35 protein-coding genes (1 of these 35 running past the window's edge) are annotated in these 57671 nt (G+C 71.9%); 21 read left to right on the plus strand and 14 right to left on the minus strand.

Annotation, left to right across the window (positions count from 1 at the left end; genetic code table 11):
* Window positions 1-30: 30 nt before the first annotated feature.
* Together H8B08_RS16680 and H8B08_RS16685 are read left to right on the plus strand one after the other, a co-directional pair.
* Entirely contained in the window at window positions 31-7848 is a 7818-nt protein-coding gene (locus H8B08_RS16680; protein ID WP_222934553.1) for an autotransporter outer membrane beta-barrel domain-containing protein, read from the plus strand.
* A 296-nt stretch (window positions 7849-8144) separates the two neighbouring features.
* Window positions 8145-8579: a hypothetical protein gene (locus H8B08_RS16685; protein WP_187451327.1), complete on the plus strand. Its 435-nt coding sequence runs from the start codon at window positions 8145-8147 to the stop codon at window positions 8577-8579.
* Window positions 8580-8631: 52 nt separating this feature from the next.
* Here H8B08_RS16685 and H8B08_RS16690 read toward each other — a convergent pair whose 3' ends face one another.
* The 4 genes from H8B08_RS16690 to H8B08_RS16700 all read right to left on the minus strand — a co-directional run bounded on the left by H8B08_RS16690 (window position 8632) and on the right by H8B08_RS16700 (window position 13404).
* Complete coding sequence (locus H8B08_RS16690) at window positions 8632-11034, minus strand: DEAD/DEAH box helicase (RefSeq protein WP_187451328.1); 2403 nt, start codon at window positions 11032-11034, stop codon at window positions 8632-8634.
* Window positions 11035-11256: 222 nt separating this feature from the next.
* The gene (locus tag H8B08_RS19650) at window positions 11257-11805 is read right to left on the minus strand and encodes an enolase C-terminal domain-like protein (RefSeq protein ID WP_370545513.1); all 549 of its coding nucleotides are present in this window, start codon (window positions 11803-11805) and stop codon (window positions 11257-11259) included.
* 2 nt (window positions 11806-11807) lie between these two features.
* On the minus strand, window positions 11808-12248 hold the full coding sequence (locus H8B08_RS19655) for a hypothetical protein (RefSeq protein ID WP_370545506.1): 441 nt from the start codon (window positions 12246-12248) through the stop codon (window positions 11808-11810).
* Between the two features lie 43 nt (window positions 12249-12291).
* On the minus strand, window positions 12292-13404 hold the full coding sequence (locus H8B08_RS16700; RefSeq protein ID WP_187451329.1) for an MraY family glycosyltransferase: 1113 nt from the start codon (window positions 13402-13404) through the stop codon (window positions 12292-12294).
* Between the two features lie 165 nt (window positions 13405-13569).
* Between H8B08_RS16700 and H8B08_RS19660 the strand changes: the two genes are divergently transcribed.
* From H8B08_RS19660 to H8B08_RS16755, 11 genes are all read left to right on the plus strand, one after another.
* A complete protein-coding gene (locus tag H8B08_RS19660; protein WP_187451330.1) occupies window positions 13570-14703 on the plus strand; it encodes a glycosyltransferase family 4 protein in 1134 nt (377 codons plus the stop codon).
* Entirely contained in the window at window positions 14700-15866 is a 1167-nt protein-coding gene (locus H8B08_RS16710) for a glycosyltransferase (protein ID WP_187451331.1), read from the plus strand. The genes H8B08_RS19660 and H8B08_RS16710 overlap by 4 nt, the downstream gene beginning before the upstream one ends.
* A complete protein-coding gene (gene asnB / locus H8B08_RS16715; RefSeq protein ID WP_187451332.1) occupies window positions 15866-17806 on the plus strand; it encodes an asparagine synthase (glutamine-hydrolyzing) in 1941 nt (646 codons plus the stop codon). The genes H8B08_RS16710 and asnB overlap by 1 nt, the downstream gene beginning before the upstream one ends.
* Window positions 17806-19134: a lipid II flippase MurJ gene (locus H8B08_RS16720; protein WP_187451333.1), complete on the plus strand. Its 1329-nt coding sequence runs from the start codon at window positions 17806-17808 to the stop codon at window positions 19132-19134. Before asnB ends, H8B08_RS16720 begins: the two co-directional genes overlap by 1 nt.
* A gap of 1 nt (window position 19135) precedes the next feature.
* The gene (locus tag H8B08_RS16725; RefSeq protein WP_187451334.1) at window positions 19136-20260 is read left to right on the plus strand and encodes a glycosyltransferase family 4 protein; all 1125 of its coding nucleotides are present in this window, start codon (window positions 19136-19138) and stop codon (window positions 20258-20260) included.
* Window positions 20257-21339 (plus strand): glycosyltransferase, encoded by a 1083-nt coding sequence (locus H8B08_RS16730; RefSeq protein ID WP_187451335.1) that lies wholly within the window; start codon window positions 20257-20259, stop codon window positions 21337-21339. The genes H8B08_RS16725 and H8B08_RS16730 overlap by 4 nt, the downstream gene beginning before the upstream one ends.
* 39 nt (window positions 21340-21378) lie before the next feature.
* Complete coding sequence (locus tag H8B08_RS16735) at window positions 21379-21546, plus strand: hypothetical protein (protein ID WP_187451336.1); 168 nt, start codon at window positions 21379-21381, stop codon at window positions 21544-21546.
* Between the two features lie 76 nt (window positions 21547-21622).
* Entirely contained in the window at window positions 21623-23116 is a 1494-nt protein-coding gene (gene zwf / locus H8B08_RS16740) for a glucose-6-phosphate dehydrogenase (protein WP_187451337.1), read from the plus strand.
* A gap of 65 nt (window positions 23117-23181) precedes the next feature.
* Window positions 23182-24183, plus strand: coding sequence for a glucokinase (gene glk / locus H8B08_RS16745; RefSeq protein ID WP_187451338.1), 1002 nt, complete (start codon window positions 23182-23184; stop codon window positions 24181-24183).
* Window positions 24184-24275: 92 nt separating this feature from the next.
* A complete protein-coding gene (locus H8B08_RS16750; RefSeq protein WP_187451339.1) occupies window positions 24276-25589 on the plus strand; it encodes a sugar MFS transporter in 1314 nt (437 codons plus the stop codon).
* Between the two features lie 98 nt (window positions 25590-25687).
* On the plus strand, window positions 25688-26701 hold the full coding sequence (locus H8B08_RS16755) for a LacI family DNA-binding transcriptional regulator (RefSeq protein ID WP_187451340.1): 1014 nt from the start codon (window positions 25688-25690) through the stop codon (window positions 26699-26701).
* A gap of 15 nt (window positions 26702-26716) precedes the next feature.
* Here H8B08_RS16755 and H8B08_RS16760 read toward each other — a convergent pair whose 3' ends face one another.
* Together H8B08_RS16760 and H8B08_RS16765 are read right to left on the minus strand one after the other, a co-directional pair.
* On the minus strand, window positions 26717-29092 hold the full coding sequence (locus H8B08_RS16760; protein WP_187451341.1) for a glucan 1,4-alpha-glucosidase: 2376 nt from the start codon (window positions 29090-29092) through the stop codon (window positions 26717-26719).
* Between the two features lie 233 nt (window positions 29093-29325).
* Entirely contained in the window at window positions 29326-31359 is a 2034-nt protein-coding gene (locus H8B08_RS16765) for a glycoside hydrolase family 97 protein (protein ID WP_255500909.1), read from the minus strand.
* A gap of 285 nt (window positions 31360-31644) precedes the next feature.
* On the opposite strand from H8B08_RS16765, the gene H8B08_RS16770 reads away from it, so the two are divergent.
* From H8B08_RS16770 to H8B08_RS16790, 5 genes are all read left to right on the plus strand, one after another.
* The gene (locus H8B08_RS16770; RefSeq protein WP_187451343.1) at window positions 31645-34446 is read left to right on the plus strand and encodes a TonB-dependent receptor; all 2802 of its coding nucleotides are present in this window, start codon (window positions 31645-31647) and stop codon (window positions 34444-34446) included.
* A gap of 140 nt (window positions 34447-34586) precedes the next feature.
* Entirely contained in the window at window positions 34587-36407 is a 1821-nt protein-coding gene (locus H8B08_RS16775; RefSeq protein ID WP_187451344.1) for an alpha-amylase family glycosyl hydrolase, read from the plus strand.
* Window positions 36404-38014 carry an alpha-amylase family glycosyl hydrolase gene (locus H8B08_RS16780; RefSeq protein ID WP_255500910.1) on the plus strand — a complete coding sequence of 537 codons (1611 nt, stop codon included), beginning with the start codon at window positions 36404-36406 and terminating at the stop codon, window positions 38012-38014. The genes H8B08_RS16775 and H8B08_RS16780 overlap by 4 nt, the downstream gene beginning before the upstream one ends.
* Window positions 38015-38174: 160 nt before the next feature.
* Window positions 38175-39761 carry a carboxylesterase/lipase family protein gene (locus tag H8B08_RS16785; protein ID WP_370545507.1) on the plus strand — a complete coding sequence of 529 codons (1587 nt, stop codon included), beginning with the start codon at window positions 38175-38177 and terminating at the stop codon, window positions 39759-39761.
* 94 nt (window positions 39762-39855) lie between these two features.
* Window positions 39856-40464, plus strand: a complete 609-nt coding sequence (locus H8B08_RS16790) for a bacterioferritin (protein ID WP_187451345.1) — start codon at window positions 39856-39858, stop codon at window positions 40462-40464.
* A gap of 7 nt (window positions 40465-40471) precedes the next feature.
* Here H8B08_RS16790 and H8B08_RS16795 read toward each other — a convergent pair whose 3' ends face one another.
* On the minus strand, window positions 40472-41956 hold the full coding sequence (locus H8B08_RS16795) for an NAD-dependent succinate-semialdehyde dehydrogenase (protein WP_255500917.1): 1485 nt from the start codon (window positions 41954-41956) through the stop codon (window positions 40472-40474).
* Between the two features lie 194 nt (window positions 41957-42150).
* On the opposite strand from H8B08_RS16795, the gene H8B08_RS16800 reads away from it, so the two are divergent.
* Together H8B08_RS16800 and H8B08_RS16805 are read left to right on the plus strand one after the other, a co-directional pair.
* Entirely contained in the window at window positions 42151-42645 is a 495-nt protein-coding gene (locus tag H8B08_RS16800) for a hypothetical protein (RefSeq protein ID WP_222934554.1), read from the plus strand.
* A 980-nt stretch (window positions 42646-43625) separates the two neighbouring features.
* Window positions 43626-44087: a flavin reductase family protein gene (locus H8B08_RS16805; protein WP_255500918.1), complete on the plus strand. Its 462-nt coding sequence runs from the start codon at window positions 43626-43628 to the stop codon at window positions 44085-44087.
* A 10-nt stretch (window positions 44088-44097) separates the two neighbouring features.
* Here H8B08_RS16805 and H8B08_RS16810 read toward each other — a convergent pair whose 3' ends face one another.
* From H8B08_RS16810 to H8B08_RS16820, 3 genes are all read right to left on the minus strand, one after another.
* Entirely contained in the window at window positions 44098-46587 is a 2490-nt protein-coding gene (locus tag H8B08_RS16810) for an exo 1,3/1,4-beta-D-glucan glucohydrolase (protein ID WP_187451346.1), read from the minus strand.
* A gap of 92 nt (window positions 46588-46679) precedes the next feature.
* The gene (locus tag H8B08_RS16815) at window positions 46680-47672 is read right to left on the minus strand and encodes a glycoside hydrolase family 5 protein (protein ID WP_187451347.1); all 993 of its coding nucleotides are present in this window, start codon (window positions 47670-47672) and stop codon (window positions 46680-46682) included.
* A 3-nt stretch (window positions 47673-47675) separates the two neighbouring features.
* Entirely contained in the window at window positions 47676-49265 is a 1590-nt protein-coding gene (locus tag H8B08_RS16820) for an MFS transporter (protein ID WP_255500911.1), read from the minus strand.
* A gap of 155 nt (window positions 49266-49420) precedes the next feature.
* Between H8B08_RS16820 and H8B08_RS16825 the strand changes: the two genes are divergently transcribed.
* On the plus strand, window positions 49421-51196 hold the full coding sequence (locus tag H8B08_RS16825) for a glycosyl hydrolase family 28-related protein (protein WP_187451348.1): 1776 nt from the start codon (window positions 49421-49423) through the stop codon (window positions 51194-51196).
* Between the two features lie 2 nt (window positions 51197-51198).
* Here H8B08_RS16825 and H8B08_RS16830 read toward each other — a convergent pair whose 3' ends face one another.
* The 4 genes from H8B08_RS16830 to H8B08_RS16845 form a co-directional block, all read right to left on the minus strand.
* On the minus strand, window positions 51199-52713 hold the full coding sequence (locus H8B08_RS16830) for a tryptophan halogenase family protein (RefSeq protein WP_187451349.1): 1515 nt from the start codon (window positions 52711-52713) through the stop codon (window positions 51199-51201).
* Window positions 52714-52721: 8 nt separating this feature from the next.
* Window positions 52722-54203: a tryptophan 7-halogenase gene (locus H8B08_RS16835; RefSeq protein WP_187451350.1), complete on the minus strand. Its 1482-nt coding sequence runs from the start codon at window positions 54201-54203 to the stop codon at window positions 52722-52724.
* Window positions 54200-55738, minus strand: coding sequence for a tryptophan halogenase family protein (locus H8B08_RS16840; protein WP_187451351.1), 1539 nt, complete (start codon window positions 55736-55738; stop codon window positions 54200-54202). The genes H8B08_RS16835 and H8B08_RS16840 overlap by 4 nt, the downstream gene beginning before the upstream one ends.
* 175 nt (window positions 55739-55913) lie before the next feature.
* A protein-coding gene (locus H8B08_RS16845) for a TonB-dependent receptor (RefSeq protein WP_187451352.1) crosses the window boundary here: on the minus strand, window positions 55914-57671 show its 3' portion. Its footprint extends 1494 nt past the window's final position; the window shows 1758 of its 3252 coding nt (coding positions 1495-3252); the start codon falls outside the window, past its right edge; it ends in the stop codon at window positions 55914-55916.

The raw sequence follows: 57671 nt of genomic DNA on the forward strand, positions 1-57671 counted from the left end.
GTGCACACCGAGGGCGACGACTCCACGGGCGTGTTCGCCCAGTCGGTCGGCGGCGGCGGCGGCTTCGGCGGCGGCGCGGGCGGCCTGGCCGGGGTCGGCGGCGGCGGCTCGGCAGGCGGGAACGGCGGCCAGGTGACGGTCGCCAACAGCGGCTCGATCACCACCGACGGCAAGCGCGCGCACGGCGCCATGGCCCAGTCGGTCGGCGGCGGCGGCGGCTCGGGCGGGGGCGCCGGCGGCGTGGTCGGCATCGGCGGCTCCAGCGACGAGGGCGGCGACGGCGGCGACGTGTTCATGACCAACACGGCGACCGGCGAGATCACCACCACCGACGACTATTCCTACGGGGTCATGGCCCAGTCGGTGGGCGGCGGCGGCGGCTCCGGCGGCTTCGCGGGCGGCCTGGTGGCGGTCGGCGGCACCGGCTCCGGCGGCGGCGCGGCCGGCGACGTGACGGTCACCAACAGCGGCTCCGTCGACACCCAGGGCCTGGGCTCGATCGGGGTGTTCGCCCAGTCCGTTGGCGGCGGCGGCGGCAACGGCGGCGGCACGGGCGGCATGGCCGCGATCGGCGGCAAGGGCGCCGGCGGCGGGGCCGGCGGCGTCGTCAAGGTCACCAACAACGGCTCGATCTCCACCGACAAGGACGACGCGGCGGGCATCTTCGCCCAGTCGGTCGGCGGCGGCGGCGGCAACGGCGGCTTCGCGGCCGCGGGCGGCCTGTTCGCCAGCGTGGCGGTCGGCGGCGACGCCGGCCGCGGCGGCGACGGCGGCGAGGTCACGGTTCTCGGGACCGGCGGCATCGAGACGCTGGGCGACCGCAGCTACGGCGTCTTCGCCCAATCGGTCGGCGGCGGCGGCGGCCAGGGCGGCTTCGGCGTGTCCGGCTCGGTCGGGGCGTGGGGCTCGGTCGCGGTCGGCGTCGGCGGCAAGGGCGGGGCCGGCGGCCTCGGCGGCCACGTGACGGTCGACACCCGTCCGGGCGGCGGCGGCGAGATCACCACCGACGGCGACAACGCCCACGGCATCTTCGCCCAGTCGGTCGGCGGCGGCGGCGGCGCGGGCGGCTATTCGGTCGCCGCGGCGGTCAGCGGCGGCATCGGCGCCTCGGTCTCGGCCTCGGTCGGGGTGGGCGGCGACGGCGGCGCGGCCGGGAACGGCGGCGTGGTCGACGTCTACAACGCCTCGAACGTGACCACCGGCGGCGTGAACGCCCACGGCATCCTGGCCCAGTCGGTCGGCGGCGGCGGCGGCGACGGCGGCTGGAGCGTCTCGGTGGCGGCTTCCGGCTCCGACGGCGTGGCGGTTTCGGCCGCGGCGGCGGTCGGCGGCAAGGGCGGCGCGGCCGGCGACGGCAAGAAGGTCACCCTCTACAACACCGGCGAGATCAACACCGCCGAGGACGGCTCGATCGGCGTGATCGCCCAGTCGATCGGCGGCGGCGGCGGCAACGGCGGCTTCGCGGCGTCGGGCGCCCTGGCCTTCTCCGGCAGCGTCAGCGTGGCCCCCAGCCTGTCGCTGGGCGGCGCCGGCGGGGCCGGCGGCAAGGGCGGTGAGATCGACCTCGACAGCCTGAACGACGTCACCACCTGGGGCGACTACGCCCACGGCGTGGTCGGCCAGTCGATCGGCGGCGGCGGCGGCAACGGCGGCTGGAGCGGCTCGTTCAACGTGGCCGGGTCCGGCTCCAACGCCGTGGCCCTGGGCGCGGCGGTCGGCGGCGCGGGCGGCCCCGGCAGCATCGGCTCGCTGGTCGACGTGACCACCGACGGGACCATCCTCACCCACGGCGCGGGCGCCATGGGCGTGTTCGCCCAGTCGGTGGGCGGCGGCGGCGGCAACGGCGGCTTCGCGGTCGCCGGCAACGTCAGCGGCAGCGGGGGCAACGCCGTGGCGCTCGGCGTCGCGGTCGGCGGCACGGGCGGCTCCGGCGGGATCGGCGGGATCGTCAACGTCACCAACCACGCCGACGTCGGCACCCTGGGCGAGGGCGGCCACGCCGTGTTCGCCCAGTCGGTCGGCGGCGGCGGCGGCAACGGCGGCTGGTCGGGCGCCATCACCGTGGCCGGCTCCTCCGGCGCCTCGCCGGTGGCCAGCGCCTCGATCGGCGGCAACGGCGGCTCCGGCGCCAATTCGTCCAAGGTCACCGTGATCAGCGACGGCACGCTGATCACCGAGGGCGACGACGCCCACGGCCTGTTCGCCCAGTCGGTCGGCGGCGGCGGCGGCAACGGAGGCTTCGCGCTGAACGGCTCGCTGGCGGTCAGCAGCAGCACCTCGGTCAGCCTGGGCCTGGCGCTCGGCGGCTCGGGCGCGGGCGGCGGGATCGGCGGCGAGGTCGAGGTCGACAGCGACTCCGTCATCGCCACCCACGGCGACTACGCCCACGCCATGATCGCCCAGTCGATCGGCGGCGGGGGCGGCAACGGCGGCTGGTCGGGCAACATCACCGGCGCGCTCTCCTCCACCACCTCGGTGTCGCTGGGCGCCTCGATCGGCGGCAGCGCCGGCGACGGCGGCCTCTCCAGCCTGGTCAAGGTGACCAGCGACGGCCAGCTGACCACCGACGGAAACGGCTCCATCGGCCTCTTGGCCCAATCCATCGGCGGCGGCGGCGGCAACGGCGGCTTCGCCCTGCAGGGCGGCGTCGCGGCGGGCGGCACCAACTCGGTGACCGGCGGCGTGTCGGTCGGCGGCGCCGGCGGCGGCGGCGGCAAGGGCGGCCAGGTCGAGGTGCTAAGCACCTCGCGCATCGCCACCCTCGGCGCCGACGCCTCCGCCCTGGTCGCCCAGTCGATCGGCGGCGGCGGCGGCAACGGCGGCTGGTCCGGCGCGATCAGCGCGGCGGCCGGCACAACCAACGCCGCGGCCCTCACCGCGGCGGTCGGCGGCAACGGCGGCAACGGCGGCGACGGCGACCTGGTGCAGGTCGACAGCTCCGGCGTGCTGACCACCGAAGGCGACAACGCCTTCGCCTTCCTGGCCCAGTCCATCGGCGGCGGCGGCGGCAACGGCGGCATGGCCCTGTCGGGCTCGTTCGCCGGCCTCGGCCAGAACTCGCTGGCGGTCGGCGTCAGCGTCGGCGGCTGCTTCTCGCTCTCGGCGGTCTGCGTCGGCGGCGACGGCGGCGAAGTCGAGGCCTTCAGCCGCGGCGGCGTCCACACGCTCGGCGACCTGTCGGCCGGCGTGGTGGCCCAGTCGATCGGCGGCGGCGGCGGCAACGGCGGCTTCGCCGGCACGCTGAACGCGGCGCTCTCGAGCTCCAAGAACGCGGCCGTGGGCCTGGCGCTCGGCGGCAACGGCGGCAACGGCGGCAACGGCGGCGAGGTCAACCTGACCACCCAGGGCGTGGTGGTCACCGAGGGCGACGGCGCGGCGGGCGTCCTGGCCCAGTCCATCGGCGGCGGCGGCGGCAACGGCGGCGGCGCCCTGACCGGCTCGCTGGTCGCCAGCGGCCAGAACCAGGTGTCGGTCAGCGCCGCCCTGGGCGGCTGCCTGGTGCAGGAAGCCGACTACAACGAAAACGGCGGGTCCATTCCGTCCTGCGCCGGCGGCGACGCCGGCGAGGTGACGGTCACCGTCGAGAACTCCGTCGGCACCCTGGGCGAGGGCGCCAGCGCCATCATCGCCCAGTCGATCGGCGGCGGCGGCGGCAACGGCGGCTGGTCGGGCGCCCTGGCCGGCTCGCTCAACCAGCAGCGCACCGTCAACCTGGCGGTCAGCCTCGGCGGCTTCGGCGGCGGCGGCGGCGACGGCGAGGCGGTCACGGTCGTGGCCACCGGCGACGAGATCGTCACCGTCGGCGGCCAGTCGCACGGCGTGCTGGCCCAGTCGATCGGCGGCGGCGGCGGCAACGGCGGCCTCGGCATGAGCGGGGTCATCGGCCAGTCGAACTCGATCAACATCGGCGTGGGCCTGGGCGGCCGCGGCGGCAAGGGCGGAACCGGCGGCGAGGTGAACGTCACCGTCTCCAGCACCGTGACCACCGGCGGCGACGGTTCCATCGGCGTGTTCGCCCAGTCGGTCGGCGGCGGCGGCGGCGCCGCCGGGGCCGGCGGCGCCATGGCGCTGGGCGGCACCCAGAGCAAGAACGTCACCCTCAGCCTCGGCGGCGAAGGCGGCACCGGCGCGACCGGCGGCGACGTGCACGTCACCACCACCGGCGACGTCACCACCTTCGGCGAGGAATCCTACGCGGTGTTCGCCCAGTCGGTGGGCGGCGGCGGCGGCCACGGCGGCATGGCCGGCATCGATAAGGACGGCTTCGACGACTACATGGCCGGCGGCGCGGCCTCGGCCAGCTACGGCGCCAATTCGCACAGCCTGGCGGTCTCGCTGGGCGGCGACGGGGGCACCGGCGGCCACGGCGGCGACGTGTTCGTCACCAACTCCGGCATGCTGCAGACCGCCGGCGTCAGCGCCTCGGTGATCTACGCCCAGTCGGTGGGCGGCGGCGGCGGCGACGCCGGGGTGGCCACCGCGGTGGCCGGCAGCTTCGGGGCCGGCAAGGGCGGCGCCTACGCGGTCGGCGTCGGCGGCAAGGGCGGCGCGGCCGGCGACGGCGGCGACGTGACGGTGACCAACACCGGCCTGCTGCACTCGCTGGAGGACGCCGCGCGCGGCGTGTTCGCCCAGTCGGTCGGCGGCGGCGGCGGCGCGGGCGGCGACGCCCGCGGCTACGCCATGGCCTTCTCGACCAAGGCCGCGGGCAGCAAGGGCCAGAAAGACGTCACCATCTCGATCGGCGGCGACGGCGGCGCGGCCGGCGACGGCGGCGACGTGCTGGTCGACAACGACGGGGCGATCGTCACCGAGGGCGACGGCGCCGCGGGCGTCTACGCCCAGTCGGTCGGCGGCGGCGGCGGGGTCGGCGGCTCGGTCGCCGACGACGGCGACACGGTCGTGGACTTCATCGACAACTTCAACAAGAGCGAGGCCAAGGCGGCCGAGATCGCGGTCGGCGGCAAGGGCGGCGCCTCGGGCGACGGCGGCGACGTCACCGTGCTGAACGGCGGGGTGATCTGGACCAAGGGCCGCGAGTCCTACGGCGTGTTCGCCCAGTCGGTGGGCGGCGGCGGCGGCGACGGCGGTTCCGGCCTGGCCGGCACCGTCTCGATCGGCGGCGAAGGCGCCGGCGGCGGGAACGGCGGCGTGGTGCGGGTCACCAACTCGGGCGCCATCCTGACCGAAGGCGACTTCGCCACCGGCGTGTTCGCCCAGTCGGTCGGCGGCGGCGGCGGGATCGGCGGCTCGGTGGACGGCGAGCGGGACGGCACGGACGCCTACCGCGACGGCATGAGCGCCACCATGTCGACCATCGGCGACCTGCAGGCGGCCAAGGACTTCGCGGAATCCACCCAGGCGCCGGATCTGGGCATCAGCTTCGGCGGCTCCGGCGGCGTCGCCGGCGACGGCGGCGACGTCGTCGTCACCAACACCGGCTCGATCCACACCAAGGGCGACAACGCCTTCGGCGTGTTCGCCCAGTCGGTGGGCGGCGGCGGCGGCGTGGGCGGCCTGGGCTCGATCAGCACCATCGGCCAGGTGTCGTTCTCGGGCGTCGGCGGCAACGCCGGCGACGGCGGCGACGTCACGGTCAACCACTCGGGCGACATCGTCACCGAGGGCTACGGGGCCTACGGCATCTTCGCCCAGTCGGTCGGCGGCGGCGGCGGCGTGGCCGGCGACATGTCGCTGGGCATCGGCAACTGGGGCCTGGACCTCGGCATCAACCCGTTCGCCGGCAACGGCGGCGACGGCGGCGACGTGACCGTCAACACCAGCGGGAACATCCTGGTCCTGGGCGACGGCGCGACGGCCATCTTCGCCCAGTCGATCGGCGGCGGCGGCGGCCTGTACGGCAGCGAGATCGGGCTGGGCTTCATCGGCTCGTTCGGCGGCGACGGCACCGGCGGCAAGGTCACGGTCAACCACATCGGCGACCTGGCCGCGCCCGACAAGAACGGCGTCGGCGCCCTGTTCCAGAGCAAGGCGGTCGACGGCGCCCACGACATCGTCGCCACCCTGAACGGCGACGTCCTGGGCGGCAGCGTCTACGGCAAGGCGGTGTTCATCGACGGCGGCCTGAACAACACCATCGACCTGATGGGGGCGGTCTCGGCCCTGTCGCACCTGGCCATCCTGGGCACGGACGGCAACGACCACATCAACAACTTCGGCTCGACCTACGGCAACATCGACCTCGACACCGGCTCCAACGCCTTCGACAACGAGGTCGACGCCAGCCTGCGCACCCTGCAGTACGTCGACCTGGGCGGCGGCACCCTGACCAACGCCGGCACCCTCGAGCTGGGCGACACCGCCACCGAGGACGGCCCGCGCACGGCCGGCTGGTTCGCCGGCTTCGAAGTCGCCACCACCGCCGCGGCCGCGCCGTCGGGCGCCCCGGCGGCGGCCAGCCCGCTGTCGGTGGTGGGCGCCTACTGGTCGACCCAGACCACCACCCTGACCGGCGACTTCGTCCAGCCGGACAGCGGCCTGTGGATCCTGGACTTCAGCTTCGGCGACGAGGCGGCCGACCTCCTGAACGTCACCGGTTCGGCGGCGATCGACGGCGTGCTGAAGGTCAACCTTCTGTCGCTTGAGGACGACGGCCCGCGCACCTTCGTCGACGCCGGCACGACGGCGGTCGACAACGGCGTGTTCGTGGCCGACACCCTGGCGCTGGACTACTCGGTGGTGGTCTCCGGCAACGACCTGCAGCTGGCGGTCACGCCGCGGTTCGACGATCCGCTGAACCGCCGCAACGCCAAGGCGGTCGGCGACCACATCAACGACGGCCTGCACCAGGGCGGCGCTTCGGACGACCTGGGCCTGCTGTTCGCCTACCTGGGCGCGATGTCCGACATCAACGAGTACCGCGCCGCCTTCGACCACATGTCGTCGGAAGTGCACCTCTCGCCGATGTACGCGGCCTACTTCGCCGGCGAGGACATGGCCGACGCGGTGCTGAGCTGCAAGCTGGCCCACACTGCTGACGCCCCGATCGCCGAAGGCGACTGCCTGTGGGGCCAGGTGGTCACCCGCACGCTGGACCGCAGCCCGACCAGCGAGAACTGGGCCTTCCACGACGACGTGACCCAGTTCTCGGCCGGCTATCAGCGCTCGGTCTCCGAGAACTGGCGCCTGGGCGTGGCGATCGGCGTCGACCGTCACGACCAGAGCCTGGAGCGCGCCCTGGGCGGGGCCGAAGGCGACTTCTACAAGCTGGGCGCGGCGGTGAAGCGTCAGTCGGGGCCGACCCTGGTCGCCGCCTCCATGGCGGTCGGCAAGGGCTCGTTCGAAACCTGGCGCGACGCCAGCACCGCGCTGGTCCCCGGCGCCCGCGCGACGGCGGACGTCGATTTCACCTTCGTCACCGCCGAACTGCGCGCCGCTCGCCTGTTCGAGTTCGGCTCCCTGTACCTGAAGCCCCTGGCCGACGCCTCGGTCACCCAGTTCAGCATGGACGGCTTCAGCGAGCGCGGCGCGGGCGGCCTGAACCTGGTCTCGGACGGCGACAACCGGACGATCTTCACCTTCGCGCCTCAGCTGGAGATGGGCGGCGACTTCGACGCCGGTTCGGTCACCGTGCGTCCGTCGCTGACGGTGGGCCTGGCCTGGCGTCCGGACGCCGAGTTCGGCGTGCCGGCCAGCTTCGAGGGCCTGTCGCCGTCGACCCGGCCGTTCGTGACCACCTCGACGCTCGACGAGACCATGGCGACCGTTCAGGCCAGCATCGACCTGATCGGCGCCGAGCGCTGGAACCTGACCCTCGCCTACGACGGCGAGTACGGCCAGGAACACGACCGCCACGGCGGCCGTCTGAAGGCCGCCATCCGGTTCTGACGCCTTCGGTCGTCGGACACGAAAACGCCCCCGCGCCGACTGGTGCGGGGGCGTTCTTCGTTTCAGGCGACGGTTGACCGCCGACCGGGCTTCCCTAGACTTGAGCCCATGGTCCGGACCGCCTCGCGCCAGCAACAGCAGCAACACCGCTCGACGGCGGTGCTCGCGCGCGTTCGCCTCCGGCCCTGACGTCACGTCGACAAGGGCCAGACGGCCCGAACCCCGCAGCCCCGCCTCCGGCGGGGTTTCTGCTTTACGAGCCTCGCCGGGCGCCTCCCCTTCCAGGAGCCCAAACCATGACGACCCTGATCTCCTCCGACGCCGACATCGACCGCATCGGTCTGGGCGTGATCGACAAGACCCTGCCCAAGGCCGAATGGACCCACGCGGGCCACTTCGCCGCCGCGCTGTGGCTGTGGCGCAGCCGCCCGGCCAGCGCGCTCGGCGACATGCCGGACCTGATCCGCGCCTACAACCTGGCCACCGGCGTGGAGAACACCGACACCGGCGGCTACCACGAGACCATCACGCTGGCGTCCATGCGCGCGGCCCGGGCCGAGCTGTCGCGCCGTCCGGCCGACGCGCCGCTGCACGAGGCTCTGGACGGCCTGCTGGCCTCGGAGTTCGGCCGTTCGGACTGGCCGCTGGCCTACTGGTCGAAGCCGGTCCTGTTCTCGGTCGAGGCGCGCCGGGCCTGGGTCGAACCCGATCTCAGGGCGCTGCCGTTCTGAATACGAAAACGCCCCCGCACGGGGTCCGTGCGGGGGCGGCTTTCGTTCAGGATCAGAAGGCGCGCTTGCCGGCGCCGTTCGACTTCTTGACCGGCTTGCCCTTCGGCTTGGCGACGGCCTTGGGCTTGCGCGGCGCGCCGGCCCAGTCGCCGGCCGGAGCCTGTCCCTTGCGGTGCGCCTTGACCGGGCGTTCCTCGGCGCGATCGAACGGGCTCCACTCGCCGCGCGCCGGCTTGGCCTCGGCCGCCTTGCGCGGCTTGTACGGGCGGTCCTCGCCCGAGCGTTCGTTACGGGGCCCCTCGTCGCGCTTCTTCCAGTCCGGGCGCTCGCCGAACTTGCGCTCGGCCGCAGGACGCTCGCCGTACTCGCGACGCGGGCGCTCGTAGCCGCCGTTCTCGCGGCCCGGCTTGCGCTCGCCGTAGCTGCGCTCGCCGCCCTCGGCGCGGGCGCTGTAGTCCCGCTTGGGACGCGGCGCGGTCTCGTCGCGCGCCGGACGGTCCTCGTACTTGCGCTTGGCGAACGGACGCTCCTCGCCGCCACGCTCGGCGCCGAAATCGCGCTTCGGGCGCGGACGCTCCTCGCCCTCGAACCGCTCCCGCGGCTTGCGCTCGTAGGAACGCTCGCCCTCGGCCCGGTCGGCGCCGAACTCGCGCTTCGGGCGCGGACGCTCGTCGGCTTCGAAGCGGTCGCGCGGCTTGCCGTAGGCCCGCTCGCCCTCGGCGCGCGGAGCGCCGAAGTCGCGCTTCGGGCGGGGGCGCTCTTCGCCCTCCTCGCGCGGCTTGCGCTCGGCGAACTTGCGCTCCGGACGCGGACGGTCCTCGCGCGGGCCGTCGCGGAAGCTGCGCGGCGCGGGCGCGTTGGTCGGCTGGATCTTGGCGCCGCCCTCGGCCGCGCCCTCCACCGCCTGGCCGAAGCGCTCGACCACCGGCGCGGCGATCTCGAACTTGGTCTCGTTGTCGAAGATACGGATCGAGCCGATCTCGCGCTTGGTCACGTGGCCCAGGCGGCAGATCAGCGGGATCAGCCACTTCGGGTCGGCGTTGTTGCGCCGGCCGACGTTCACCCGGAACCAGGACGCGCCTTCCATCTCCGGACGCGGGCCGGTCTCGCGCGGGGCGCGCTCGCCGAACTCGCGCTCGGGCGGCGGGGCGTCGAACAGGTCCTCCGGCGCGGGCAGGCGCGAGCGGTGCAGGCGCAGCAGGGCGACGGCGACCTGCTCGGCCGTGCGGCCCTCCAGCAGGATCTGGCCGGCGGCCAGTTCCTCGTCCGCGACCTCGTCAGTGAAGATCGCGTCCTCCAGCAGGCGCTGCTGGTCGGCCCGGCGGATCTCGTCGGCCTGCGGCGGGCCGCCCCACTCCACCTCGACCTTGGCGCCGGCGACCAGCGTCTCGGCCTTGCGGCGGCGGTTGTAGGGGACGACCAGCACCGAGGTGCCCTTGCGGCCGGCCCGGCCGGTGCGGCCCGAGCGGTGCAGCAGGGTGGCGCTGTTGATCGGCAGCTCGGCGTGGATCACCAGGCCGAGGTCGGGCAGGTCGAGGCCGCGCGCGGCCACGTCGGTGGCCACGCACACCCGGGCCCGCCGGTCGCGCAGCGACTGCAGCGCGCGGGTGCGCTCGTTCTGGGTCAGCTCGCCGGACAGGGCGACGACGCCGAAGCCGCGCTCCTGCAGGTTGGCGTGCAGGCGGCGCACCGACTCGCGGGTGGAGCAGAACACCATGGCGCCCTGCACCTCGTAGGCGCGCAGGATGTTGACGACCGCGTGCTCGACCTCGTTCGGGGCGACCCGGACGGCCTTGTAGGTGATGTCGCCGTGCGGCTCGTTGGCGACGATGGTGTCGATGCGCACGGCGTCGCGCTGGTAGCGCTTGGCCATGGCGGCGATGTCGCGGGCGATGGTGGCCGAGAACAGCAGGGTGCGGCGCTCGGAGGGCGTGGCGTCGAGGATGAACTCCAGGTCCTCGCGGAAGCCGAGGTCGAGCATCTCGTCGGCCTCGTCCAGCACGACCACGCGCAGCGCCGAGGCGTCGAGGTTGCCGCGCTCCAGGTGGTCGCGCAGGCGGCCCGGCGTGCCGACCACGATATGGGCGCCGGCCTCCAGGGCGCGCTGCTCGCGCCGCGAGTCCATGCCGCCGACGCAGGTGACCAGCTTGGCGCCCGCGTGGGCGTACAGCCAGGTCAGCTCGCGGTGCACCTGCAGGGCCAGCTCGCGGGTAGGCGCGACGATCAGGGCCAGCGGCGCCTCCGGCGCGGGCAGCCGCTCGGCCTCGCCCATCAGGGTCGAGGCGAAGGCCAGCGCGTAGGCCACGGTCTTGCCCGAGCCGGTCTGGGCGGAGACCAGCAGGTCGCGCTCGGCGGCGTCGGCTTCCAGCACGGCTTGCTGGACCGGCGTGGCCTGCGTGTAGCCCTGCTCGGCCAAGGCGCGGTCGAGCGCCGGGTTGATCGCGGGAAAGGTCATAGAACTCCAATCCGGCCGGGGGAGCGGCCGTCCGGCGCCATGGCCGGTGCATGAGGCGTCCCCGGGGGCGGCCCCGGGGAGGTGGTGAGAACTCGCTTGAGCGAAGTTGAAGGGCGGTCTGGGGCGCCGCGTCTGGGCGCGCGGCCGGGCTCCTTCGCCGACCACGGGCGCCACCTAGCGCATTTTCCACAGGAACGACAGGGGGCGCCCCGTCGCGGGGGTCTAGCCGGGTTCACCCCAGAAGCCCGGAACCGGCGGCGCGATCCGCCCGTCGCGCACGACCACGCCGCCTTTCCAGTCCTCCGACAGCCACCACGGGCCGTCGAGGTCGACGAAGTCGGACTGGGCGGCCAGGTGCAGGGCCGGCGCGACCGCCAGCGACGGGCAAACCATGCAGCCGGTCATCACCTGGAAGCCCGACGCCCGCGCCGCCCCCAGCATGGCCAGCGCCTCGGTCAGGCCGCCGGCCTTGTCCAGTTTGAGGTTCACAGCCTGGTAGCGGCCGCGAAGGGCGCCCAGGTCGGCCGTCACGTGGGCGCTCTCGTCGGCGCAGATCGGGGCTGAAGGCTGAAAGCCCTCCAACGCCTCGTCCTGGCCCGCCGGCAGGGGCTGCTCCACCAGGGCCACGCCCAGCTCGCCCAGCAGCGGCTGGAGGCGCTCCAGCAGGGCGAAGTCCCAGCTCTCGTTCGGATCGACGATCAGTCGCGCGTCCGGCGCGGCCTGCGCCACCGCGCGGATGCGCGCGGCGGGATCGTCGGCGTCGACCTTCACCTTCAGCAACGGCGAGCGGCCACCGCGCGCGCCGCCGCGGCCATGGCCTGCGGCGCATCCAGGCTGACGGTCACGGCGGTGACCATGGTGGCCGGGAGCGGCCGGCCGATCCGGTCGGCGACGGAAACGCCGCTCAGCCGCGCCTCCAGGTCCCAGAGCGCGCAGTCCACCGCGTTGCGGGCCGCGCCGGCGGACAGCAAGGTCAGAAGCTCGGCACGCGGGGCCCCGTCGGCCACCGCCGCCGAAACCGCCTCGATCTCACCGATCACGCCCTCGACCGTCTCGCCATAGCGGGCGTAGGGGACCGCCTCGCCCCGGCCGGTCGCGCCGGCGCGGCGGATCTCGACCTGCACCGTCTCGGCGGCGGTCTTCACCCCGCGCGAAATGCGGAACGGGGCCTTCAGCGGCCAGAGCCTGCGGCTGACGACGAGGCTGGAGCTCATGGCCCGTTCGTCACCAACCGTGCATCGACAGTCAAGGCCGGCGTCAGGCGGCGCGCGCCCGAACGGCCTGGGGCTGGGCGGCAGCCCGCCGTTCGGCGCGCCGGCTGCGCAGCCAGGCCGCGGTCCACGGGCGGCGCGTCGCTCGAGCGTAGAGCAGGAAGGCCAGACCCCAGGTCGCCGCCTGACCGGCGGGCGGCAGCCCCGCGCGTTCGGCCAGGAGAGATAGCCCGGCCATGCCGGCCCCGGCGACGATCAGAAGCCAGCACACGGTGCGCGCCGACCACCGCCGCATCAGGATGTGGTGGACGTGGTCACGCCCGGGCGAAAACGGCGCGCCGTCGCGGGCGTTCCGGCGCAGGTAGAGCAGCACCGTGTCGGCGACAGGGACGAAGAAGAACCAGAGCGCGACGGAGGGACTGAACATCCGATCCGGCGAGCCGCTCAGGCCGACGGCGAAATAGGCCAGCACGAAGCCAAGGACGAGGGAGCCCGCGTCGCCCAGGAACGCCGACGCCTGGCTGCTCGATCGGACCGGAAAATTGACCGCCAGAAAGGCGGCCAGCGCGCCGACGAAGGCGAACAGCAGCGCGCTTTCACCCGCCAGACCGCCGGCCGCGGCGGCGAGCGCCATGAACAGCAGACCGACAAGGGACAGGCCCCCGGCCAGACCGTCCACTCCGTCGAGCATGTTCAAGCCGTTTACGACGGTCAGCATGACCATAATGGTGAAGGGTCGCGCGAAAGCGCCGAGGCCGACGCCCGCGGCCTCGGTGACGACCACCTGGTCGAGCCCCACCGCGCACATGCTGCAGGCGAGCTGGAATCCCAGCTTGTAGCGCGCCTTGATCGGGCGGCGATCGTCCAACGCCCCGACCAGGGCCAGCACGGCCACGCCCAGGAGCAGGCCCGAACGGTCGGCGATCGCGCTGAGCGCCGCCGCCGTGCGCGAGTCCGCAGCCGCCGCGAGGGCCAGCGCGGCGAACACGGCGAGGACGACGGCCAGACCGCCGACAAGCGGCGTCGCGCGGCCATGCCGCTTGCGCCCGCGGGGATGGTCGACAAGTCCGAGCGCCGGCGCGACCCGCCCCAGACGCCACAAGGCGACGGCGCAGGACGCTGCCGCGATCAGGACAACCAGCGCATAGGCCGTCCACATGGATTTCGCTCGCGTCCAGTCCCGCCGACCGACGTGCGATGATCGAGCGAGGCTATTGGAAATTGCCGCGGCTCACAAGATTCGCATAACCATGGCGTACGAAGAGCGAGAGGCGCGATCCCGGGGGGGACCTCATGCGGCCGGATGCACTAGGCGAGGCCGGCCGTGGGCGCCGATCCGGCCTACCTCCACGCCTTCCGTCGTCCGGTCATGCGAGCCTTCGTCGAGCACGGCTGGCGGGTCACGGCGATCGCGCCGGCTCAGACCGGCTTCGACCTCGCCGTCTTCCACGACGACGGCGTGCGCTTCGTCCGTTGGGGCATCGCCAAGGCGGCGCTGAACCCGCTCCGGGAATTGCACGCCTTCGCAAGCCTGGTCGGAATCCTGCGCGCCGAACGCCCGGACGTGCTGTTCGCCCATACCATCAAGCCGGTGATCTACGGCATGCTGGCCGGCGCCCTGGCCGGCGTGCCGCGACGCACGGCCATGATCCCGGGCCTCGGCTACGCCTTCCTGCCAGGCCGCGGGCTAAAGCGCGCCGTGGTCGGCTTCGCCGCGCGCGCCGGCTACCGGCAGGCCCTGGCGCGCGCCCACCTGGCGATCTTCCAGAACCGCGACGACGTGGCGACCTTCCGCGGCCTGCGCCTGCTCGGGCCCAGGACCGAGGTCGGCCTGGTCGACGGCTCGGGCGTGGACCTGAAGCGCTTCACGCAGGCCGCCTTCCCGGACGGACCGCCGACCTTCCTGATGGTGGCCCGCCTGCTGCGCGACAAAGGCGTATACGAGTTCGTCGAAGCGGCCCGGCTGGCGAAGCAGCGCCTCCCCGACGCCCGCTTCGTGCTGGTCGGCGCCGCCGACAGCAATCCCGCCGCCGTGCCCCAGGCCCAGGTCGACGCCTGGGTCGCGGAGGGCCTGATCGAGACCCGCGGCCATCTGGCCGATCCGCGCGAGGCCTTCGCGGCCGCGCACGTCTTCGTGCTGCCGTCCTATCGGGAAGGCACGCCGCGCACCAATCTGGAGGCGATGGCCACCGGCCGCGCCGTCCTCACCACCGACGTGCCCGGCTGCCGCGAGACGGTGACCCACGGGCTGAACGGCCTGCTGGTGCCGGCGCGCGATCCGCAGGCCCTCGCGGACGCGATGGTCGAGCTGGGCGCCGACCTTGAGCGGGCCGAGGCGCTGGGCCGGGCCGGGCGCAAGCTGTGCGAAGACCGCTACGACGTGCGCACGGTCAGCCGCGCGACCGTGCGGCTGCTGGAGGGCGCCGAAGAGGCCCCGGAGCTCAGGCGCAGCGCATGAGCACGCCGGTCCGCGTGGTCCACCTGATCCCGACCCTGGAGCGCGCCGGCGCCGAGCACGCGCTCGCGCGCGTGGTCGCGCACGCCGATGCCGCCCAGGTCCGCCACACGGTCGTGTCGCTGACCGAGCGCGGGCCGCTGGCCGAAACGATCGAGGCCGCCGGCGTCGAGGTGATCGCGCTGGGCGCCCGCAGCCCGGCCTCGACCCTGCTGCGGCTGCCACGCCTCCTGGCCGTGATCCGCGCGGCGCGGCCCGACGTGGTGCAGGGCTGGATGGTGCACGCCAACCTGCTGGCCTGGCTGGCGCGCGCCCTCGCCGCGCCGTCGGCCAGGCTGGCCTGGAACCTGCGCGGGCCGGGCAAAGGGCTGGTCCACGAGAGCGCCCCCACCCGGGCGCTGACCCGCGCGGCGGCCGTCGTGTCGCGCGACGTCGACCTGATGATCGCCAATTCGACGGCGGCCATGACCGACCACGTCGAGCTGGGCTACGCGCCGCGCGAACGGGCCCTGGCCCCGAACGGCTTCGACCTGGAACACTTCCGTCCCGATCCGGCCGAGCGGGCGCGCATGCGCGAAGCGCTTGGCTTGCCGGCTGACGCCGTCGCCTTCGGCCTGGTCGGCCGCTTCCATCCGGTGAAGGGCCACGCCCTGTTCGTCGAGGCTGCGGCCGAGGTCGCCAGGCTCCGGCCGCGCGCCGTCTTCGTGCTGGCCGGTGCCGGCACCGCCGACGCCCCGGAATTGGACGCCCTGCTCGCCTTCCACGGCGTAGCGGGCCGCTTCATTCGTCTCGGCGCCCGCACGGATGTCGCGGCGATCCTGCGGGCGCTGGACGTCGCCTGCGCGCCGTCCGTCTACGAGAGTTTCCCGAACGCCGTCGGCGAGGCGATGGCGTGCGCCGTCCCGTGCGTGGCGACCCACATCTCCGACGTCCGGGCGATCCTGGCCGACGGCGGGCTGGTGGTCCCGGCCGGCGACGCGGCCGCCCTGGCCCGGGCCATGGTCCTGCTGGCGGACGACGCCGAGGCGCGCGAACGCATGGGCCGGGCCGGCCGGCGGCGGGCCGAAGACCATTACTCGATCGCCTCGTCCGCCCGGCGCTACGACCAGCTTTACGCGGCCCTGCACACGTCCCGATCCGAAATCAGGCGGGGAGCACCCGCCTGATGTGCGGCATCGCCGGCTTCGTCGATCTCAGGATCGAGCGCGACAGCGCCGCGCTGGAAGCGATCGGCCGCGCGATGGGCGAGCGTATCGCCCATCGCGGTCCCGACGACGCCGACGTCTGGAGCGACCCGCAGGCCGGCGTCTGCCTGTCTCACCGGCGCCTCTCGATCCTCGACCTGTCGCCGGCCGGCCGCCAGCCGATGCGCTCCGCCGACGGCCGCTACGTCCTGGTCTTCAACGGCGAAATCTACAACCACCCCGACCTGCGCCGCACGGTCGAAGAGCGCGCCGGCGCGGTGGCCTGGCGGGGACGTTCGGACACCGAGGTCCTGCTGGAGGCGATCGCCCGGCTCGGCGTCGACGACGCCCTGGCCGGCGCCTACGGCATGTTCGCCTTCGCGCTCTGGGACCGGAAGGCGCGCTCGCTCAGCCTGGCCCGCGACCGGGCCGGCGAGAAGCCGCTCTATTACGGCCGTTCGGGGTCGAGCTTCCTGTTCGCCTCCGAACTGAAGGCCTTCGAGGCCCATCCGGCCTGGGCGCCGGCGCTCGACCGCACGGCGGTGGGCGGCTACCTGCGCTTCGGCCACGTGCCGACCCCGCACTCGATCTATCAGGGCGTGCGCAAGCTCGAACCGGGCCGCGTGCTGACCGCCTCGCTGGACGAGCTGGCCGGCGAGCCCGCCAGCCGGCCCTACTGGCGCTTCCCGCGGCCCGAACCGCGCCGCCGCCCCGACGCGCAGATCCTGGACGAACTGGACGTCGTGCTGCGCCGGGCCGTGCGCCGGCAGATGGACGCCGACGTGCCGCTTGGCTGCTTCCTGTCCGGCGGGATCGACTCCTCCCTGGTCACCGCGCTCGCCCAGGCCCAGTCGGATCGGCCGGTGCGGACCTTCTCGATCGGCTTCGACGACCCGACGCAAAATGAAGCGCCGTTCGCCGCCGCCGTCGCGAAACATCTCAAGACCGACCACACCGAGCTCTACGTGGACGCCCGCATGGCGGTCGACGTGGCGCCGACGCTCAGCACGATCTACGACGAGCCGTTCGCGGACTCCTCCCAGATTCCGACCCTGCTGCTGTCGCGGCTGACCCGCAGGCACGTCACCGTCGCCCTGTCCGGCGACGCCGGCGACGAGCTGTTCGGCGGCTATGACCGCTACGACCTGGTGGACCGCACCAAGTGGGTGTTCCTCTACGCCCCGCTGCTGGCCCGCCGCGCCGGCGCCCGCACCCTGGAAACCCTGCCCGCGGCGCTGCTGCAAGCCGCCGTCGAGCGGGTCAGCCCCGGCGTGGCCGCCCGGCTTTCGCCGGCCCGCTTCGAGCGCATCGCGGCCTTCCTGCGGCGCCCGTCGGAGTACGACGCCTACAAGGAGGTGATGTCCCAGTTCACCGACGTCCGGCAGATCGCGCCCGGCTGCTTCGATCCGCCGACCGTCCTGGACGAGGCGGAACACCAGCGCCAGATCGCCGGCGCGCCCGCCTGGGCCGCCTTCACCGACGCCCTGAGCTACCTGCCCGACGACATCCTGGTGAAGGTGGATCGGGCCAGCATGGCGGCCGGCCTGGAGACCCGGGCGCCGATGCTGGATCCCGAGGTGATCGACTTCGCCGCCGGCGTCGACTGGCGCGTGAAGACGGCCGACGGCCTGGGGAAGTGGCCGCTGCGCAAGCTGCTTGACCGCTATGCGCCGGCCGCCCTGTTCGACCGGCCCAAGAAGGGGTTCAGCGTTCCGCTCGCCGACTGGCTGCGCGGCGACCTGCGGGGCTGGGCCGAGAGCCTGCTCGCCCCGGGCACGGGACTCCTGGGCGATCTGCTCGAACCGCAGGTCGTCGCGCGCCTGTGGCGCGAACACCTGGCCGGCGAGCGCGACCATAAATCCCAGCTTTGGACCGTGCTGATGCTTCAGCAGTGGGCCGTCGAACACGGCGTGCGGGCCTGATGATCAAGGCGCTGGCCGCGAAGCTGGACGCGCGTCCCGAGCACAAGCGCATCGTCACAGGCATGCTGGCGGTAGCCGGCCTGGCGGGGATCGCCCGCGTCGTCGGCGCGGCCAAGGAGATCGTGGTCGCCGCTCGCTACGGCACGGGCCCGGAGGCCGACGCCTACGTGTTCCTGTTCAACCTGCTGTCCTGGCCGGCGGGGGTTTGGGCCAGCGTGGCGACGGCGGTGCTCGTCCCCCTGCTGATCAAGACCGATCTCGCGACGCCGCAGTCGGGGGCCGTCCTGCGCCGCGAAATCTGGGGCCTGACCCTCGGCGCCGGCGCGCTCGGCGCGCTGGCGGCGGCGGCCTTCGTGCTCGCCTGCCAGGCCGGCTGGATCCACGCCCCGGCCGTTCCCACCGCGCTGTTCGCCCAGACGCTCCCGCTCGTCCTCATCCTGCCGCTGCTGATGGCCTTCGGCGTGCTGGCCGCCTTTCTGATGGCCGACGGCCGATACGCCAACACCCTGATCGAGGCCGCGCCCGCCGCGGTCATCATCGCGGCCCTGCTCACCATGCGCTCGGGCGACCTGTGGCCGCTGGTGTGGGCCACGGTGGCGGGCCTGGGCCTGCAGGTCGCCCTGGCCCTGCTGCTGCAGAAGCCCGAGCGGCGCGTGCTGGCCCCGGCCTTCGGGTTCAGCGCCCCCCAGTGGCGCGTGCTGGCCGCGAGCGTCGGGATCGTCGCCGCCGGACAGGCGATCACCACCGCGACCTCCGTGCTCGACCAGTTCGCCGCCGCGGGGTTGGGGCCGGGGGGCAACGCCGCGCTCGGCTACGCCGGCCGGCTGATCGGCCTCGCCACCTCGCTGGGCGCCCTCGCTGTCGCCCGCGCCGCCCTTCCCGTCTTCTCGAAACTGGGCCTGGAAGATCCGGCCCGCCAGCGGCGGGTGGCCCAGGACATGAGCGCGCTGCTGGCGTTGCTCGGCGTCGCCGCGGCGGTGATCGGCTGGCTGCTCGCGCCGCTCGGGGTCGAGTTGCTGTTCCAGCGCGGCGCCTTCACCGCCGACGACGCCCGTACGGTCACCGAGGTGTTCCGCCTGAGCCTGCTGCAACTGCCGTTCTTCTTCAGCGGCATGGTCCTGGTCCAGAAGCTGGCCAGCAACGGCGACTACGGCGCCTTCCTGAAAATCGGCCTGGTCAACTTCACCGCCAAGCTCGTCGCCCTGGCCGTCCTCGTTCCGCTGATGGGGCTGGGCGGCGTGGCCCTGTCCACCGCGGTGATGTACGCCGTCGGCCGCGTGGCGATCGGGCGGCTGGCCGCGACCTCTGTCCCGGCCCGGGTGGTCTGACGTGGCCCGCCCGACACGCATCCTCATCGCGGTTTCGGCGCTCGGCGGAGGTGGGGCCGAACGCTCGGCCGCCGCCCTCGCCAACACCTGGGCCGGGCAGGGGCGGGAGGTCCGCGTGGTCACCCTGTGGCCCGCGCTGGACCACGATTATCCGCTCGCGGAGGGCGTCTCCCGCGTGGCGCTCGACCTGGCCCATATCGGCGGAAAACCGATCCAGAGCCTGGTCGGAAACTTCCGCGCCCTGGCCGCCTGGCGTCGCGAGATCAAGCGGTTCCACCCCGACGTCGTGCTGGGCATGATCACTGAGACCAACGTCATGGTCGCCCTCGCCTCCGTTGGCCTGGGATGCCGGGTGGTCGGCAGCGAGCGGTCCTCGCCTGCGAACTCGCGGCTGTCGCGGACTTGGGGCGTGCTGCGACGCTGGACCTACGGACTGCTCGACGGCGCCGTCGCCCAAACCGAGGGCGCCGCCGACTGGCTGCGCGCCAACACCTTCGCACGCGGGGTCCGCGTGATTCCGAACGCGATCACCCTGCCCGTGCCGGACAGTTCGCCCCGGCTCGATCCGGCCGCCGTCCACCCGGCCGGCCCGATCCTGCTGGGCGTCGGCCGTCTGGCCACGGTGAAGCGCTTCGAGCTGCTGATCGACGCCTTCGCCCGCGTCGCGGCGGCCCATCCGGATTGGACGCTGGTCCTGCTGGGCGAAGGGCCCGAGCGCGATCGCCTCGAAGGCCTGGCAGCCGATCACGGCCTGCAGGAGCGGGTCCTGCTGCCCGGCCGGGCGGGCAACATGAGCGCCTGGTACGAGCGCGCTTCGCTGCTGGCCCTCACCTCCTGGCACGAAGGCTTCCCCAACGTGCTGCTCGAAGCCATGGCGCACGGCGTTCCCGTGGTCTCGGTCGACTGCCCCGACGGCCCCCGCGCCATCGTCCGCGACGAGGTCGACGGCGTGCTGGTGGATCCGCCCGGGGCGGACGAGCTCGGCCGCGCGCTCGACGGCCTGATGGGCGACGACGCCCGGCGCGGCCGGATGAGCGACGCGGCCCGGGAGGTGCTGGACCGGTTCTCGGAGCCGGCGGTCATGCGTCAATGGAACGAGGCGCTGGGGCTGGGAGAAGCCCCGTGACCGCGCCGCGCCCGCGCCTGCTGTTCGCCATTCCGACCCTGCGTCCCGGCGGCGCCGAGCGCGCCTTCTCGACCCTGATCGCCCACCTCGACACCGACCGGTTCGACGTGCGGCTGGCCGTGTTCGACGCGACCGGCGCGGGCTTCCTGCAGGACGTGCCGGCGGCGGTGGACGTCGTCGACCTGCGCGCGCCGCGAATCCGCCAGGGCGTCGCGCCCTTCGTGCGCCTGGTCCGCGGCCTGCGCCCCGACGCCGTGGTCTCCACCCTCGAGCACCTGAACCAGGCGCTGTGCGTCAGCCGCCCCGCCTGGCCGCGCTCGGCGAAGCACGTCGTGCGCCTGGCCAACGTCATGCAACTCGCCTCGCCCGCCTCGCGGGCGGCGGTGCGCGCGCTCTATCCCTTCGCCGACGGGCTGATCTTCCAGTCGCAGGCGATGCGCGCGGCCTACGAGGCGCGCCTGGGCCTGCGGCACGCCCGGGCGGCGGTGATCGAGAACCCGCTGGCCGTCGAGCTGATCCGGGCGCGCGCGGCCGACGCCGCCGTCGTCCCCGGCTATCGGTCCGACGGGATCAACCTGCTGGCTATCGGCCGCTACGAACCGGTGAAGGGCTTCGATCTGCTGGCCGAGGCGCTGGCCCGCACGCCGCCTTCGGTCACCCTGACCGTCCTGGGAGACGGCCCGGACCGGGCGCAGTTCGAGGCGCAGATCGCGCGGCTCGGGATCGCCCACCGCGTGCGCCTGGCCGGCTATCACGCCAATCCGTACCCGTTCATCGCCCGGGCCGACGCCCTGGTGCTGTCGTCGCGGTCCGAAGGCTTTCCCAACGTCGTGCTCGAGGCCCTGGCGCTCGGCACGCCGGTGGTCGCCACGCCCGTGGCGGGGCTGGAGACATTCCTGCGGGACACCCCCCGGTGCCAAGTCGCGCGTGACATCAGCGCGGATGCTTTGGCCGAAGCGCTCGACCAGTTCGTGGCGGCGCCGCGCGGACGCACGCCTCCCGACGTCGTCGCGCCGTTCGAGGCCTCCGCCGTCGCGCGGCGGTGGGAGGCCTACCTGCTGGACGTGATCGCGGCCTGAGCGCGGGCAACCCCGCTCCGCCCGACGCGTTGGCGGAGGATGACCGATCCCGACCCGCCCAAGCCGCCGCCGGTCGAAGAGCCCGACCGCCAGCCGGCCGAGACGCCGCCCACCGGCCCCGGCCAGACGCCCGACCCGCCGCCGGTCGACGACCCGCATCCGCCCGGTCCGGCCCAGGATCCCGTCAACGATCCCTTCCAGATGTAGCGCCCGCCCCGCTGACTGCGACCGCTAGCCGCAGCCTTGCAATTCCGGTATGACAGCGCTGTCATCGGGGGCGTTCATGTACATCCAGCCAGCTTCCAGCCGGGTCGGTACGGCGGCCGCGCGCGACCAGCACCTGGTGCTGTTCGGGGCCGGCGGCGACCTGGCCACGCGCATGCTGTGGCCGTCGCTGTTCTTCCTGGACCTGGACGGCCTGCTGCCGGCCGGCCTGAAGCTGACCGGCGTGTCGCGCGAGGAGCTGGGGACCGAGGCTTTCCGCAACCGCCTACGCGCCGAGCTGGTCGCCCACCCGCGCACCCAGGCCGGCATCGGGGCCGAGGCCGCCTGGACCCGCTTCGCCGAGCGGCTGGACTATCGGCGCCTGGACATCACCCACGCCTCCGACATGGCTCGGCTGAACGAGACGGTGGCGCCGGGCGCGGACCTGTTGTTCTACATGGCCACCTCGCCCTCGCTGTTCGGGCCGGCTTGCCAGGCGCTGCAGGGCGCGGGCCTGGCGGGCGAGCGCTCGCGCGTGGTGCTGGAGAAGCCGATCGGCCGGGACCTGGCCAGCTGCCGGGCGGTGCACGAGGCCGTGGGCGCGGTGTTCGCCGAGCACCAGGTTCTGCGCATCGACCACTACCTGGGCAAGGAGACGGTCCAGAACCTGATCGCGCTGCGCTTCGCCAACCGCATGTTCGAGCCGCTGTGGAACAACCTCAGCATCGACCACGTGCAGATCACCATCGCCGAGACCCAGGGCGTGGGCGAGCGCTGGCCCTACTACGACGAGTACGGGGCGCTTCGGGACATGCTGCAGAACCACCTGCTGCAGCTGCTCTGCCTGGTGGCCATGGAGCCGCCGTCCGACCTCGATCCCGAGGCCGTGCGGGCCGAGAAGGTGAAGGTGCTGAAGAGCCTGCGGCCCATCGGCCGGGCCCAGGTCGCCGAGGACACCGTGCGCGGCCAGTACGCCTTCGGCGTGGTCGAGGGCCGTGCGGCCCCCGCCTATGTCGATGAGCGCGGCGCGGCCAGCGACACCGAGACCTACGTCGCCGTGCGCTGCGAGATCGACAACTGGCGCTGGGCCGGCGTGCCGTTCTTCCTGCGCACCGGCAAGCGGCTGGGCGAGCGGCGCACCGAGATCGTCATCCAGTTCAAGAGCGTGCCGCACTCCATCTTCGCCGGCGAAGGCCGCGGCGACCTGGGCCCGAACCGCCTGGTCATCCGCCTGCAGCCGGAGGAGGACATCAGCCTGCACCTCATGCACAAGACGCCCGGCCTGACGCGCGACGGCATGCGCCTGGCCTCCGTGCCGCTCAGCCTGTCGAAGGGCGCCGGGGCCATCGACCGGCGCATCGCCTACGAGCGCCTTCTGCTCGACGCGCTGGACGGCAACTCGACCCTGTTCGTCGGCCGCGCCGAGGTGGAGCGCGCCTGGGAATGGGTGGACGGCGTGGCCCAGGGCTGGCGCGAGGGCCGGGTGCCGGTGCGCCCCTATGCAGCCGGCTCGTGGGGGCCGGCGGGCGCGCACGCCCTGACCGAACGCAGCGGCCGCCACTGGCACGAGTGATTTGGCACGAGTGATCAACGATTGACGCCGCGCTCCACGAAGGGCGCGGCGCACGGGAGGGAGCGATGGGATTTCTGTTCGGCGGCCGCGCCAAGGGCGCAGGCCTCGCCTTGGTCGGCGACATCGGCGGCACCAACGCCCGCTTCGGCCTGGTCGACCTGTCGGCCGCGCGGCCCGAGGTGACTGACGCCACGGGCTATCAATGCCGCGACTTTCCCACGGCATCCGACGCCGTACGCGCCTACCTGCGCGAGCACGGGGTGAAGCGCGTGCCGGCCGCCGCCGCCATCGCCGTGGCCGGCCCGGTCGAGAACGGGGCCATCCGCTTCACCAACAACGACTGGTCGCTGTCGGAAGCCGGCCTGCGCGAGATGGGCTTCGGCGCCGCGCGGCTGCTCAACGACTACGCCGCCCTCGCCCTGGCCGCCCCCCTGCTCCAGGGCGAGGACGTGCGCCGCATCGGCGCGCCCGACGCCGAGCCCGGAAACCGCACCATCGCCGTGCTGGGCCCCGGGACCGGGTTCGGCGTGTCGGCCGTGGCCCGCGACGACCGCGGCGAGGCGATCCTGGCCACCGAGGGCGGCCATGTCGCCTTCGCGCCGGCCGACGAGGTCGAGATGGAGGTGCTGCGCCGGCTGTCGGCCAAGTATGGCCGGGTGTCGGTCGAGCGCATCCTGTCTGGCCCCGGCATCGTCGACCTGCACCACGCCCTGCTGGCCATGGACGGGCGGGAGTCGGTGCTGACCGACCCGGCCGAGATCACCCGGCGGGCGCTCTCCGGCGACCCGGAATGCCGGCGCACCATCGAGCGGTTCTGCGCCATACTGGGGAGCGTGGCCGGCGACTTCGCCCTGGCCTACGGCGCGCGCGGCGGGGTCTATGTCGCCGGCGGCATTCCGCCGATCGTCATCGACGTGCTGGCCCAGAGCGACTTCCGTAAACGGTTCGAGGACAAGGGCCGCTTCGCCGCCTACCTGGCCCAGATTCCGACCCGGGTGATCCTGCGCCCGCACGCCGCCCTGCTGGGCGCCGCGGGCGCGGCCCGGAGCCTGGTCGGCGCCGGCTGAGCCTTGTGCAGCTTTGTTGACAGCGCTGTCAGGCGTCCATAGCGTCGCCGTGAGATGAAGAGGTCCGGCCGACCGGACCCGGGGGAAACAAGATGGAATACGCAGGCGCTCCGGCGACCGGCGGCCAGTCCGGCAAGGGCGTGGCCTGGCTGGTGCCTTTCGTGGTCATGCTCTTCTTCGCGTGGGGCTTCGCCACGGTGTTGATCGACACCCTGATCCCCAAGCTGAAGGGCTTGTTCGCGCTCTCCTACGCCGAGGTGATGCTGACCCAGTTCTGCTTCTTCGCGGCGTATTTCATCATGTCGGTGCCGTCCGGCTTCATCCTCAGCAAGCTCGGCTACATCCGCTCGGTGGTGGTCGGCCTGGTGGTGACGGCGGCGGGCTGTTTGATGTTCGCCCCCGCGGCGCGGATGGGCGTCTACGAAGGCTTCCTGCTGGCCCTGTTCATCATGGCCTCGGGCATCACCCTGCTGCAGGTCGCGGCCAACCCGCTGATGGCGCTGCTGGGCAAGCCGGAGTCCTCGCACCCGCGCCTGACCTTCGCCCAGGCGTTCAATTCGCTCGGCACCTTCCTCGGCCCGAAGGTCGGCGCCGCCCTGATCCTGGCCGGCGGCGTCGTCGCCCTGCCCGACGCCAGCACCATGGCGCCCGAAGCCCTGGCCGCGCTCCGCGTCAAGGAAGCCGCCGCCACCCAGACCCCGTTCCTGATGATCGCCGCCGGCCTGGCCGTGCTGGCCCTGGTGTTCTGGTTCGCGCGGCGCACCACCGCCGTGCCGAAGCCCGGCAAGGCCGTCGGCCTGGGCGAGACCCTGGCCCTGCTCGGCAACAAGCGCGTGGCGCTGGGGGCCCTGTCGATCTTCATCTACGTCGGGGCCGAGGTGTCGATCGGCAGCCTGATGGCGAACTACCTGATGTCGGCCGACACGGTCGGCTTCACCGCCGAGAAGGCCGGCGAGACGGTCGCCCTCTACTGGGGCGGGGCGATGATCGGCCGCTTCGTCGGCGGCTTCCTGCTGTGGCTGACCAAGAAGCCGGGCGGGCTGCTCACCCTGTTCGCGCTGGGCGCGGCCGGCCTGGCGGCGACCTCGGCCTTCAGCACCGGCGCCGCGGCCGCCTACGCCATCGTGGCGGTGGGCCTGTTCAACTCGATCATGTTCCCGACCATCTTCACCCTGGCCATCGAGGGCCAGGCCGAGAAGACCCCGCAGGCCTCGGGCCTGGTGTGCATGGCCATCGTCGGCGGCGCGATCATCCCGCTGGCGACCGGCGCCCTGGCCGACCGCTTCGGCCTGCACATGGCCCTGCTGCTGCCGGCGGTCTGCTACCTGTGGATCGCCATCTACGGCCGCGTCACCAGCCGCCCGGCGGCGGTCTCGGCCGTCGCCGAGCCGATGCCGGCTCAGTGAGCTTGGCGGTTCAGCCGCACGGCTGATAAGCCTTTGGACGACGAGCGGGCCCGCTTCGCACACGCGCAGCGGGCCCGTTTCGTAACAGGGGGACTTTCGTGGCGTCGGTCACCATCATCGAAGTCGCCGAGCGGGCGGGCGTGTCGATCAAGACCGTCTCACGCGTTCTGAACCGCGAGCCGAACGTGCGCGAGGAGACGCGCGAGCGAGTCATGGCGGCGGTCCAGGCGCTGGACTACCAGCCCAGCTTGTCGGCCCGCAGCCTGGCCGGCGCGCGCTCCTTCCTGATCGGCCTGCTGTTCGACAACCCCAGCGCGTCCTACGTCAGCGACATCCAGCTGGGCGCGGTCTCGCGCTGCCGCGAGAGCGGCTATCACCTGACCATCGAGCCGGTCGACGCCGCCTCGCCGGACCTGGAGCGGGTGGTCCGCCAGATCGTCTCCACCCTTCGCCTCGACGGCGTGATCCTCACCCCGCCGGTCTGCGACGACGCGAGGGTGCTGGACGTGCTGGAGAAGAGCGGCACGCCCTACGTCCGCGTCGCCCCGGACCGCCAGCCCGACCGGGCCGCGCGCGTCGGCATGGACGACTGGCGCGCCGCCTTCGAGATGACCCGGCGGCTGATCGAGCTGGGCCACAAGGACATCGGCTTCATCCAGGGCCACCCGAACCACGGCGCCTCGCACCTGCGCCACGAGGGCTATCTGGCGGCGCTGTCCTCGCACAGCCTGACGCCGCGGCCGGGGCGGGTGAAGCAGGGCTGGTTCGATTTCCAGTCGGGCTTCGCCTGCGCCCAAGAGCTGCTGGCGAACCCCGACGACCGGCCGAGCGCGATCTTCGCCTCGAACGACGACATGGCGCTGGGGGTGATGGCGGCGGCCAACCGCCTGCGGATCGGCGTGCCGGACCAGCTGTCGATCGCCGGCTTCGACGACACGCCCGCCGCCCTCACCGTGTGGCCGCAGCTGACCACCGTCGCCCAGCCGATCTTCCAGATGGCCGCGGCCGCCTGCGACCTGATCATCTCCGGCGAAGCGCGCGAGGGCGCCGCCCCGGCGCGGCTGCTGGACTTTAAGGTGATCGAGCGGGGGTCGACGGCGGCTCGCGCCTGACCCCCTGCTCTCTCGCTACTTCGCCCCGTACCGCGCCTTCACCGGGGCGTAGCTGTCCCACACCACGCCGTCGCTGACCGAGCGGAGCAGCTTGACGTACTCGGCGTGCGACCAGGCCAGCGGGGTGGCGGAATTCGTCCCCTCGCCCAGCGCCTCGGCGTGCGAGGTGGGGTGGCCTACGCCGTCCCAGACCTGTTCGGACAGCATCAGGCCGTCGTTGGCGAAGGCCTCCATGCCGGCCACGTAGGTGGCGCGGATCCTGGCGATCGCCGCGGCGTCGGGCGCGCCGTTCAGGCCGGCGGCGGCCAGTTCGTAGTGGCCGCGCTCGCCGGTGAAGATCGGCCACACGCGGCCGCGCTGGCCGGCGTGCATCTGGCCGCCGGCGCCGTAGTTGCCGCCGTTGGCGACGTCCTCGCCGTAGCCGTCCGTGCCGTAGCGGCGCCAGCCCGGATAGGTCTGTCCCTCGAGGCGGAAGTCGTAGCGGACGCGCGAGACGTCCTCGCGGCCCTGGTCGTCCAGCTCCGGCAGGGTGGCCAGCACGTGCGGGTCGTCGGCCCGGCGCACGCCGTAGCGCACCAGCTCCAGGAAGCCGGCGTCCATCACCTTGTCGGCGGTCGGCTCGCCCTGGCCGTTGCGCACCTCGATGGTGCTGGGACGGCTGGCGTCCTCGGTCCTGTTGATGCGCAGGTAGTAGCGCCCGTCGCCCAAGGCCCCGGCGGTGGTGAACAGCCGGCCTTCAAGCTTGGCGGAATAGTCGTCGGCGGCCTTGCGATAGCGCGCGGCCGAGACCGGATCGCCGGCCTGGTCGGCGATGTCGGCGGCGACGGTCAGGCCGGCGATGATCGCGGCCGTGGTCGAGGGCGAGTGGCCCGGCTGCTCCTCCCAGCGCTCCTGTTGGGTGAAGGGCGGGACGATGGTCTCGTGGTTCCAGTCGATGTCGACCTGGCCGCCGTCGACCAGGAAGTCGGCCGCCGGCTTCAGCATGGAGCGGTAGGCGGCTTTCACGTCGCCCTCGGGCAACCAGCCCAGCTTCCACAGCTTCCAGCCCAGCATGATCGGCATGGCGGTCTGGTCGAGCTGGACGCCCACCCACTCCGGCGTGCCGTCGACCTCGGACTTCTGCAGGAACCAGCCGGCCGCGCCGCCGCGGTACTTGGGCGTTTTCGGCCCGACCTGGACGCGCGGCAGATAGTGGAAGGACGCCAGCGGGGTCTGCTTGTCGCCCAGCGCCGCCAGCGCCATGGCGCACTGGTAGAAGTCGCGCGGCCAGACCGCCTTGTAGCCGGTCGACGGGTTCTCGGCCGAGACCGTGTCGCCCCACGGGTTGGACAGGGAGGCGATCAGGGCGCCGGCGTAGGTGCGGTCCTCCTGGACCTTCAGGGCCAGCGCGCTGGCCTGGACCAGCTTGCCGCCGTCGGTGGCCGCCTCGCGCAGCCGCGGCAGTTCGGTCAGCGAGGCCAGGTAATCCTCCCAGCCGACCCGTTTGCCCTCGCCGTTGAAGCGGGCCAGCACCTCGGCGTAGCCGGTCTTCAGCGAGCCGTCGGCCGCCTTCTCGCTGGCGGCGGCGTCGGGGCCGAAGCCGATGGCGAAGTCGAAGGTCTGCTCGCCCGTCGCCACGGTCGCCAGCTGGCCGGTCAGCATGATCGCGCCGCGGGCCTCGCCGGTGGTGGCGTAGGCGTGGTCCATCTTGCCGTCCTTGAGGTCGGTGAGGCCGTCCGAGCTCCCCATCCAGCCGACGCTGGTGCGCTTGAACGGGCTGGACGGCTTCAGGGTCAGGAACACGCCGCCGTCGTTCGCGCTCAGGCGGTCGACATTGGTCGCGCCGGCGTCGTTGCCGCCGGTGTTGGCCATGTGCGGCTCCAGCAGCAGGTAGGGCGTGGCGCCGCCCTTCAGGGCGCGCACGGTCACCCGCAGGAACAGGCTCTGGCGGTCCGGGTCCGTGAAGATCCGCTTCTCGATCTCGAAGCGGCCCTGCTTGTCGGTGGTGGTGATCTTGTAGGCCGGCGACAGCGGCCGGCCGGCGGCGTCGACGTGCAGGAACTCGGTCTTCGAGGTGGTGTCCGCGCCTTCGACCGCGAGACCGGTCGGGGTCATCACCGCGAAGCGCAGCTGCTTGATCTGGGCCTGGTGGATCAGGCCGTACATGGTCTCGGTCAGCACGCCGTCGGCGATCGAGTACCAGACCTTGGACACCGTGCCGGTCGGGCCGCCGTCCTTGTAGGCGCCGTCGACATAGGCCTCGTAGGAGGCGCCCACGCCGGTCTTGGCGGCGTAGGCCCAGGTGGTCGGGGCCTGCGGCGCGGGCGGGACCGTGCCGCTGGCGGCCAGGGCGCCCCCGGACAGGGCCGTGCCCGCCAGCAGGGCGGCGGCGGAGAGCGCGAACTTACGCATCGGGAGAGACCTCGAGATGATCGAACCCCTCTCCCCTTGCGGGAGAGGGAGGGGCCCGGCGCGAAGCGACGGGAGGGTGAGGGGTCGCGCCGCCGGCGCCGTGGATGTCATCGTAGCGTTAGCATGGGAGCGGTCGCGCGACCCCTCACCCTCCCACGCCAGCGCGGCGCGCCGGCGCGGGCCCCTCCCTCTCCCGCAAGGGGAGAGGGTTCGCGTCAGCCGACCCTGTGACATCACCGCACCGGCACGAAGCGGATCGCCTGGCCGCCGCCGGGGGCGAGGTTCAGGGTCAGGGTGTCGGCGCTGGTGACCGTGCGCTCCTCGACGACGATGTCTTCGCGCGCGGTCTTCCAGTTGGCGTTCGCGCCGTCGCGGTAGATCTGCGCCTTGTACTTGCGGCCCGGGTCGAGGAAGCCGAGCGGCGCGGACAGAACCCGGCCGTTCTCGTCGGTGATGGCGCCCAGGTACCAGGCGTCGCTGTGACGGTCCTTGCGCGCGATGGTGACGAAGTCGCCGACCTCGCCGTTCAGCACGCGGGTGTCGGCCCAGTCGGTCGGCACGTCCTTGATGAACTGGAACGGCTTCGGATTGGCCTCGTAGTTCTCCAGCAGGTCGGCGGCCATCTGGATCGGGCTGTAGATCACCACGTAGAGCGCCAGTTGCTTGGCCCAGGTGGTGGGCACGCCGTCGGGCGAGCGGGTCTTCATGCCGAAGATGCCGGGCGTGAAGTCCATCGGTCCGGCCAGCAGGCGGGTGAACACCAGGTTGGTCTCGTGCTCGGGCGGGTTGCCGGGCTGGCCCCAGGCGTTGAACTCCTGGCCGCGCGCGCCCTCGCGCGAGATCCAGTTCGGATAGGTGCGCCTAAGGCCCGTGTCCTTGATCGGCTCGTGCGGGTTGATGGCGACGTGGCGCTTCGCCGCCTCGGTGACGACCCGCAGATGGTGGCGGGCCATGGCCTGGCTTTCGTGCCAGGCGAAGTGGACCAGACCGTCGTCACCCATGACCTGGGCGCCGCGGGCGTCGGCGACATAGCCGGTCTTGACGGTGTCGATCCCCAGTCGGGCGTCGAGGTCCAGCGCGTCTTCCAGCTGGCTTTCGTAGACCGCCGCGTTGCCGCCGGTCTCGTTGTGCCCGATCAGGCGCACGCCCTTGGATTTGGCGTAGGCGGCGACCTTCTCGAGGTCGAAATCGGCGGTCGGCCGGGTGAAGCTGAAGTCCGAGCCATTGCCGAACCAGTCGCCGTCCCAGCCCTGGTTCCAGCCTTCGATCAGCACGCCGCCGAAGCCGTTCCTGGCGGCGAAGTCGATGTGGCGGAGGGCGTTCTCGGTGGTGGCGCCGTGGTGCGGGCCGGTCGCCCAGGTCGACTTGTCGAGGTGCATCTCCCACCAGATGCCGACGTACTTGGTCGGCTTGAACCAGGAGACGTCGCCCAGCTTGTTGGGCTCGTTCAGGTTCAGGATCAGGTCGGACATGATCAGGCCGCCGGCGCTGTCGGCGATCTGCATCGTTCGCCAGGGCGTGGGGAACGGCGCCTCGCGCACGACCTTGGCGGCGTCGAGGCCGGGCGTCAGGGCGGCTTTGAAGCGGCGGCCCTCGACCTTGGTCAGGTTCATTCCCGCATAGTCGACCAGGGCCGCCTCGTGGAAGGCGATGTGCAGGCCCGCGTCCGTGCGCACGGTCATGGGCGTCTGGGCGTCGCCGACCTGGTCGATGGGGGTGCGGTTGTAGAGGTACTCCTCGCGGTTCCATTCCCAGGCCGGGATCCACCAGGCCGTGCCGGCGTCGGCCAGGGTGAACTCAGTCAGTTCCTCGGCGATGCGCACCGTCTTCAGCGACGGCTGGTCGGGGAATTCGTAGCGGAAGCCCAGGCCGTCGTCGTAGAGGCGGAACACCACGTCCAGGCGTCGCTTGAGCCCGCCGCGCTCGGCCAGGTTCACCCGCAGCTCGGTGTAGCGATCGCGGACGAAGCGGCGCTCGCCCCACGGCTGCTCCCAGGTGGTGTCGGAGGAGCGCGTGCTCTGGCCCACCACCGCGAAATTGCGATCCAGCTTCGGCGCGTCGACCAGCAGGAAGCCCAGCTTCGAGGGCAGGATCACCGGCTGGCCGTAGCGCGCGACCGTGTAGCTGGGCCGGCCGTCGCCGTCGGTCGTGACCTCGACACTGAGCACGGCGCCGGGCGAGGCGGCGTGAGCGGGGGCGCTAGACTGGGCGAGGCTCGGCGTCGACACGAGCAGTAACGCGCCCACCAGGGCGAAGAGCCGGAGCATGTGAAGTCCCCCCATGCGCCTTCCTGTCGGCCGAAACCGGCGGAAGATCGCGTTTGCAATAGTTTGCAAAGCCGCGACCAAGGTGTCAACGCAGGGATTTCCAGCCGCAAAAGGCGGAAAAACACCAGTTGGCGCTTACGGATAACCATGTGCGGCAACAGGTCGCGCATAATGCCGCGGCAAGCGTGGCAATTTTGCAATTGCCGTTTGTGAAAAACTTGCAATAGTTTGCGGCAGACGGCCGGAACTGCAGCGCGAGATTGCGCCCGGTCGCAAGGGGGGAACATGACAGCGAGTTTCAAGCGTAACCGCGCGCGCCTGATGGGCGGCGCGGCCACCAGCCTGGTGCTGTTGCTGGCGGGGACCGGCATCGCTCAGGCCCAGGACGCGTCCGACGCGTCCAACGTCGACGAAGTGGTGGTCACCGGCATCCGCGCGGGCATCGAAAGCTCGATCGCGGTGAAGAAGAAAGAGTCCTCGATCGTCGAGGTCGTCTCCGCTGAAGACATCGGCAAGCTGCCGGACGTGTCGATCGCCGAGTCGATCGGCCGCCTGCCCGGCCTGGCGCTGCAGCGCCTCGACGGCCGCGGCCAGGTGCTGAGCATCCGCGGCCTGGCCCCGGACTTCTCGACCGCGCTGCTGAACGGCCGCGAGCAGGTCACCACCGGCAACAACCGCGGCGTCGAGTTCGACCAGTATCCGTCCGAGCTGCTGAGCTCGGTGGTGATCTACAAGACCCCGGACGCCGCCCTGCTGGGCCAGGGCCTGGCCGGCACCGCCGACATGCGCACCGTGCGCCCGCTGGAATACGGCAAGCGCGCCATCGCGGCCGGCTACCGCTACGAGTGGAACGACATCGGCGCCCTGGCCGCCGGCTCGACCGACAAGGGCCAGCGCTACAGCGTCTCCTACATCGACCAGTACTTCGACGGTAAGCTGGGCCTGGCGCTCGGCTACTCCCACATCAACACGCCCTACCAGTCCGAGCGCTGGAACGCTTGGGGCTATCCGACCGTCGACCTCGGCGACAACCGCTACGGCCAGGGTCCGTCGAACGCCCGCACGCCGCTGCCGGGTTACTCGGAAGAGGCCGGCAAACTGGTGCTCGGCGGCGCCAAGCCGTACGTGATGTCGGGCGAGCTGGAACGCGACAGCGTTATGGGCACGCTGGAAATCAAGCCGGACGCCCGCGCGACCCACACGATCGACGTCTTCTATTCCGAGTTCAGCGACGTCCAGAACCTGAAGGGCATCGAGTTCCCGCTCTACTGGAGCGGCGCGACGCTGCAGCCGACGACGACCGTCGATAACGGCATGATCACCTCCGGCACCTTCAGCGGCGTCGGGGCGGTGGTCCGCAACGACATGAACACTCGCGACGCCACTCTGGCCTCGGTCGGCTGGAACACCACCGCGCAGATGGGCGACCACTGGACCGCGGTCGTCGACCTGAGCCTGTCCAAGGTCGAGCGCACGGACATGGTCCTGGAGAGCTACTCCGGCACCGGCCGTCCGGGCGTCGGCGCGACCGACACCCTGGGCTTCCAGATGATGGGCGACGGCCGGGCGATGTTCTCGTCCAGCATCGACTACGCCGATCCGAGCCTGATCAAGCTGACCATGCCGCAGGGCTGGGGCTCCAACGCGGCCCTGCCGGGCGGCCAGGACGGCTACCTGAACATGCCCTCGACCGAGGACAAGCTCTGGGCCGCCCGCGTCAGCGCCAAGCGCGAGCTGGAGAACGACTGGTTCGACAGCGTCGAATTCGGCCTGAACCTGACCGATCGCAGCAAGACCCTCGACAACGAGGAGTGGTTCCTGAAGGTCGCCGGCCATCCGGCCAGCGTGCCGATCCCGGCCAGCGCGATCACCGGCACCACCTCGCTGGACTTCATCGGCATCGACGGGATGGTCAGCTACGACCCGATGGCGCTGATCAACAGCGGCGTCTACAGCCGGGTCGCCAACCCGAACGCCGACGTGGCGGTGAAGAGCTGGCGCGTCGACGAGAAGGTCTCGGTCGCCTTCGTGAAGGCGGACATCGACGCCATGGTCGGCTCGATCCCGATGACCGGCAACATCGGCCTGCAGATGGTCAACACCGACCAGAGCTCCGACGCGCTGGGCGCGATCGGTTCGCCTGGCCCCGGCGGCTCCATCTACACCCGTCCGCTGTCGGGCGGCGACGAGTACACCAACTTCCTGCCGAGCCTGAACCTGACGTTCGCCCTGCCGAACGAGCAGCTGCTGCGCTTCGGCGCGGCCCGGACCATGGCGCGCGCGCGCATGGACCAGATGCGCGCCAGCGTTCAGTTCAACTTCGACCAGGGCAAGGCGACGAGCACGAACCTCGCGAACTCGCCGTGGAGCGCCAACGGCGGCAACCCGGAACTGAAGCCGTGGCTCGCCGACTCGATCGACGTCTCCTACGAGAAGTACTTCGGGCGTAAGGCCTACGTTTCGGCGGCGGCCTACTACAAGGACCTGAAGACCTACGTCTACGACCGCTCGGAGCTCTACGACTTCAGCGGCGTCGCCTACAGCGGGCCGACCGCGCCGACGCTCCACCAGGGCTACCTGACCACCCCGCAAAACGGCGAAGGTGGGAAGATCTACGGCCTGGAGCTGACCGCCTCGGTGCCGTTCGGCATGTTCGCCGAGATCCTCGACGGCTTCGGCGTGAGCGGCAGCGCCTCGTTCACCGAGAGCTCGATCAAGCCGAACCCGGGTGATCCGGCGACGCCGATCCCGGGCCTGTCGGACACCGTGATCAACACCACGATCTACTACGAGAAGAACGGCTTCGAGGCCCGGGTCAGCGACCGTTACCGGTCGAAGTTCCTGGGCGAGGTGTCGGGCTTCGGCAACGGCCGGACCCAGCGCTTCGTGGACGCCGAGTCGGTGATCGACGCCCAGATCGGCTACCGCTTCGGCGAGGGCCCGATGGAAGGCCTGTCGGTCCTGTTCCAGGCCAACAACCTGACCGACGAGCCGTTCACCACCTACCAGAACAGCGACTCGCGCCAGGTCACCGACTTCCAGCGCTACGGCCGCACCTACATGCTGGGTGTGAACTACCGCTTCTAAGTCCAGTCCGCCTTCTGGCCCCCCTGCCGGTCGAACCCGGCCGGGGGGCCTTTTCGTCCGCGGCTTTCGCGCCAGCGGGCCCAGAGCAAGGGCCCGCTCGCCCGCAAGCCGGCGCCAGACGCCGCAATCGGGAGGGAGCTATGGTGAAGTCGAGCACCTGGCGTACGGCCGCGAGCGCGGCCCTGACCGTCGCCCTGCTGGCCGGTTCGGCCGCGAGCGCCGCGCCCGCGGTTTCCGCCGACGCCTACCGGCAGCGCGCGCCGGAGGACGAGGTGATCTACTTCGTCCTGCCCGACCGCTTCGCCAACGGCGACCTGAAGAACGACCGCGGCGGCCTGTCCGGCGACCGGCTGAAGACCGGCTTCGATCCGGCGGACGCCGGCTTCTATCACGGCGGCGACCTGAAGGGCCTGACCGCCCGGCTGGACTACATCCAGGGCCTGGGCGCGACCGCCGTGTGGCTGGGGCCGATCTACAAGAACAAGCCGGTGCAGGGCCGCCCCGGCCAGGAGTCGGCCGGCTATCACGGCTACTGGATCCTCGACTTCACCGATGTCGATCCGCACTTCGGGACCAAGGCGGACCTGAAGGCCTTCGTCGACGCCGCCCATGCGCGCGGCCTGAAGGTCTATCTGGACATCGTCACCAACCACACGGCCGACGTCATCAAGTACCGCGAGTGCCCGCAGAACGATTGCGGCTACCGAAGCCTGGCCGACTATCCGTACTCGCGCCGCGGCGGGGTTTCGGGCGCGCCGATCAACGAGGGCTTCACCGGCGCGAACTTCGAGGCGATCACCAGCCCCGACTACGCCTACACGCCCTACGTTCCGGGCGGCGAGGAACACGCCAAGTCGCCGGACTGGCTGAACGATCCGCGCAACTACCACAACCGCGGCGACACGACCTGGACCGGCGAAAGCACGGACATCGGCGACTTCGTCGGGCTGGACGACGTGTTCACCGAGCAGCCGCGCGTGGTGCAGGGCTTTATCGACGTCTACGGCCGCTGGATCGACGAGTTCGGGGTCGACGGCTTCCGCATCGACACCGCCCAGCACGTGAACCCGGAGTTCTGGCACGCCTTCGTCCCGGCCATGCAGGCGCGCGCCAGGGCGAAGGGCATCCCCAACTTCCACATCTTCGCCGAGATCTACGACCTGGAGGCGGCCGGACTGGCGCGCAAGACGCGCCTGGCGCGCCTGCCGGCGCCGCTGGACTACGCCTTCCAGACCGCCGCGATCGCCAGCCTGGGCGGGAAGGACGGGACAGACAAGCTGGCCCGCCTGTTCGAGGCGGACGCTCTCTATCCCGACGGCGCGCCCCGGATCACGCCGACCTTCGTGAGCAACCACGACGCCGGCCGCTTCGCCGGATTCCTGCGCAAGGCGCGGCCCGACATCTCGGACGAGGAACTCGAGAAGCGCGTGCTGCTGGGCCACGCCCTGATGATGTTCAGCCGTGGCGTGCCGGTGATCTACTACGGCGACGAGCAGGGCTTCGTCAGCGACGCCAACGATCGCGACGCACGCGAGGACATGTTCCCCAGCAAGGTCGCCTCCTACAACGACAACCGCCTGGTCGCCGGCACGAAGCCGGGCTCCGACGGCTTCTACCGCACCGACGGAGCCCTCTATCGCGAGCTGGCGGCCATGGCCCGGGTCCGCGCGGCCGATCCGGCGCTGCGCTCCGGCGACATGGTCCCGCGCGCCTACGGGGCCGAGCCGGGCCTGTTCGCGTTCTCCCGCCACGGCGCGGACGGGGCCGAGACCCTGGTCGCGATCAACACCTCGACCGCGCCGGTGACGGCCCAGGTCAAGGTCGACCCGACCTCGGGCGCCTGGCGCTCGCTGCACGGGACCTGCGCGCCGCAGGCGAGCGCGCCGGGAAGCTACGGGGTGACAGTCGCCCCGCTGGACTACATCATCTGCGCCGTCGCGGCGCACGGAGAACCGCGTTGACCATCCAGCTTCCCGTTTCGCGCGCCGGAACCCAGAGCGACTGGTGGCGCGGCGCGGTGATCTACCAGATCTATCCGCGCAGCTTCGCCGACTCCAACGGGGACGGCGTGGGCGACCTGCCGGGGATCATCGAAAAGCTGGACCACGTCGCCGACCTGGGCGTCGACGGGGTGTGGCTGTCGCCGTTCTTCACCTCGCCGATGAAGGACTTCGGCTACGACATCGCCGACTTCCGCGGCGTCGATCCGGTGTTCGGCACGCTGTCCGACTTCGACCGGCTGGTCGAGCGCGCCCACAAGCTGGGCCTGAAGGTCGTCATCGACCAGGTCTATTCCCACACCTCCGACCAGCACGCCTGGTTCCAGGAGAGCCGCTCAAGCCGCACCAACGCCAAGGCCGACTGGTACACCTGGGCCGACTGCAAGCCGGACGGCACGCCGCCGTCGAACTGGCAGTCGGTGTTCGGCGGCCCGGCCTGGACCTGGGACGCGCGGCGCGAGCAGTACTATCTGCACAACTTCCTGAGCTCGCAGCCTGACCTGAACGTCCACCACCCCGAGGTGCAGGAAGCCTTGCTGGACACCGCGCGCTTCTGGATGGACCGCGGGGTCGACGGCTTCCGCCTCGACGCGGTCAGCTTCCTGATGCACGACCCGAGCCTGCGCGATAACCCGCCGGTCGACGTGCCGCTGAAGCGCACCCGGCCGTTCGACTTCCAGCACCACCTGTTCAACAAGTCGCACGGCGACATCCCGGGCTTCCTGACCCGGCTGCGCAAGGTGGTGGACGGCTACGCCGGGCGCTTCATCGTGGCCGAAGTCGGCGGCGAGCTCGCCGACGGCGAGATGAAGCAGTACACCCACGGGCCGGAGCGGCTGCACAGCGCCTACGGCTTCAACTACCTCTACGCCGAGACCCTGACCCCGCAGGTGGTGCGCGACGCCATCGCGGTGTGGCCGGGCGCGCCGCAGGAAGGCTGGCCCAGCTGGGCGTTCTCCAACCACGACGCGCCGCGCCACGTCTCGCGCTGGGCCCAGGCCAGCGAGCGCGAGCGGGCCGCGCGGGTCTGCATGCTGCTGCTGCTCTGCCTGCGCGGAAACATCTTCCTCTACCAGGGCGAGGAGCTGGGCCTGCCGCAGGCGGTGATCCCGCGCGAGCTGTTGCAGGATCCCGAAGCCATCGCCAACTGGCCGCAGACGCTCGGCCGCGACGGCGCGCGCACGCCCATGCCGTGGACGGCCGGGCAGGCGCACGGCGGCTTCTCGCAGGCGCGACCGTGGCTGCCGGTGCCGGACGAGCACCTGCCGCTGGCGGTGGATCGCCAGGCCGGCGACGACGAGTCGATGCTGCACCTGACCCGTCGCCTGCTCGACTTCCGCCGCGCCGAGCCGGCGCTGCGCCTGGGCGCGGTGACCATGCTGGACGTGGCCGAACCGCTGGTGGGCTTCGAGCGCGAGCACGAGGGCCGGCGGCTGGTCTGCCTGTTCAACCTGGGCGCCGAGGCCGTCGCGGTCGCGAGGCCGGACTGGACCGTTCTGCAGAGCGTGGGCGGCGCGACCAACGCGGTCCTGCCGCCGCTGTCGGGCTTCGTGGCCGAACGGGCCTAGGGTCTTTCCGTTTCGGGTTCGAAACGGAAAGACCCTGGTTTCATGTAGTTGGAGCGCGATCGCCGCCGAAACCGGCATCCACTTTCGGCTATCGCGCTCTGGCGCCGCCTTGACGGAAATGCGGGGCGGCCCATCATTCCCGCACAGGGAGGGTCGCCGCGTGAACCTTACATCCGATCGATCGATCAGCCTCGGCCGCCGCACTTTGCTGGCCGCCGGCGCGGCCGCCAGCCTGGCCGCGCCGGCCTGGGCGGCGACGCCCGCCCCCGTGGCCGCGACCAAGGCCGGCCGGGTTCGCGGTTACGTTGACACCGGTGTCAGCGGTTTCCGCGGAATTCCCTACGGGGCCAGCACGGCGGGCCGGCGCTTCCAGCCGCCGCTGCCCGCGCCGGCCTGGAAGGGCGTGCGCGAGACGACCGCCTACGGCCCCGCCTCGCCGCAGAGCAAGGCGGGCGAGCCGACCAGCGAGGACTGCCTGTACCTGAACGTCTGGACGCCCGGGCTGGACCGGGCCCGGCGGCCGGTGATGGTCTACGTCCACGGCGGCGCCTACGCGCACGGTTCGGGCTCGGACCCGCTGTACGACGGCGTGAGGCTGGCGCGGCGCGGCGACGTGGTGGTGGTGACCCTGAACCACCGCCTCAACGCCTTCGGCCACCTCTACCTGGCCAAGCTGGGCGGGCCGGCCTACGCGGATTCCGGCAACGTCGGGCTGATGGACCTGGTGCAGGCCCTGACCTGGGTGCGCGACAACATCGCGGCCTTCGGCGGCGATCCCGACTGCGTGACCCTGTTCGGCCAGTCCGGCGGCGGGGCCAAGATCGCCAGTCTGATGTCGATGCCGGCGGCCAAGGGCCTGTTCCACCGGGCCGCGACCATGAGCGGTCAGCAGGTCACCGCCCAGGGCCCGCGCGGCGCTACCGCGCGGGCGCGCGCCTTCATGGAGGCGTTGAAGCTGAAGCCCGAGCAGGTCGGCGAGCTGGCGACCCTGCCCTACGAGCGTCTCGTCGAGGGCCTGTCGGCGCGCGATCCGATCGCCGGCGGCCTCTACTTCGGCCCGGTGCAGGACGAGCGCTCGCTGAGCCGCCACCCGTTCTGGCCGGACGCGCCGGCGATCTCGGCCGGCGTGCCGATGATCATCGGCAACACCCGCGGCGAAACCCGCAACCTGATCGGCGGAAGCGATCCCTCGCTGTTCGCGCTCTCCTGGGACGAGCTGCCGGCGCGGCTGCAGCCGGCCCTGTTCGTGGACATCGACGCCGAGACGGTGATCGCCGAGTACCGGCGGCTGTACCCGGCCTATTCGCCCAGCGACGTGTTCTTCGCCGCCACCACGGCCGGACGGTCCTGGCGCGGCGCCCTGATCGAACTGGAGGCCCGGGCCGCGCAGGGCGCGCCGACCTGGGCCTACCAACTGGACTGGGGCTCGCCGATCGACGGCGGCAAGTGGGGCGCGCCGCACATGCTGGACATCCCGCTGGTGTTCGGCACCACCGCCGCGCCAAACGCTCTGAGCGGCGACGGGGTCGAGGCGCGACACATGTCCGAGCTCATGACCGACGCCTTCATCGCCTTCGCGCGCACCGGCGACCCGCGCACGCCGGCTGTTCCGGAGTGGCCGCGCTACGGCCTGGAGCGGCGCACGACGCTGTCGTTCGATCTGGCGCCTAGGCCGGTGGACGACCCGCGCGGGGACGAGCGGCGGCTGTTCGCCAAGGTGCCCTACGTGCAGACCGGCACGCTGTAGCGACCGAACCTCCGCCGGCAATTGGCGAGATCGCGCGCGGACCCGGCGGACGCGGCCCGGGGTTTCGCCCTCGCGCCCGCCCCAGGAGGTTTCGATGCCGCAGAACAAGCCGTTCCTCACCGACGTCCGGACGCTGCGCGACCGCGCGCGGCGGCACGTCGAGACCGGCCCGGTCACCGAAACCTACGGCGCCGACGCCGCCGGCACGATCGAGATCCTGCAGAGCGTGCTGGCCACCGAGCTGGTCTGCGTCATGCGCTACACCCAGCACGCCATTATCGCCACGGGCCTCGCCAGCGAGAGCGTCAGCGCCGAATTCGCCGAGCACGCCAAGGAGGAACAGGACCACGCCATGTGGGTGGCCGAGCGGATCAACCAGCTGGGTGGCGATCCCGACTTCAACCCGCAGACCCTGACCGCCCGCTCGGCGACCGAGTACGAGACCGGCGAAGAGCTGGTCACCCTGATCGAGGAGAACCTGGTGGCCGAGCGGATCGTGATCGACCACTACCGCGAGCTGATCCGCCATTTCGGCGACGCCGACCCGACCACGCGCGTGCTGATGGAGCGGATCCTGGCCGTGGAGGAAGACCACGCCAGCGACATGGTCGACCTGCTGGCCATTCATGCGCCGGACCGCACCGCCCAGGGCGCCATGGCCGGCCGCGGCGCGCCGGCGCAGGGCGCGCGGCCGCCGCACTAGAGCCCGGTCAGACGCTCCAGTTGATCAGCTTGGTGTCCAGGTACTCGTCCAGGCCGTAGCGCGAACCTTCGCGGCCGAGGCCGGATTCCTTGACCCCGCCGAAGGGCGCGACCTCGGTGGAGACCAGGCCCGTGTTCAGGCCGACCATGCCGTAGCGAAGCCCCTCGGCCATGCGCCAGCAGCGCGAGGCGTCGCGAGTGTAGACGTAGGCCGCCAGGCCCGCGCGGGTGTCGTTGGCGACGCGCACGGCTTCCGCCTCGTCGGCCACGCGGATCAGGCCGGCGACCGGACCGAAGGTCTCTTCGCGGTTCAGCAGGGCGCGCGCGGGAACGTCGCGCAGGACGGCCGGGCTGAAGAAGGCGCCCGGCGCGGGCAACACTTCGCCGCCGGTCAGCAGCCGCGCGCCGAGGCCCAGCGCGTCGTCGACGTGGCCCCGCGCCTTGGCCAGCGCCGCGGCGTTGATCAGCGGGCCCTGGTCGGTCGGGCCCTCCAGGCCGTCGCCGATCCGCAGGGTCGCGGCGCGGGCCGCCAGCCGCTCGGCGAAGGCGTCGTAGACGCGGTCGTGCACCAGGAAGCGGTTGGCGCAGACGCAGGTCTGTCCGGTGTTGCGGAACTTGGACGCGATCGCGCCCTCGACCGCCGCGTCCAGGTCGGCGTCGTCCAGCACGATGAAGGGGGCGTTGCCGCCCAGCTCCAGCGACACGCGCTTGACCGTGCCCATGCAGCGGGCGGCCAGCAGCTTTCCTACTCCGGTCGAGCCGGTGAAGGTGAACTTGGCCACGCGCGGGTCGTCGGTCATCACCTCGCCGATCGGGCCGGGCCGGCCGGTGACCACGCTGAACACGCCCGGCGGCACGCCGGCCTCCTCGCCCAGGGCGGCCAGCGCCAGGGCCGAGAACGGGGTGAGCTCCGAGGGCTTCAGCACGACGGTGCAGCCGGCGGCGAGCGCCGGGCCGACCTTGCGGGTGATCATGGCGGCCGGGAAGTTCCAGGGCGTGATCGCCGCGACCACGCCGACGGCTTGCTTCATGACCAGCAGGCGCTTGTCGCCCTGGTGGCCGGGGATCAGGTCGCCATAGGCGCGCCGGCCCTCCTCCGCGAACCATTCCAGGAAGGCGGCGGCGTAGGCCACCTCGCCGCGGGCCTCGGCCAGCGGCTTGCCCTGCTCGGCGGTCATCAGCCGGGCGAGGTCATCAATGTGCACGTTGATCAACTCGAACCAGCGGCGCAGCACGGTGGCGCGCTCCTTGGCGGTGCGTCGCGCCCAGTCCGCCTGCGCGCGGTCGGCGGCGGCGACGGCGGCCAGCGCGGCTTCGCGGCCCAGATCCGGGATCCGGCCCAGCACACGCCCGGTGGCCGGATTGGTCACCTCGATCACGGCCTCGCCGTCCAGCCAGGCGCCGTCGACATAGGCGCGCTCACGCAGCAGGTCGGGGCGGGCCAGCGCCAGGCGGGCGCGCTCGGTCAGAGTGTCGTCGCGGTCGGCGGTCAGGGTGGTCACGTCACGGACGCCTTTGCAGAAAGCCGGCTTCTGGGTCGAGCCGCAGCACCGATATGGTCGAGCCGGACGCGAAGCGCCACCGGTCTGCGATCCGTAGCCCCATCGTTCAATCGCGTCGGCGCGCGCTTGAATAGACACGGCGGCGTCAACGGAAATCGAGGCCCCGCCATGTCGAGCCAACGCCAATGCGTCTGCACCTCCCGCACCTGCAAGTGCGCCCGGACGGGAGCGGCGTGATGACGGGAGTCGTGCTGGCTCAGTCGAGCTGCGGCCTGTTCTTCCTGGCCGGTCTGGGCACTGGCCTTTGGAAGTTCCAGGCCATGACGGCGAACGCCAAGGGCGAGGCGCCCTTCTATGTCGACCTCTGCCATCGCGCGGCGCTGATGTACGCCTTCGCCTGTCTGGTCCTGGCGGAGTTCGCCCGCCTGAGCGTCTGGGGCGAGACCGTCAACCTGATCGCCGTCGCCGCCCCGGTCGTGTTCTTCGCCGCTGCCGTCGCGAGCTATGCGGCGCACGGGATCATGAGGGACACCGACAATCAGTTTCGCCGTCCCCACCGGCTGGGCGCCCGCGAAGTCCACGGGCGCTCGATGAGGGCCTTCATCTATCTGCTGGCCGCAGGCGAAATCGGCGGGTTCCTGGTGCTGTTCGCAGGGTTCATGAAACACCTCATGGCCTGACGCGGGCCCCTCGCGCGCTGGCGCCTGTGGCGAAGCAGGGCCGCCAGCGCGACGGCGCGCGCGACGAGGCTGACGTTCATGCCGGTCTCCTCCACGGACACGCCCGCGGGCGCACCGGCGAGGGCTTAGGCCGGCGGACCCGGCCGCGCCTCATTCGAAGGAAGGAGACGGGGCCGGTTCAGGCCGCGTCCTCGGCGCCGAAGCGGTGGAGCGGCTCGATCTCGCCGCGGGACGTGGGCGCCTCGGCCGTGCGCACGAAGTGGGCTGCCGGCCCCGTTTGCGTCATCCGGGCCCTGAAACGCGAACAGCCCCGCTTATGAGGCGGGGCTGTTCGGGAAGTTCGGGTGCGGGGACGCGCACCAGCCGTTTTGATATTTGGTCCTTGTCCTTGGTCCCGCGCGCATAGCTAAGCCACAGGCGCATAGTAGACGCCGCCGTGCGCCATTAAGAGCGCTAGATCCACAATCTAGAGAAATCTCATATTTTCAATACGTTAATCCTAGGCGAATGAAAAGGCACACCTGCTGAGCCCCTGTGCCGGGATCGCGAGCTCGCCGACGGTCGCTTTCGCCGGCAGCCCTCGGGTCCATGGCCTCGCGCCCAGGCCTTTCGGGAACGCACACGCACACACCGCCGAACCGCGAAGCTGTGGACGCACGCTTCGAAGTGACCGACTATCGCGAACGATCGATCACCTAAGGGGGGACGTCGATGCGGGTTGGGCTGGTCTGGGTCGCTGCGGCTGCGCTGGCGGGGTGCGCGACCTCGCCGGGAACCTCGAAGCCGTCGGAGTACGAGCGGCTGGTTCGCGAGTGCGCCGAGCGGGGCGGCGTTCTGCACCCCATCCCCGGCGCGAACAGCGCCAACGAGGCGGCGAACTACGCCTGCGAATTCCGGGGCGTGTCGCCTCGGCCGACCCCCGGAGCCGGGGGCTGACCACCCGCGGCGCGCCGCTTCGGCCGGTCCTGACCGAGCGCGAACTGCGCGACGCCTTCGCCTGCTTCGCGACCGGCGTGGCCGTCGTCACCACCGAGGAGCACGGCCGGCCGGTCGGCGCGACGATCAACTCGTTCTCCTCGGTCTCGCTGGATCCGCCGCTGGTCCTGTTCTGCCTCGATCGGCGACTAGGCGCGCTGGCGGCCTTCGAGCAGGCGCGGACCTACGCCGTTAACGTCCTGCACGACGGTCAGGAGGCGGTGTCCGCCCGCTTCGGGCGACCGGGCCCCGACCGGTTCGAGACCGGGCGCTGGACGCCCGGCCGGTTCGGGGCGCCCGTGCTGTTGGACGCCATGGCGACGTTCGAACTCGGCCGGCACGCCGCCTACGACGGCGGCGACCACGTCATCTTCGTGTGCCGGGTGCTGGACGCGGCCTGGTCGCCGGAGCACGACCCGTTGCTGTTCTTCCAGGGGCGCTACCGCAGCGTCCACGTCCCCGACTGAAGTTCGCCGCTCAGCGGCCGGGACAGACCGTGTCGCCCTCGTTTGCGGCCAGCCGGACGTCCTCGACCGTCACCGTGAACCGGCCGGCGCTCGCCAGCCCGAACGGCTCGTCGACCGCGCCCACGTCCGCGCCCGCCGCCTTCAGGCAAGAGAGCCGCACCTTCAGGGTTCGCCATTCGCCGACCGGCGCCTTCCTGAAGGTCTCGGCCAGCCCGACCCGTCCCTGCCCGACCGTCAGGTCCACGCCGGCGGTCGGCGGAGCGTCCACCCGATAGCGGAAGCTCAGCGCCATCTCGCCGTTGGTCTGGCGGGAGAGGTCCACGGCCGGGCCGAGGACCACCGCCCGGCCGTCGGCGGAGAAGGCGAAGGTGCGGGCCGACTCCTGGGAGGCGCCGTCGGCCGCGCCGACCCGGACCGCCCCGCGCGGGCTGCGCCCTTGCGCCTCCTGTCCAAGGCGGGAGTCGCCGCCTGCGTCGCGCAGCAGCAACGACCAGGGCGCAACGACCCGGCCGTCGACGAAATAGCGATCCGCGGCGCCCGCCTGCGCGGCGGCGCCCGGCGCCTCGGAAAGCTGCGGGACCGCCCCGCCGCGGGCGTAGGTCAGGCCGTAGCCGTAGGCGAACTGGGGATCGTAGCCCGGCTGGCCGCGATTGAGCGGCGCGCCGCCGGCGTCCTTCGGCCAAGAGTAACCGAGCACGCCCTGGAAGTCGTGGCGCGGCCGGCCGTCCGGGCCGGCGACCAGCACGTCGGCCACCCCCGCGCCTTCCGATCCCGGCAGCCAGGCCGCGACGAAGGCGTCCGACGCGTTGATCTCGGGATTGGTCCACAGCGGGCGGCCGGAGAGGAACACCGACACCGTCGGCACGCCCTGCGCCTTCAGCTTGCGCAGCAGGGTCAGCGGCCCCTCCGGCGCGAAGTCCAGGGTCTCCACGTCGCCCTGGAACTCGGCGTAGGGCGTCTCGCCGAACACCACGATCGCTACGTCCGGGCGCTCGACAAACGTCCCGTCCGCACTGAGCACGGCCGTTCCGCCGGCGTCCTTCACGGCGGCGGCGAGGCCGCTCCAGATCGACTGGCCGTTGGGAAAGTCGGCGTTGGTGTTGCCGACGCCCTGCCAGGTCAGGGTCCAGCCGCCGGACGCCTGGCCGATGTCGTCCGCGGCGGCGCCGGCGACCAGCACGCGCGCGCCCGGCCGGATCGGCAGGACCGAGCCGTTGTTCTTGAGCAGCACCAGCGACTTCCGCACCGCCTCGCGCGCGAGGGCGCGGTGCTCCGGCGAGCCGAGGTGCTCGAACCTACCCTCGACCGGCCGCTCGGCGCGGAACAGGCCGGCCTTGACCTTCACGGTGAGGATGCGCCGGACCGCCTCGTCCAGCCGGGCCATCGGGATCTCGCCGGACCGCACCTGGGCCAGGGTGTTGCGGTAGAGGCCCTTCCAGCTGTCCGGGGCCATGAACATGTCGATGCCGGCGTTGAAGGCCGCGGGGCAGCTCTCGTTCGAGCAGCCGGGCAGCTGGCCGTGCGCGTTCCAGTCCGATACCACGAAGCCCTTGAAGCCCAGCGGGCCGCGCAGCACGTCGGTCAGGACGGTCCGGTTGCCGGAGTGCTTGACCCCGTTCCAGCTCGAGAAGCTGGCCATCACCGACAGCACGCCGGCGTCGATCGCCGCCGGATAGCCGCCGAGGTGGATGTCGATGAGCTCCCGCTCGGCCACGCGCGCGTCGCCCTGGTCCTTGCCGCCCGCCGTGCCGCCGTCGGCCAGGAAGTGCTTGGCCGAACCGGCGATGTGGCCGGCCGCCAGCGGCGCGCCGGCGGTGAGCTCGCCCTGCAGGCCCAGGGTCATAGGGCCGGCGTAGCTCCGCGCGATCTCCGGGTCCTCGCCGTACCCTTCATAGGTGCGGCCCCAGCGGTCGTCCTGCGGCACGGCCAGGGTCGGACCAAAGGTCCAGTCGGCCCCGGTGACCGCCACCTCCAGCGCCGTCGCCTCGCCGATGCGGCGGATCAGGTCCGGGTCACGGGCGGCGCCCAGGCCGATGTTGTGCGGAAAGATGGTGGCGCCGACGACGTTGTTGTGGCCGTGCACCGCGTCGATGCCGAAGATCAGCGGGACCTTCGCACCCGGCCGCGCGGCGGCGGCGGCGCGGAAGGCGCGGGCCAGCTCGACCCACTTCTGCGGCGCGGCGCGCTCGTCGCCGCCGGGCGCTGAGTTGCCGCCGGCCAGGATCGAGCCCAGCGGATACTCGGCCAGGTCTCGCGGCTGGATGGCCGAGATGTCGGCCTGGATCACCTGGCCGACCTTCTCCTCCAAGGTCATGCGGGCCATCAGCGCGTCCACGAACCGTTCGCCGGCGGCGTCGGTCATCGCCGCCGGGCTGGCCGCGCGTGGCCACACCGACGGACTGGCGTGCGCGTGCGGCGGCGGCGTCGCGGCGGCCGAGGCCGCGAACCCGAGGGCGGCGGCGAGCGCGACGGCGGAGACGATGAGACGGGATTTGGTCATCGCAGGCTCCCCCGGGCCAACCCGATAACAATGGTTGTCGAAGCGACGCTGGGCCGTCACGGCCAAGCTGTCAACGCCGAATGATAACGCTGTCATGGCTGTGAAATCAGGGAATCCGGCTCCGCCCCGGTCAGCCGCCGCAGATGCGCGCGGACCAGCCGGCCGGAGGCGGTGAGGTCCTCGTCGGTCCAGCCGCCGGTGGCCGCCGCCCCAGGCTTGAGGGCCGAAGCCGTCTCGGGTTTGTCGGCCACCGACCAGTTCAGGTAACTGATCTGGCGCGTCTCCAGGAAGTCCCACCAGGCCTGCGTCTCGGCCTCGTCCAGCACGCCGTCGCCGGTCGCCTCGCTGGTTCCCCATTCGGTGACCATCAGGGCCGCGCCGCGCGCCAGCGCCGCCTCCGCCTTGTCGCGCAGCTCCTGCCGGTGGGTCCCCGCATAGAAGTGCAGGGTGTAGGCCAGGTTTGTGAACGGCAGCGGATCGGCGGCGGCGACGTCGACGTCCTGCGACCAGGTCGGCGTGCCGGCGACCACGAGGTTGTCGGGATCGATCGCGCGAATGCGCGCGACCACCGCGAGGTGGTAGGGCCGCACCACGCCCGTCCAGCCGTGCTCGCGCAGCGGCTCGTTCCAGGGCTCGTAGATGACGTTCGGCCGATCGCCGTAGCGCCGGGCGATGCGCTCGAAGAAGGCGGCCGCGGCCTCCGGTTCGGGCTGATGGGCGTGCCAGTCGACGATCACGTAAAGCCCGGCCTCGATGGCGGCGTCGATCACGGCCTCGGCCTTGCGCATCTCCCGCCCGGGGTGGCGGAGATAGCCGTCCGGCTCGACCCCGACCGCGACGCGCACGACGTCGACCTTCCAGTCGTCCCTCAGCCAGCGCACCGCCTCGGCGTTGTAGTAGCGGCCCTGCCACTGGCTCCAGAACAACGACATGCCGCGCAGCACCACCGGGCGACCGTGCTGGTCGACGATGCGGCCGTCACGCACGGCGAGCTGGCCGTGCCGCTCGACCGGGGTCTGCGCCCAGGCCGGAGCGGCCGCCGCGACGGCCCAAAGGACGAGCGCCAGAATGACCGCCCTCGCCATGGCTCAGCCCGCACGCCGCTGCGGCGCGGCCTCCGGCGCCTCGTCGGGCAGCGCCCGTCCCCGAGTCTCGACCCCGAACACCCCGATCAGAGCCATGGCCAGGGCGGCCGGGACGGTGATGATCAGCGCGGCGATCCACAGCGCCGGCACCGCCGCGAGAATGCCCAGCAATTGGGTGATCAGGCCGCCGAACTTGCTGCAGCCGGCCACCCAACCGGTCGCCCGGCCGCGGACCTGCACCGCATAGCTCTCGGCCGCGTAGGGCAGCAGGATGGCCAGCAGGGCGTTGCTGCCGACCAGCAGCAAGGCCAGTGTCAGCACCGGATTCACCGCCCCTTCGGGCGCGGCCTCCATGACCAGCACGCTGAGCACGCCGAGGATGCTGAGGCCGATCGCGCCGGCGAGCGACCCCTTGGTGCTCCAGCGGCTGTAGACCAGGGCGGCGACCCCGACCGTCGGCAGGGCGATCAGGGCCGACTTGGCCAGCAGGGCGCTGGACGCATGAACGCTGTAGCCCTTGGCCACCAGATCGGCCGGCAGCCACAGCAGCAGGCCGAAGTTGATGAGGCTCCAGGCCAGGGCGGCCAGGCTGAGCCCCGCGGTCAGGCCGCGGTCGCGGCCGGCCGGGGCGGCCGGCGAGGCGACGGCGCGCGGCCCCGGGGGCGAGGCGCGCTCGGCGACCACCGAGCCGAACCGGCGCAGCACCTCCTGGGCGGCGGCCGTGCGGCCGATGCTCATGAGGAACTTGGCCGACTCCGGGATCAGGCCGCTCATGGCCACCAGCACCAGGCCGGTCGGCAGGTTGAGGAACCACAGGATGCGCCAGCCGAACTCCGGCTGCAGCAGGGCCGAAAAGCCGCTGGCCGCGAGATAGCCGCCGACCCCGCCGACGCCGCCGACCAGGACCAGCGCCCAACCGCGATGGCGGGCCGGCATGATCTCAGCCAGCAGGGCGTAGACCACCGGAAGCAGTCCGCCCGCCGCCGCGCCCATCAGGAAGCACATGACGATGTTGCCGAGCAGGCTCGGCATGGCCCCGCAGACCGAGCTGCCGACGAACATGACGGCCGACAGCAGGATGGTGGCGCGCCGCCCGAACACGTCGGCCAGCGCCCCCCAGACCAGCGAACCGGCCACCGTCCCTGACAGGGCGGCGAACGGCAGCCAGGCGACCTGGGCGCGGGTGAGGCCGTACTCCTCGATCATGCCCGGGACCACGAAGCCCAGGCTGGCCGGCTTCATGACGTCGATCACCAGGGCGATCACCAGCACCGCCATCAGCCGCCAGTGGGCCGGCGTGAGCGGCGCGTCCTCCGGCGCGGTGACGGCCAGCCCGGCGACGGCGGGCTCGCTGCGGCGCGGCAACAGGCCGTAGCCGGCCAGCCCCACGCCCAGCGCGATCAGCCCCATGCCCGTCCACATGCCGGCGTCCATCTGCATGCCGGCCATGCGGTAGCCCATGTCCGCACCCATCAGGTACATGGGCAGGTGCAGCAGCACGCCTATGGTCACGGCCACGCTGCCCAGCCAGAACGCCCACACGCCCCGCCGCTCGGCGAACACGCGCCCCGTCTCGACGTCCACCATCTTCATTCGCCGCTCCCCCCGAAGCGTGTGGACGGCGCCTCGGCGCCGACGCTGGAAACAAAAGTCCCTTGAGGCCGCCGGACCCGATCGTCCGCGCGCGTTCCCGCCGACCCGCGGTCGGTGTAGAACGGCGCCGGCGGACGAGGTCGGGAGGGGCGTCCATGTCGCAAGCCGCAACCAGACGCTCGGGCGTCCTGCTGGTCCTCGCCGCCCAGGTTGTCGTCTTGGGCGCCGCCCGGCCGGCGACGGCTGCGGAACCTCCGGGCGCCACGCCCGTCACCGTCGCCGCCCTGCCTCCCGAGCGCACCGCCGGCCGCGGCGCGCGCGTGCCGTTCGTGGAGCACGAGGCCGAGGCCGGGCTCACCGACGGCGAGCTGATCGGCCCCGACCGCACCTTCGCCACCCTGGCCGCCGAGGCCTCGGGCCGGCGCGCCGTGCGCCTGGACGCGCCGGGCGAGTTCGTCGAGGTCGTGCTGGACCGCCCGGCCGACGCGGTGACCCTGCGCTACGCCCTGCCCGACTCCGCCGACGGGCGAGGGCTGGACGGCGAGATCGCGCTCTACGCCGACGGCCGCCGGCTGGGCGCGCTGAAGCTGACCTCGCGCTACAGCTGGTACTACGGCGCTTATCCGTTCACGAACCGGCCGGCCGACGGGACCCCGCACCACTTCTACGACGAGAGCCGGCTGCTGCTGGGCGAGGTTCTGCCGGCCGGGACCCGCGTGCGCTTCGTGGTCGAGGCCGACGGCGTGCCCTGGCGCGTGCTCGACCTGGCCGATTTCGAACTGGTCGGCCCCGCCCCGCCTCCGCCCGCGAACGCCCTGTCCGTGGTCGATTTCGGCGCCGACCCGAGCGGCGCGACGGAGGCCTCGCGCGCTTTCGACGCGGCGATCGCGGCGGGGCGCCGGACCGGCCGGCCGGTCTGGATTCCGCCCGGCGAATACCGGATCGAACGCCACCTCGAGGTCGACGAGGCGACCCTGGTCGGGGCCGGCGCCTGGCGCTCGGTGCTGAAGGGCGACGGCGTCGGCGTCTACGGCCGCAAGGCGCCTGGCGGCAGCCGCGAGGTGACGCTGAAGGACTTCGCGATCATCGGCGAGGTCCGCGAGCGAAAGGACAAGGCGCAGCTGGCCGGGGTCGGCGGCGCGATGAGCGACTCGACCATCAGCGGCCTGTGGATCCAGCACACCAAGGTCGGCCTTTGGTTCGACGGGCCGATGCGCGGCGTCGTCGTGCGGAACGTGCGGGTGCTGGACCAGGCGGCCGACGGCCTGAACTTCCACCGCGGCGTGACCGACGCCCTGGTCGAGGACGTGTTCGTACGCAACAGCGGCGACGACGGCCTGGCGGCCTGGTCGCACGAGGTCCCGAACGCACGCCTCACCTTCCGGCATAACTCGGTGATCGCCCCCACCCTGGCCAACGGCATCGCCATCTACGGCGGACAGGATGTCGTCGTGACCGAAAGCCTGGTGGCCGACACCCTGACCCAGGGCGGCGGCCTGCACCTGGGCGCGCGGTTCTCGGCCACGCCGTTCGCCGGGCGCGTGACCTTTCGCGGCAACACCACCGTCCGGGCCGGCGTGATGGACCCGAACTGGGGCTTCGGCGTGGGCGCCCTGTGGCTCTATGCGCTCGACCGGCCGATCGAGGGCGCGGACATCCGCATCCTCGACACCGACCTGATCGACAGCACCTACGAAGCCGTCCAGGTCATCGGCGAGCGGCCGATCTCCGGCGTCGGCTTCAACGGCGTGCGCATCCGCGGGGCCGGCTCCCATGCGGTGCAGCTTCAGGCGCCCGGGGCCGCGACCTTCCGCGAGGTCCGCGCCGACGGCCTGGGCGCGGCAGGGGTCTACGACTGCGGCGCGGGGTTCAGGATCGAGCGCGCCGAAGGCAACGCCGGCTGGGAGACCGTCGACTGTCCTCGCCGCTAGGCTCAAGCTGCGTCCACCGACCGGAGGGCCGAGCAGTGCCGGTCGATGAACTCCTGGTGGGTGGGCATGGCGGCCACCCGCTCCAGGATGGCCTTGCGGGCACCGCTCAGGCGGATCCGCAGCTCCTCGTCCGACATGACGTCGGCCACCGGGTGGTGGTCCTGCGGGACCAGGCCCTGGCCGTACAGCACGGCGAACCAGTTCACCTCGCGAAACAGTTCGTGGTTGTCGACCAGCACCTCGCCGCGGGTGCGGAACAGTTCCAGCTTGGCGGCCAGGGTGTCGGGCGCGTCCATGTCGCGGCAGTAGCGCCAGAACGGCGTGTCGTCGCGCTCGGAGACCTTGTAGTGGGCGATGACGAAGTCGCGGACGCTGACGTAGTCGCGTTCCATCTCCCAGTTGAACCGGTCGACCAGCTTCGGGTCGCAGCCGTTCTTCGGGAACAGGGTCAGGAACTTCGAAATGCCCGACTGCACCAGGTGGATGCTGGTCGACTCCAGCGGTTCGAGGAAGCCGCTGGCCAGGCCCAAGGCCAGGCAGTTCTTCACCCAGCAGGTCTTGCGCCGGCCGGTGACGAACTTCAGCAGGCGCGGCTCGTCCAGGGCCGCGCCGTCCAGCCGCCGGCTCAGCAGGTCCATGGCCTCCTGCTCGGCGATGAATTCGTTGCAGAAGACGTAGCCGTTGCCTGTCCGGTGCTGCAGCGGGATGCGCCACTGCCAGCCGGCCTCGCGGGCGGTGGAGCGGGTGAGCGGCGCCGGGTCCTCGACCCGCGCGCAAGGCATGGCGGCGGCCCGGTTCATCGGCAGCCAGCGGCTCCAGTCCTCGTAGCCGGACTTCAGCGTCTCCTCGATCAGGAGGCCGCGGAAACCGGAGCAGTCGAAGAAGAAGTCGCCGTGTAAGCGGCGGCCGTCGTCGAGTTCGAGGCCCTCGATGAAGCCGGTCTCGGCGTGTTGACGGACGCGGACGACCTTGCCCTCGACCCGGACCACGCCGCGCGCCTCGGCGAAGCGGCGCAGGTAGGCGGCGTAGAGGCTGGCGTCGAAGTGGAAGGCGTAGTGCAGCTTCGGCAGGCCCGGCCGTCCGTCGGCGCGGGTGAAGCGTCCGCGCCGGGCGGCCTCGGCCTCGGCGCTGAACATGAGGTTGTCGGGGTCGCCGCCGGCCTTCAACCAACGGAACCAGTAGTGCGAGAAGCCGATCCCGCCCAGGTCGCCGGCGAACAGGCCGAACGGGTGGTGGTAGGTGTGGCCGAGCCGCGCCCAATCGATGAACTCGATGCCCAGCTTGAAGGTCGCGTTGGTCTCGCGGACGAACTCGTCCTCGTCCAGGCCGAGCACGTTGTTGAACAGGCTGATCGCCGGGATGGTCGCCTCGCCGACCCCGACCGTGCCGATCTGCTCGGACTCCACCAGGGTGATCGAATAGTTCTGCGTGCCGACCACCTTGGACAGAGCGGCCGCGGCCATCCACCCGGCGGTGCCGCCGCCGACGATGACGATGTCGCGAAGGGCTCTGTTCATGCTCGCACTCACGGACGGGCCAGACGGGCCGCAATGGTCGGGGCCTGCCGCACCTCGGCGGCGATCAGCCTGAGCAGGTTCTGGAAATGGCGAACCTGCTCGGGCTCGCCGACCATTTCCACCAGCGGGTCGTAGTCGCGCGGGATCAGGCCGTGACCGACGAAGATCGAGGTCCAGCTCGGCTCCTGGAACGCCTCGTCGTCATAGAGGGCCACGCGGCCGCGGCCGGCGAACAGCTTCAGCTTGTAGGCCAGGGTTTCGGGCGCAGGCCTGTCGCGGGCCCGATCCCAGAAGGGTTCGCCGCTGCGCCCGTTGAGCTTGTAGTGGGCGATCTGGAAATCGCGCAGGTTGCCGGCGTGCGAAGCGATCGCGGCGTTGTAGGCCTCAGTCTCGAGGGCGAAATCCGGGCCGACCGGGAACAAGGCGATCAGGTGCGAAAGCCCGACCTGGACCACGTGCATGGGCGCCGCGTCGAGCGGCTCCAGGCTGACCGCCCCCTCCCCGATCGCCACGCAGTTGCCGATCCAGGGCCGGGGCCGGAATCCGGCGCGGAACGGCGCGACCGTCGCATCGCCCTGGAGCGCCAGGCCCGACAGGGCGGCTGCGGTCTGCAGCATCTGCGCGTCGGACTGGCGGGCGTGGTCGTAAACGGCCACCACCGCCGTGCGGTCCTGCAGCGGATAAAGGCCCAGCCAGCCGGCGTCGAAGGCGGCGATCTGACTGTAGCCCGGCAAGGGGTCGAGGCGGGGGGCCGACGCGGTCAGCACGCGGTCGCAGCCGAGCCACTGACCCCAGTCCTCGACCGCGTCGCCGGGCAGCCGGCCGATTAGCGCCGCCTCGGCCCCGGTGGCGTCGACGAACAGGTCGGCCTCGACCCGCGTCCCGTCCTCCAGCACCACCGCGGCGATCCGACCGTCCGCGACGTCGGCCCCGCGAAGAGCGCCGGAGACGCAGGTCGCCCCGCTCGCGGTCGCCTTGCGGCGAAGGAGGTCCACATAGCCCCGCGCGTGGAGGTGGTAGCCGTGGGCCGGCCGCGGCAGGCCCGCCGCCGGGGCGGCGTCGGTCACCAGCCGCCCGTGGCGCGCGCCCGCCGCGCCCAGCGAAAACTCGTCGAGTTCGAGCGCCAGCCCCTTGCCGCGTCCCTTCACCCAGTACTGCAGGAAGTCGACGCTGTTCAGACCGATCGGCTGGCTGTCGTAGGCGTGCAGAAAGCCGCCCTGCCCCCCGGACCAGCCGACAAAGCGTTGCCCCAGGGCGTGGACGCCCGCCGCGGACGCCAACACTTCGCGCTCGTCCAGGCCCAGCAGACGGTGCAGGCCGCCCAGGGTGGGCAGCGCCGGACAGACGTCGGCCGGGCCCAGCAGCGACGGCAGATCGACCACCGTCACTGCGACGCCGACGCGACCGAAGGCGCGCTGCAGGCCGAAGGCGACGGTCCAGGCGGCCGCGTCGCGTCCGACCACCGCGATTTTTTCGGGCCGGCGGCTCATGCGTCGGCTCCGGCCAGGGCCGGCGCCCGCACCGCCTCGGCGCTGGCGCAATAGCTGCGCACGAAGGCGTCGTGCCCGGGCATGGCCGCCGTGCGCGCGTCGATGCGCGCGTGCAGGGTCTCCATGCGGGCGAACAGCTCGTCCAGCGGCAGGTTGTCAGCCAGCCGGTCGTAGGCCTGTGGCCGCAACCCCTGGCCGAGCAGCACCGACAGCCAGCTGGGCGGCGAGAACAGGCCGTCCTTGTACTGCGGGAGGTGGCCGCGGCGGGTGAACAGCTCGATCTTGCTGCGCAGGCTGTCCGGGACCTCCATGTCCCGGCAGTAGCGCCACAGCTCCCCATCCTCACGGGTGTTGGCGTGGTAGTGCAGGATCAGGAAGTCGCGGATCCGGTCGTACTCGTTGTCGACCAGCCGGTTGAATTCCTCGACCAGGGCCGGATCGACCGGGTTGCGCGGGAACAGCCGCAGCAGGTTCGTGATCGCGACCTGGACCAGGTAGATGCTGGTCGACTCCAGCGGCTCGAGGAAGCCGCTGGCCAGGCCCATCGCGATGCAGTTCTTGCGCCAGCAGTCGACCCGTCGGCCGGCCTTGAAGCGCAAGGGGCGCGGCTCGGCCTGGGCCTCGCCGTCGAGGTTCCGCATCAGGGTGGCGGCGGCGTCATCGTCGCTGATGAAGCTCGACGAATAGACGTAGCCGTTGCCGGTTCGGTGTTGCAGCGGGATCCGCCACTGCCAGCCGGCCTCGCGCGCGGTCGAACGGGTGAAGGGGGTGAAGCGGCCGGCGCGGTCGCAGGGGACGGCCAGGGCGCGGTCGCAGGGCAGCCACTTGCTCCAGTCCTCGAAGCCGCTTTGCAGCGCCTGGCCGATGATCAGGCCGCGAAAGCCGGAGCAGTCGATGAACAGGTCGCCCGCGACCAGCTCGCCGGACTCCATCCGGATGGCGTCGACGTTCCCGCTCTCCGGGTGCAACACGACCTCCACCACCTTGCCTTCGGTGCGGCGCAGGCCCCTCGCCTCGGCGAAGCCGCGCAGGTAGCGGGCGTAGAGCGAGGCGTCGAAGTGGTAGGCGTAGTTGTAGGTCGCCTCGATCGCGGCCGGGTCGCGCGACGGGAATTCGAAGCGGTCGCAGCGGCTGGCGACGACCGCGTAGGAGAACGCCTCGATGTCCCAGGGCCGGCCGTTCTGCGCCGCCCGCAGCCAGTGATGATGGAAGCCGACCCCGCCCCAGGCCTGGCCGTGGGCGCCGAACGGGTGGACGTACGTCGAGCCCTTAAAGCCCCAGTCGAGGAACTCGATGCCCAGTTTGAACGTGGCGTTCGTACTGCGCATCATCTCCGCCTCGTCAATCCCGACGAGGTCGTTGAAGTCCTTCATCTGCGGCAGGGTGGCCTCGCCGACGCCGACGATGCCGATCTCGTCGGATTCGATCAGGCGGACTCGGCAGACGTTGGGCTTCAGCACGCCGACCAGGGCCGCCGCGGTCATCCATCCGGCGGTCCCGCCGCCGACGATGACGACGTCGAGGGGCCGGGACATCTAAGCGCCCCCGAAGCCGGACGGCCGGAACGAACTCGCTGACACGGCACTGCCCCCAAGGCGCCCACTACGCGCAACGCTGCGAAGCTTCGATCGGCGCAGAAGTGTTGTCAAAGGGAACTGAAAGACGAACGCGCCGCCGGAGACCGACGACGCGTTCCTGTTCGGGACCAGCTCAGTACTTGAAGCGTATTCCGACGACGACGCGACGGTCGTTGCGGAACCAACCATTCGGCTTCAACAACCCGCCGTCGGCCGAGTCGGTGACCTGCTGGTGCAGCTTCGTCTCGGTGTTGAGAAGGTTGCTGCCCTGGAAGTTCAGCTCGATGTTGTCGTTGACGCGATAACGCAGCGAGGCGTCCAAATAACCGGCGTCTTCCGACCAGATCGGCAGGTAGACGCAGCAGTCGACCCCCGTGACCAGGTACTCCGAGCGCCAGTTGTAGGCGAGCCGGGCCGCCCACGGACCCTTCTCGTACATGCCCACCAGGTTGTAGGCGTGCTCCGACAGGCCCTCGAGCTTGTCGACCTGGATGGCGGTGCCGCTGCTGCCCGGCTGCGGCGTGGCGCCCGAGCCGCCGCCCGACGCCGGCTTCAGGTTGGCGTTCGAGATGCCCTGGTTGTCGACGTAGGTGTAGTTGGCCTGGACGCCCAGGCCGTCGAACGGCGCGGGAAGGAAGTCGAAGAACCGCTGATAGGCGACTTCGAAGCCCTGCATCTCGGCCCCGTCGCCGTTCATGGGCCCGCGCGTCCGAACCGTCCGGGTGACGCCGTTGAGCGTGATCTCCTGCTCGTAGGAGCCGTACTGAATGTAGTCGTTGAACTTCTTGTAGAACAGCGCGATCGAGAACGACCCGACGTCGTTGAAGTAGTGCTCGAGCGAGATGTCGAACTGGTCCGCGGTGGTGGGCGCGAGGTAGGGGTTGTAAGCCTCGGCGGTGTAGGTCGGCGCCACGCCCACGATGTTCCCGCCGCTGTCCTTGATCCAGCGCGGGTCGGTGGCGTCGGTCACCGGCGGCGTCGACTTGTTCACGTCGACGTAGTTCTTCAGCAGCCCGATGTCGGGCCGCGCCATGGCGCGCGAAGCCGCGAAGCGCAGCACCCAGTCGTCGGTCAGGTCGAGCTTCAGGTTGAAGCTGGGCAGCCAGTGCTCGTGCTTCACGTCGACCGTCGTCGCCCCCCCGCCGCCGGCGGCGGCGAAAGCGATGTCGTCCGCGGACAGATAGCAGCCCAACGAACCCGGCACCGGCGACGGCGGCGGCAGCGCGACGCAGGTCGTGTCCGACGCGGTGTAGGGCGTCGGCGAGTTGATCGACCCGGTGCTGACGTTGTTGGTCTCGACGTAGCGCACGCCGATGTTGCCCGACACCCCGAGGCCGCCCCAGCGCGCGTCCGGCCCGCCGAACTTCAGCATGGCGTAGGCCGCCTTGGTGGTCTCCTCCACGTCGTTCAGTTCGGAGGCGCGGAAGCAGCCCTCGACCTCGCCCGCACGGGTGCAGATCGGCGCCCACTGGTCCTGGCCGACGCCGAGATTGGCGAAGCTCAGCGCGTCCGCCCCGTGGGCGGCCAGCGCGTCCATGTTGAAGAACACGATGTCACGGGGCGAACCGCCGAAGAAGTCGCCGCCGCCGAACCTGCGGACCTCGTAAAGACCGGTCGGATAGCCGCCGAACGAGCCGTTGGGCGTGTGCTGGTCGATGTTGAAGAACTGATACTGGCCCGAACCCAGGTTCCAGAGGTTGACGATGTTGGCCCAGTTGAAGTTCGAGTAACGCACCGTCTGCTCGCGATTGGCGTAGCGCACGCCGACCTTCAGCGAGTCCAGCCAAGTCGTGTCGAACAGATACTGAGCGTCCGCCCGGACCGAGAGCTGGTCGCCCTCGCTGTCCTCGCGGTGGTCCATCGCGTGATTGTAGCGATAGTTGTTCGGGTT

The sequence above is a fragment of the Caulobacter sp. 17J80-11 genome, assembly GCF_014349105.1.
In the GTDB taxonomy this organism is placed as follows: Bacteria; Pseudomonadota; Alphaproteobacteria; order Caulobacterales; family Caulobacteraceae; genus 17J80-11.

Coding starts and splice junctions, on each gene's coding strand:
- H8B08_RS16790 (WP_187451345.1), top strand. CDS start 39,856: ATGCCGCAGAACAAGCCGTTCCTCACCGACGTCCGGACGCTGCGCGAC.
- H8B08_RS16830 (WP_187451349.1), bottom strand. CDS start 52,713: ATGAACAGAGCCCTTCGCGACATCGTCATCGTCGGCGGCGGCACCGCC.
- H8B08_RS16710 (WP_187451331.1), top strand. CDS start 14,700: ATGAGCACGCCGGTCCGCGTGGTCCACCTGATCCCGACCCTGGAGCGC.
- H8B08_RS16700 (WP_187451329.1), bottom strand. CDS start 13,404: ATGTGGACGGCCTATGCGCTGGTTGTCCTGATCGCGGCAGCGTCCTGC.
- H8B08_RS16825 (WP_187451348.1), top strand. CDS start 49,421: ATGTCGCAAGCCGCAACCAGACGCTCGGGCGTCCTGCTGGTCCTCGCC.
- H8B08_RS16835 (WP_187451350.1), bottom strand. CDS start 54,203: ATGAGCCGCCGGCCCGAAAAAATCGCGGTGGTCGGACGCGACGCGGCC.
- H8B08_RS16750 (WP_187451339.1), top strand. CDS start 24,276: ATGGAATACGCAGGCGCTCCGGCGACCGGCGGCCAGTCCGGCAAGGGC.
- H8B08_RS16685 (WP_187451327.1), top strand. CDS start 8,145: ATGACGACCCTGATCTCCTCCGACGCCGACATCGACCGCATCGGTCTG.
- H8B08_RS19655 (WP_370545506.1), bottom strand. CDS start 12,248: ATGAGCTCCAGCCTCGTCGTCAGCCGCAGGCTCTGGCCGCTGAAGGCC.
- H8B08_RS16820 (WP_255500911.1), bottom strand. CDS start 49,265: ATGAAGATGGTGGACGTCGAGACGGGGCGCGTGTTCGCCGAGCGGCGG.
- H8B08_RS16720 (WP_187451333.1), top strand. CDS start 17,806: ATGATCAAGGCGCTGGCCGCGAAGCTGGACGCGCGTCCCGAGCACAAG.
- H8B08_RS16775 (WP_187451344.1), top strand. CDS start 34,587: ATGGTGAAGTCGAGCACCTGGCGTACGGCCGCGAGCGCGGCCCTGACC.
- H8B08_RS16815 (WP_187451347.1), bottom strand. CDS start 47,672: ATGGCGAGGGCGGTCATTCTGGCGCTCGTCCTTTGGGCCGTCGCGGCG.
- H8B08_RS16690 (WP_187451328.1), bottom strand. CDS start 11,034: ATGACCTTTCCCGCGATCAACCCGGCGCTCGACCGCGCCTTGGCCGAG.
- H8B08_RS16840 (WP_187451351.1), bottom strand. CDS start 55,738: ATGTCCCGGCCCCTCGACGTCGTCATCGTCGGCGGCGGGACCGCCGGA.
- H8B08_RS16800 (WP_222934554.1), top strand. CDS start 42,151: ATGCGTCTGCACCTCCCGCACCTGCAAGTGCGCCCGGACGGGAGCGGC.
- glk (WP_187451338.1), top strand. CDS start 23,182: ATGGGATTTCTGTTCGGCGGCCGCGCCAAGGGCGCAGGCCTCGCCTTG.
- H8B08_RS16810 (WP_187451346.1), bottom strand. CDS start 46,587: ATGACCAAATCCCGTCTCATCGTCTCCGCCGTCGCGCTCGCCGCCGCC.
- H8B08_RS16770 (WP_187451343.1), top strand. CDS start 31,645: ATGACAGCGAGTTTCAAGCGTAACCGCGCGCGCCTGATGGGCGGCGCG.
- H8B08_RS16735 (WP_187451336.1), top strand. CDS start 21,379: ATGACCGATCCCGACCCGCCCAAGCCGCCGCCGGTCGAAGAGCCCGAC.
- H8B08_RS16765 (WP_255500909.1), bottom strand. CDS start 31,359: ATGCTCCGGCTCTTCGCCCTGGTGGGCGCGTTACTGCTCGTGTCGACG.
- H8B08_RS16760 (WP_187451341.1), bottom strand. CDS start 29,092: ATGCGTAAGTTCGCGCTCTCCGCCGCCGCCCTGCTGGCGGGCACGGCC.
- asnB (WP_187451332.1), top strand. CDS start 15,866: ATGTGCGGCATCGCCGGCTTCGTCGATCTCAGGATCGAGCGCGACAGC.
- zwf (WP_187451337.1), top strand. CDS start 21,623: ATGTACATCCAGCCAGCTTCCAGCCGGGTCGGTACGGCGGCCGCGCGC.